General features: G+C 66.7%; 58 protein-coding genes and 1 tRNA gene (1 of these 59 cut by a window edge). 37 read left to right on the forward strand and 22 right to left on the reverse strand.

The window, feature by feature from the left end:
- From AC1EJR_RS12525 to bfr, 8 genes are all read left to right on the forward strand, one after another.
- Positions 1-1,365 (forward strand): ammonium transporter (locus tag AC1EJR_RS12525; RefSeq protein WP_477147142.1); only part of this gene is annotated, 1,365 nt, incomplete at its 5' end.
- 423 nt (positions 1,366-1,788) lie between these two features.
- A complete protein-coding gene (gene gshA / locus AC1EJR_RS12530; RefSeq protein ID WP_092292113.1) occupies positions 1,789-3,084 on the forward strand; it encodes a glutamate--cysteine ligase in 1,296 nt (431 codons plus the stop codon).
- Positions 3,085-3,105: 21 nt separating this feature from the next.
- Positions 3,106-4,053, forward strand: coding sequence for a glutathione synthase (gene gshB, locus AC1EJR_RS12535; RefSeq protein ID WP_092291595.1), 948 nt, complete (start codon positions 3,106-3,108; stop codon positions 4,051-4,053).
- 109 nt (positions 4,054-4,162) lie between these two features.
- Complete coding sequence (locus AC1EJR_RS12540; protein WP_092291597.1) at positions 4,163-4,618, forward strand: PTS sugar transporter subunit IIA; 456 nt, start codon at positions 4,163-4,165, stop codon at positions 4,616-4,618.
- A complete protein-coding gene (locus AC1EJR_RS12545) occupies positions 4,587-4,856 on the forward strand; it encodes an HPr family phosphocarrier protein (protein ID WP_092292115.1) in 270 nt (89 codons plus the stop codon). The genes AC1EJR_RS12540 and AC1EJR_RS12545 overlap by 32 nt, the downstream gene beginning before the upstream one ends.
- Positions 4,857-4,905: 49 nt before the next feature.
- Entirely contained in the window at positions 4,906-6,663 is a 1,758-nt protein-coding gene (ptsP, locus tag AC1EJR_RS12550) for a phosphoenolpyruvate--protein phosphotransferase (RefSeq protein WP_477147143.1), read from the forward strand.
- A gap of 238 nt (positions 6,664-6,901) precedes the next feature.
- Positions 6,902-7,207, forward strand: coding sequence for a (2Fe-2S)-binding protein (locus AC1EJR_RS12555; RefSeq protein WP_092291601.1), 306 nt, complete (start codon positions 6,902-6,904; stop codon positions 7,205-7,207).
- A 99-nt stretch (positions 7,208-7,306) separates the two neighbouring features.
- The gene (gene bfr, locus AC1EJR_RS12560) at positions 7,307-7,786 is read left to right on the forward strand and encodes a bacterioferritin (protein WP_092291603.1); all 480 of its coding nucleotides are present in this window, start codon (positions 7,307-7,309) and stop codon (positions 7,784-7,786) included.
- A 187-nt stretch (positions 7,787-7,973) separates the two neighbouring features.
- On the opposite strand, the gene AC1EJR_RS12565 is transcribed toward bfr, so the two are convergent.
- The 3 genes from AC1EJR_RS12565 to gpmA form a co-directional block, all read right to left on the reverse strand.
- Positions 7,974-8,726 (reverse strand): HesA/MoeB/ThiF family protein, encoded by a 753-nt coding sequence (locus tag AC1EJR_RS12565; protein ID WP_092291605.1) that lies wholly within the window; start codon positions 8,724-8,726, stop codon positions 7,974-7,976.
- A gap of 99 nt (positions 8,727-8,825) precedes the next feature.
- On the reverse strand, positions 8,826-10,442 hold the full coding sequence (locus AC1EJR_RS12570; RefSeq protein ID WP_477147144.1) for a S41 family peptidase: 1,617 nt from the start codon (positions 10,440-10,442) through the stop codon (positions 8,826-8,828).
- 218 nt (positions 10,443-10,660) lie between these two features.
- On the reverse strand, positions 10,661-11,407 hold the full coding sequence (gpmA, locus tag AC1EJR_RS12575; protein WP_092291609.1) for a 2,3-diphosphoglycerate-dependent phosphoglycerate mutase: 747 nt from the start codon (positions 11,405-11,407) through the stop codon (positions 10,661-10,663).
- Positions 11,408-11,516: 109 nt separating this feature from the next.
- Between gpmA and AC1EJR_RS12580 the strand changes: the two genes are divergently transcribed.
- From AC1EJR_RS12580 to AC1EJR_RS12600, 5 genes are all read left to right on the forward strand, one after another.
- On the forward strand, positions 11,517-11,930 hold the full coding sequence (locus AC1EJR_RS12580) for a rhodanese-like domain-containing protein (protein ID WP_477147145.1): 414 nt from the start codon (positions 11,517-11,519) through the stop codon (positions 11,928-11,930).
- Between the two features lie 89 nt (positions 11,931-12,019).
- Positions 12,020-12,277: a glutaredoxin 3 gene (gene grxC / locus AC1EJR_RS12585; protein ID WP_092291613.1), complete on the forward strand. Its 258-nt coding sequence runs from the start codon at positions 12,020-12,022 to the stop codon at positions 12,275-12,277.
- Between the two features lie 174 nt (positions 12,278-12,451).
- Complete coding sequence (gene secB / locus AC1EJR_RS12590; protein WP_092291614.1) at positions 12,452-12,970, forward strand: protein-export chaperone SecB; 519 nt, start codon at positions 12,452-12,454, stop codon at positions 12,968-12,970.
- Positions 12,971-13,084: 114 nt separating this feature from the next.
- Positions 13,085-14,113, forward strand: coding sequence for an NAD(P)H-dependent glycerol-3-phosphate dehydrogenase (locus AC1EJR_RS12595; RefSeq protein ID WP_441593647.1), 1,029 nt, complete (start codon positions 13,085-13,087; stop codon positions 14,111-14,113).
- Positions 14,114-14,134: 21 nt separating this feature from the next.
- The gene (locus AC1EJR_RS12600; protein WP_477147146.1) at positions 14,135-15,121 is read left to right on the forward strand and encodes a Bug family tripartite tricarboxylate transporter substrate binding protein; all 987 of its coding nucleotides are present in this window, start codon (positions 14,135-14,137) and stop codon (positions 15,119-15,121) included.
- Between the two features lie 33 nt (positions 15,122-15,154).
- Here AC1EJR_RS12600 and trmL read toward each other — a convergent pair whose 3' ends face one another.
- Positions 15,155-15,625, reverse strand: a complete 471-nt coding sequence (gene trmL, locus AC1EJR_RS12605; protein WP_477147147.1) for a tRNA (uridine(34)/cytosine(34)/5-carboxymethylaminomethyluridine(34)-2'-O)-methyltransferase TrmL — start codon at positions 15,623-15,625, stop codon at positions 15,155-15,157.
- Between the two features lie 68 nt (positions 15,626-15,693).
- Positions 15,694-16,482 carry a ComF family protein gene (locus tag AC1EJR_RS12610; RefSeq protein ID WP_441593645.1) on the reverse strand — a complete coding sequence of 263 codons (789 nt, stop codon included), beginning with the start codon at positions 16,480-16,482 and terminating at the stop codon, positions 15,694-15,696.
- Here AC1EJR_RS12610 and AC1EJR_RS12615 point away from each other — a divergent pair.
- The 8 genes from AC1EJR_RS12615 to AC1EJR_RS12650 all read left to right on the forward strand — a co-directional run bounded on the left by AC1EJR_RS12615 (position 16,471) and on the right by AC1EJR_RS12650 (position 23,173).
- Positions 16,471-17,409, forward strand: a complete 939-nt coding sequence (locus tag AC1EJR_RS12615) for a methyltransferase domain-containing protein (protein ID WP_441593644.1) — start codon at positions 16,471-16,473, stop codon at positions 17,407-17,409. The two genes, AC1EJR_RS12610 and AC1EJR_RS12615, sit on opposite strands and share 12 nt — an antisense overlap.
- Before the next feature lie 271 nt (positions 17,410-17,680).
- Entirely contained in the window at positions 17,681-18,196 is a 516-nt protein-coding gene (locus AC1EJR_RS12620; protein ID WP_092291622.1) for a DUF2244 domain-containing protein, read from the forward strand.
- A gap of 61 nt (positions 18,197-18,257) precedes the next feature.
- Positions 18,258-19,538, forward strand: a complete 1,281-nt coding sequence (gene coxB, locus AC1EJR_RS12625; RefSeq protein ID WP_477147148.1) for a cytochrome c oxidase subunit II — start codon at positions 18,258-18,260, stop codon at positions 19,536-19,538.
- Positions 19,539-19,579: 41 nt separating this feature from the next.
- Positions 19,580-21,211 (forward strand): cytochrome c oxidase subunit I, encoded by a 1,632-nt coding sequence (gene ctaD / locus AC1EJR_RS12630; RefSeq protein ID WP_477147149.1) that lies wholly within the window; start codon positions 19,580-19,582, stop codon positions 21,209-21,211.
- Between the two features lie 12 nt (positions 21,212-21,223).
- A complete protein-coding gene (locus AC1EJR_RS12635) occupies positions 21,224-21,373 on the forward strand; it encodes a cytochrome oxidase small assembly protein (RefSeq protein WP_218158021.1) in 150 nt (49 codons plus the stop codon).
- Positions 21,374-21,385: 12 nt separating this feature from the next.
- A complete protein-coding gene (locus AC1EJR_RS12640) occupies positions 21,386-21,982 on the forward strand; it encodes a cytochrome c oxidase assembly protein (RefSeq protein ID WP_092291628.1) in 597 nt (198 codons plus the stop codon).
- Position 21,983: 1 nt separating this feature from the next.
- Positions 21,984-22,205, forward strand: a complete 222-nt coding sequence (locus tag AC1EJR_RS12645) for a DUF2970 domain-containing protein (protein WP_092291630.1) — start codon at positions 21,984-21,986, stop codon at positions 22,203-22,205.
- 107 nt (positions 22,206-22,312) lie between these two features.
- Positions 22,313-23,173 carry a cytochrome c oxidase subunit 3 gene (locus AC1EJR_RS12650; RefSeq protein WP_092291632.1) on the forward strand — a complete coding sequence of 287 codons (861 nt, stop codon included), beginning with the start codon at positions 22,313-22,315 and terminating at the stop codon, positions 23,171-23,173.
- A gap of 100 nt (positions 23,174-23,273) precedes the next feature.
- On the opposite strand, the gene AC1EJR_RS12655 is transcribed toward AC1EJR_RS12650, so the two are convergent.
- The gene (locus AC1EJR_RS12655) at positions 23,274-23,483 is read right to left on the reverse strand and encodes a twin transmembrane helix small protein (RefSeq protein WP_092291634.1); all 210 of its coding nucleotides are present in this window, start codon (positions 23,481-23,483) and stop codon (positions 23,274-23,276) included.
- A 69-nt stretch (positions 23,484-23,552) separates the two neighbouring features.
- Here AC1EJR_RS12655 and AC1EJR_RS12660 point away from each other — a divergent pair, with 69 nt between their 5' ends.
- The 5 genes from AC1EJR_RS12660 to AC1EJR_RS12680 all read left to right on the forward strand — a co-directional run bounded on the left by AC1EJR_RS12660 (position 23,553) and on the right by AC1EJR_RS12680 (position 27,749).
- A complete protein-coding gene (locus tag AC1EJR_RS12660) occupies positions 23,553-24,320 on the forward strand; it encodes an SURF1 family protein (protein ID WP_092291636.1) in 768 nt (255 codons plus the stop codon).
- A gap of 7 nt (positions 24,321-24,327) precedes the next feature.
- Complete coding sequence (locus AC1EJR_RS12665) at positions 24,328-24,984, forward strand: SCO family protein (protein WP_092291638.1); 657 nt, start codon at positions 24,328-24,330, stop codon at positions 24,982-24,984.
- A gap of 6 nt (positions 24,985-24,990) precedes the next feature.
- Positions 24,991-26,103, forward strand: coding sequence for a COX15/CtaA family protein (locus AC1EJR_RS12670; RefSeq protein ID WP_092291640.1), 1,113 nt, complete (start codon positions 24,991-24,993; stop codon positions 26,101-26,103).
- 8 nt (positions 26,104-26,111) lie between these two features.
- Positions 26,112-27,038 carry a heme o synthase gene (cyoE, locus tag AC1EJR_RS12675; RefSeq protein WP_177219866.1) on the forward strand — a complete coding sequence of 309 codons (927 nt, stop codon included), beginning with the start codon at positions 26,112-26,114 and terminating at the stop codon, positions 27,036-27,038.
- 93 nt (positions 27,039-27,131) lie between these two features.
- Positions 27,132-27,749: an SCO family protein gene (locus AC1EJR_RS12680; protein ID WP_092291642.1), complete on the forward strand. Its 618-nt coding sequence runs from the start codon at positions 27,132-27,134 to the stop codon at positions 27,747-27,749.
- A 67-nt stretch (positions 27,750-27,816) separates the two neighbouring features.
- On the opposite strand, the gene rpoH is transcribed toward AC1EJR_RS12680, so the two are convergent.
- Entirely contained in the window at positions 27,817-28,701 is an 885-nt protein-coding gene (gene rpoH, locus AC1EJR_RS12685) for an RNA polymerase sigma factor RpoH (RefSeq protein WP_255370730.1), read from the reverse strand.
- Positions 28,702-29,118: 417 nt separating this feature from the next.
- Here rpoH and AC1EJR_RS12690 point away from each other — a divergent pair, with 417 nt between their 5' ends.
- Positions 29,119-29,994: a pirin family protein gene (locus AC1EJR_RS12690; protein ID WP_092291646.1), complete on the forward strand. Its 876-nt coding sequence runs from the start codon at positions 29,119-29,121 to the stop codon at positions 29,992-29,994.
- A 33-nt stretch (positions 29,995-30,027) separates the two neighbouring features.
- Here AC1EJR_RS12690 and ybiB read toward each other — a convergent pair whose 3' ends face one another.
- From ybiB to AC1EJR_RS12710, 4 genes are all read right to left on the reverse strand, one after another.
- On the reverse strand, positions 30,028-31,023 hold the full coding sequence (gene ybiB / locus AC1EJR_RS12695; protein WP_477147150.1) for a DNA-binding protein YbiB: 996 nt from the start codon (positions 31,021-31,023) through the stop codon (positions 30,028-30,030).
- Between the two features lie 93 nt (positions 31,024-31,116).
- Positions 31,117-31,920 (reverse strand): ABC transporter ATP-binding protein, encoded by an 804-nt coding sequence (locus AC1EJR_RS12700; RefSeq protein ID WP_092291650.1) that lies wholly within the window; start codon positions 31,918-31,920, stop codon positions 31,117-31,119.
- Between the two features lie 24 nt (positions 31,921-31,944).
- Positions 31,945-32,856, reverse strand: a complete 912-nt coding sequence (ntrB, locus tag AC1EJR_RS12705; RefSeq protein ID WP_477147151.1) for a nitrate ABC transporter permease — start codon at positions 32,854-32,856, stop codon at positions 31,945-31,947.
- A gap of 48 nt (positions 32,857-32,904) precedes the next feature.
- Positions 32,905-34,212 (reverse strand): CmpA/NrtA family ABC transporter substrate-binding protein, encoded by a 1,308-nt coding sequence (locus AC1EJR_RS12710; protein WP_441593641.1) that lies wholly within the window; start codon positions 34,210-34,212, stop codon positions 32,905-32,907.
- Between the two features lie 530 nt (positions 34,213-34,742).
- Between AC1EJR_RS12710 and AC1EJR_RS12715 the strand changes: the two genes are divergently transcribed.
- Both AC1EJR_RS12715 and maiA read left to right on the forward strand, forming a co-directional pair.
- Positions 34,743-35,444 (forward strand): fumarylacetoacetate hydrolase family protein, encoded by a 702-nt coding sequence (locus AC1EJR_RS12715; protein WP_092291656.1) that lies wholly within the window; start codon positions 34,743-34,745, stop codon positions 35,442-35,444.
- 7 nt (positions 35,445-35,451) lie between these two features.
- The gene (maiA, locus tag AC1EJR_RS12720; RefSeq protein ID WP_477147229.1) at positions 35,452-36,096 is read left to right on the forward strand and encodes a maleylacetoacetate isomerase; all 645 of its coding nucleotides are present in this window, start codon (positions 35,452-35,454) and stop codon (positions 36,094-36,096) included.
- 94 nt (positions 36,097-36,190) lie between these two features.
- Here maiA and AC1EJR_RS12725 read toward each other — a convergent pair whose 3' ends face one another.
- Together AC1EJR_RS12725 and ftsY are read right to left on the reverse strand one after the other, a co-directional pair.
- Positions 36,191-38,527, reverse strand: coding sequence for a carboxypeptidase-like regulatory domain-containing protein (locus AC1EJR_RS12725; protein WP_477112726.1), 2,337 nt, complete (start codon positions 38,525-38,527; stop codon positions 36,191-36,193).
- Between the two features lie 236 nt (positions 38,528-38,763).
- The gene (gene ftsY, locus AC1EJR_RS12730; protein ID WP_477147152.1) at positions 38,764-40,065 is read right to left on the reverse strand and encodes a signal recognition particle-docking protein FtsY; all 1,302 of its coding nucleotides are present in this window, start codon (positions 40,063-40,065) and stop codon (positions 38,764-38,766) included.
- Positions 40,066-40,126: 61 nt separating this feature from the next.
- Here ftsY and AC1EJR_RS12735 point away from each other — a divergent pair, with 61 nt between their 5' ends.
- From AC1EJR_RS12735 to AC1EJR_RS12755, 5 genes are all read left to right on the forward strand, one after another.
- Positions 40,127-41,677, forward strand: a complete 1,551-nt coding sequence (locus tag AC1EJR_RS12735) for a M16 family metallopeptidase (protein WP_092291663.1) — start codon at positions 40,127-40,129, stop codon at positions 41,675-41,677.
- 9 nt (positions 41,678-41,686) lie between these two features.
- The gene (locus AC1EJR_RS12740; RefSeq protein WP_092291665.1) at positions 41,687-43,054 is read left to right on the forward strand and encodes a M16 family metallopeptidase; all 1,368 of its coding nucleotides are present in this window, start codon (positions 41,687-41,689) and stop codon (positions 43,052-43,054) included.
- 117 nt (positions 43,055-43,171) lie between these two features.
- On the forward strand, positions 43,172-43,816 hold the full coding sequence (gene rsmD, locus AC1EJR_RS12745) for a 16S rRNA (guanine(966)-N(2))-methyltransferase RsmD (protein ID WP_177219859.1): 645 nt from the start codon (positions 43,172-43,174) through the stop codon (positions 43,814-43,816).
- A 192-nt stretch (positions 43,817-44,008) separates the two neighbouring features.
- Positions 44,009-44,494 carry a pantetheine-phosphate adenylyltransferase gene (gene coaD / locus AC1EJR_RS12750; protein ID WP_092291667.1) on the forward strand — a complete coding sequence of 162 codons (486 nt, stop codon included), beginning with the start codon at positions 44,009-44,011 and terminating at the stop codon, positions 44,492-44,494.
- A gap of 65 nt (positions 44,495-44,559) precedes the next feature.
- A complete protein-coding gene (locus AC1EJR_RS12755; protein ID WP_092291669.1) occupies positions 44,560-44,820 on the forward strand; it encodes a YfhL family 4Fe-4S dicluster ferredoxin in 261 nt (86 codons plus the stop codon).
- A 108-nt stretch (positions 44,821-44,928) separates the two neighbouring features.
- On the opposite strand, the gene pth is transcribed toward AC1EJR_RS12755, so the two are convergent.
- The 7 genes from pth to AC1EJR_RS12790 all read right to left on the reverse strand — a co-directional run bounded on the left by pth (position 44,929) and on the right by AC1EJR_RS12790 (position 51,183).
- A complete protein-coding gene (gene pth / locus AC1EJR_RS12760) occupies positions 44,929-45,525 on the reverse strand; it encodes an aminoacyl-tRNA hydrolase (protein WP_092291671.1) in 597 nt (198 codons plus the stop codon).
- Positions 45,526-45,647: 122 nt separating this feature from the next.
- On the reverse strand, positions 45,648-46,265 hold the full coding sequence (locus AC1EJR_RS12765; RefSeq protein ID WP_092291672.1) for a 50S ribosomal protein L25/general stress protein Ctc: 618 nt from the start codon (positions 46,263-46,265) through the stop codon (positions 45,648-45,650).
- Between the two features lie 170 nt (positions 46,266-46,435).
- The gene (locus tag AC1EJR_RS12770; protein ID WP_092291674.1) at positions 46,436-47,389 is read right to left on the reverse strand and encodes a ribose-phosphate pyrophosphokinase; all 954 of its coding nucleotides are present in this window, start codon (positions 47,387-47,389) and stop codon (positions 46,436-46,438) included.
- A 98-nt stretch (positions 47,390-47,487) separates the two neighbouring features.
- Positions 47,488-47,564: transfer RNA gene (locus tag AC1EJR_RS12775), tRNA-Gln, on the reverse strand.
- A 60-nt stretch (positions 47,565-47,624) separates the two neighbouring features.
- Entirely contained in the window at positions 47,625-48,503 is an 879-nt protein-coding gene (gene ispE / locus AC1EJR_RS12780) for a 4-(cytidine 5'-diphospho)-2-C-methyl-D-erythritol kinase (protein WP_092292127.1), read from the reverse strand.
- A gap of 8 nt (positions 48,504-48,511) precedes the next feature.
- A complete protein-coding gene (locus tag AC1EJR_RS12785) occupies positions 48,512-49,132 on the reverse strand; it encodes an outer membrane lipoprotein LolB (protein WP_454756769.1) in 621 nt (206 codons plus the stop codon).
- A gap of 137 nt (positions 49,133-49,269) precedes the next feature.
- The gene (locus AC1EJR_RS12790) at positions 49,270-51,183 is read right to left on the reverse strand and encodes a tetratricopeptide repeat protein (RefSeq protein ID WP_477147153.1); all 1,914 of its coding nucleotides are present in this window, start codon (positions 51,181-51,183) and stop codon (positions 49,270-49,272) included.
- Between the two features lie 215 nt (positions 51,184-51,398).
- Here AC1EJR_RS12790 and mutM point away from each other — a divergent pair, with 215 nt between their 5' ends.
- The 3 genes from mutM to mutY all read left to right on the forward strand — a co-directional run bounded on the left by mutM (position 51,399) and on the right by mutY (position 55,837).
- Complete coding sequence (mutM, locus tag AC1EJR_RS12795; RefSeq protein WP_477147154.1) at positions 51,399-52,334, forward strand: bifunctional DNA-formamidopyrimidine glycosylase/DNA-(apurinic or apyrimidinic site) lyase; 936 nt, start codon at positions 51,399-51,401, stop codon at positions 52,332-52,334.
- Between the two features lie 318 nt (positions 52,335-52,652).
- On the forward strand, positions 52,653-54,596 hold the full coding sequence (locus AC1EJR_RS12800; protein WP_477147155.1) for a dynamin family protein: 1,944 nt from the start codon (positions 52,653-52,655) through the stop codon (positions 54,594-54,596).
- Positions 54,597-54,667: 71 nt separating this feature from the next.
- Positions 54,668-55,837 (forward strand): A/G-specific adenine glycosylase, encoded by a 1,170-nt coding sequence (gene mutY, locus AC1EJR_RS12805; RefSeq protein WP_477147156.1) that lies wholly within the window; start codon positions 54,668-54,670, stop codon positions 55,835-55,837.
- Positions 55,838-55,864: 27 nt separating this feature from the next.
- Here the strand turns inward: mutY and AC1EJR_RS12810 are convergent, their stop codons facing one another.
- Positions 55,865-56,527, reverse strand: a complete 663-nt coding sequence (locus tag AC1EJR_RS12810) for an LON peptidase substrate-binding domain-containing protein (protein ID WP_477147157.1) — start codon at positions 56,525-56,527, stop codon at positions 55,865-55,867.
- Positions 56,528-56,572: 45 nt separating this feature from the next.
- Positions 56,573-56,674, reverse strand: the final stretch of a protein-coding gene (gene rapZ, locus AC1EJR_RS12815; protein WP_441593632.1) for an RNase adapter RapZ. The gene runs 801 nt beyond the window's last position; only the last 102 of its 903 coding nucleotides appear in the window; its start codon lies off the right edge, out of view; it ends in the stop codon at positions 56,573-56,575.

Consider the following 56,674-nt stretch of genomic DNA (forward strand, 5'->3'; position numbering starts at 1 on the left):
GCCCCTGCCGCCGMCGCTGCTGCGCCGGCCGAGGCTGCCCCCGCCGCCGCGCCCGTGCCGAACAAGGGCGATACCGCCTGGCTGCTGGTCTGCACGGCCTTCGTCATCCTGATGACGCTGCCCGGCCTGGCCCTGTTCTACGGCGGCCTGGTCCGCTCCAAGAACATGCTCTCGGTGCTGATGCAGTGCCTGGTGATCTTCTCGGTGGTGTCGATCCTGTGGGCCGTCTACGGCTACAGCTTCGCCTTCACCGAAGGCAACGCGTTCTTCGGCGGCACGGACCGGCTGTTCATGAAGGGCCTGACGGTGGACGCCGTGGCCGCCACGTTCAGCAAGGGCGTGGTCGTGCCGGAACTGGTGTTCTTCGCCTTCCAGTGCGCCTTCGCCGCCATCACCTGCAGCCTGATCATCGGCGCCTTCGCCGAGCGCGCCAAGTTCTCGGCCGTGCTGGTGTTCGTGGTGCTCTGGTTCACCTTCGCCTACATCCCGATGGCCCACATGGTCTGGTTCTGGCCGGGTCCGGACGCCTACACCGACGCCGCTGCCGGCACGGCCGCCACGGCCAAGTCGGGCTGGCTGTTCCAGAAGGGCGCGCTGGACTACGCCGGCGGTACCGTGGTGCACATCAACGCCGCTGTCGCGGGCCTGGTGGGTGCCTTCATGTACGGCAAGCGCATCGGCTTCGGCCGCGAAGCGATCCGTCCGCACAGCCTGACCTTCACCATGGTCGGTGCCTCGCTGCTGTGGTTCGGCTGGTTCGGCTTCAACGCCGGCTCGGGCCTGGAAGCCAACGGCGGCGCCGCCCTGGCCTTCGTCAACACGCTGCTGGCTACCGCCGCCGCCGTGTTGTCGTGGACCTTCGGCGAGTGGATCGGCAAGGGCAAGCCGTCGATGCTGGGTGGTGCCTCGGGCGCCGTCGCCGGCCTCGTGGCGATCACCCCGGCAGCCGGCTTCGTCGGCCCGATGGGCGCCATCGTGATCGGCCTGCTGGCTGGCCTGCTGTGCCTGTGGGGTGTGACCGGCCTGAAGCGCCTGCTCGGCATGGACGACTCGCTGGACGTCTTCGGCGTGCACGGCGTGGGCGGCATCCTGGGTGCGCTGCTGACCGGCGTGTTCGCCGCGCCCAGCCTGGGCGGCACGGGCATCTACGACTACGTGGCCAACAAGGTGGCGGACGATTACTCGATCGCCGGCCAGGTTTKGATCCAGTTCGAAGGCGTGCTGACCACCATCGTGTGGTCGGGCGTGGTGGCCCTGGTGGCCTACAAGCTGGTCGACATGCTGATTGGTCTGCGCGTTCCGGAAGAGGAAGAGCGCGAAGGCCTGGACATCACCTCCCACGGCGAAACCGCCTACGAGGTCTGATATCCACGACAGAGTTGTGCTGGAGAGCTGATTGGGAATCTTCTCTCAGGAGTTTCGCCCGGCCTCGTGCCGGGCTTTTTTCTGCCCGAAAGCCGCCCGAACGGGCGCAGGGCCAGCCCCGACAAGGCCTCGCGGGGTATTCGCAGAGTGCTTAAATCGGATCTTAAAAAGTCTCAATTGTCTTTAAGGGGAGCCGCACATACAGTGCGAGTGAGGCAGTTTCCTCCACCTGCAGAACGCTCCCCGTATCTGTCAGGCCATTTGAAAGCGCGGCACACGCCGCGCTTTTTTTTTGCCCGACCGCCCCCACATCCCGGATTATTATGCTGACCGCCGCATATGGTTATACGGCGGGCGTCAGCAGCCTATTGGCCGTTCCTCTACAATCGGGGCGGACAATAAAGACGATCAATTAGGATGGATATGGTCCCGCATCTCATCACCGCGCTGAACGGTCCGCTGCTCGAACTCGAAAAGAAGATCCTGGACGCGACGCCGTCCATCGAGCGCTGGTTCAGGCTGGAATGGCAGGAGCATACGCCGCCGTTCTACTGTTCCGTGGACCTGCGCAATGCCGGGTTCAAGCTGGCGCCGGTGGATACCAACCTGTTCCCGGGCGGGTTCAACAACCTCGCCCCGGAAATGCTGCCGCTGGCCGTCCAGGCCGCCATGGCCGCGATCGAGAAGATCTGCCCGGACGCCAAGAACCTGCTGCTGATCCCCGAGCGGCACACCCGCAACATGTTCTATCTGCAGAACGTGGCGCGGCTGTCGCTGATCATGCGCCAGGCGGGCCTGAATGTGCGCCTGGGGTCGCTGTCCGAGGACATCACCGAACCCACCCCGATCGAGCTGCCCGACGGCCAGACGCTGGTGGTGGAGCCGCTCGCGCGGCTGGGCACCAAGGGCCGCCGGCTGGGGCTGAAGGACTTCGACCCCTGTTCGATCCTGCTCAACAATGACCTCTCGGCCGGCATTCCGCCCGTGCTCGAGAACATCAACGAACAATATCTGCTGCCGCCGCTGCACGCGGGCTGGTCCACGCGCCGCAAGAGCAGCCACTTCGCCGCCTACGACGAGGTGGCCAAGAAGTTCGCCAAGCTGATCGATATCGACCCGTGGATGGTCAATCCCTACTTCGCCCGGACCACCGGCGTGGACTTCCACGAGCGCGTGGGCGAGGAGGAGCTGGCCGATGCCGTGGAAGGCGTGCTGAAGAAGATCGCCAAGAAATACCGCGAGTACGGCATCAAGGAAACGCCTTACGTGGTGGTGAAGGCCGATGCCGGTACCTATGGCATGGGTATCATGACCGTGCGCGACCCGTCCGAGGTCAAGGGCCTGAACCGCAAGGAACGCAACAAGATGAGCGTGGTGAAGGAGGGGCTGGAAGTCTCCGACGTCATCATCCAGGAAGGCGTGCACACCTTCGAGAAGGTGAACGAGGCGGTGGCCGAGCCGGTGGTCTATATGATCGACCGCTACGTGGTGGGCGGCTTCTACCGCGTCCACACGGGCCGCGGCAACGACGAGAACCTGAACGCGCCGGGCATGCACTTCGTGCCGCTGGCGTTTGCCCCGAACGGCATTCCGGACAGCCACGCCAAGCCGGGCGCGGCCGTGCCGAACCGCTTCTATATGTATGGCGTGGTGGCGCGGCTGGCGCTGCTGGCGGCCTCGCTGGAACTCGAGAAGACCGATCCGAACCCGATCATCTGAGCCAGGAACCCAGATCCCACCATGCGCATCCTGTTCATTACCGACCCGCTGGAGACCTTCAAGACGTACAAGGACTCCACCTACGCCATGATGAAGGAAGCGGCGGCGCGGGGGCACGAGCTGTCGTTCTGCCTCCAGTCGCGGCTGTCGCTGGCCAATAACGTGGTGGAGGCGGTGACGCAGCCGCTGCGCGTCACGGACGATGCCACCGACTGGTTCCGCCTCGGCGAGCCGGTGCTGACCCCGCTGGCCACGTTCGACGCGGTGCTGATGCGCAAGGATCCGCCGTTCGACATGGAGTATGTGACTAGTACGTGGCTTTTGGAGCTGGCCGAGGCGCAGGGTGCCCGCATCTTCAACAAGCCGCAGGCGATTCGCGACCACTCGGAGAAGCTGGCCATCGCCCGCTACCCGCAGTTCGTCACGCCGACGCTGGTCACGCGCGATGCGGACCGCATCCGCGCCTTCCATGCCGAGCACCAGGACATCATCGTCAAGCCGCTGGACGGCATGGGTGGCATGGGCATCTTCCGCGTGGGGCCCGATGCGATGAATCTTGGCGCGATCGTCGAGACGCTGGGCGACAACGGCGCCCGCACGCTGATGATCCAGCGCTACATCCCGGCCATCAAGGAAGGCGACAAGCGCATCCTGCTGATCGGCGGCAAGGCGGTGCCGTACTCGCTGGCGCGGATTCCGCAGGGTACCGAGATCCGGGGCAACCTGGCGGCCGGCGGGCTGGGGCGCGCCCAGGAACTGAGCGCGCGCGACCGCGAGATCGCCGAGACGCTGGCGCCGGGCCTGTTCAAGCAGGGCCTGCTGCTGGTGGGCCTCGACGTGATCGGCGACTGCCTGACTGAAGTCAATGTGACGAGCCCGACCTGTTTCCAGGAAATCACGCAGCAGACCGGCTTCAACGTGGCCGCGATGTTTGTCGATGCGCTGGAAGCTGCCGTCAACAACAAATAAGACAACCGGGCGACGCTAAGGCACCACACTCCGGGGACGCCGGGCGGTATCGCGGGATTTGGCCGCGAGGCCGCCTGCTACAATTCGGGCAGTCCAACGGATTCACATCATGGCCGGAATTCTGATCATCGCGCACGCGCCGCTGGCTTCGGCGCTGCGGGATTGCGCTGCCCACGTCTATTGCGGCCAACCGCCGCGCGTGGAGGCCATCGACGTCCTTCCCGACGCCGACCCTGCCGTGGTGCTCGCCGAAGCCCGGCGCCGCCTGGCCGCGGTCTCCGAGGTCAACGGCGCCCTGGTGCTCACCGATATTTTCGGGGCCACGCCGGCCAATATCGCCGCGCGCCTGGCCGATCCCGGCAAGGTCAAGGTGCTTGCCGGCGTCAATCTTCCCATGCTCGTGCGCGCGATCTGCTACCGCACCGAGGTGCTCGACCAGCTTGCCACCAAGGCGCTGGCCGGCGGCGCGCAGGGCGTGCTGCAGGTCGGCAACACCACTGTCCAGAACCAAACCGCCAATCATCCCGACAAATATGCTGCTGAGGGACACAACCATCATCAATAAGCTCGGGCTCCATGCCCGCGCCTCCGCCAAACTGACGCAACTGGCGGGGAGTTTCGCCAGCCAGGTCAAAATGTCCCGCAACGGTCGCCAGGTCGATGCCAAAAGCATCATGGGCGTCATGATGCTTGCGGCGGGCATTGGTTCGACGGTCACGATCGAGACCGATGGCCCCGACGAGAACGAGGCGATGGACGCGCTGCTGGCGCTGATCGCCAACCGGTTCGGCGAGGGCGAGTGAGTATCGACGCACAATACCGAATTCCTAAACGTTCCTGACGGAGCGGTTCATGCCTTTTGCCTTGCACGGCATTCCGGTTTCGCGTGGGGTCGCCATCGGGCGGGCCCACATCCTCGCACCGGCTGCGCTCGACGTTTCGCACTATCTGGTCGATGAAGACCGGCTCGATGCGGAGGTGGAGCGATTACGTTCGGCGCGCGCCGCCGTGCGCGCGGAACTGGTGACGCTCAAGCGTGACCTGCCGCGCGACGCGCCCGAGGAAATGGGCGCGTTCCTGGACGTGCACGCGATGATCCTCGACGACGAGGCGCTCTCGCGCGAGCCCGAGGCCCTGATCCGCCAGCGGCGCTACAACGCCGAGTGGGCGCTCACCACCCGCCTCGAGGAACTGATGCGTCAGTTTGACGAGATCGAGGACGAGTACCTGCGTGAGCGCAAGGCCGACATCCAGCAGGTGGTGGAGCGGATCCTGAAGGTGCTGGCCGGCGCGCCGGTGCTGGCCCCGGCGCCCGTGCCGGCCCTGGCCCCGGACGGCGAGCCCGCGCCGGGCGTGATCGTCGTGGCGCACGATATCGGCCCGGCGGACATGCTCCAGTTCCGCCAGACCGTGTTCCATGGCTTCGTGACCGACCTGGGCGGGCGCACCTCGCACACGGCCATCGTCGCGCGCAGCCTGGACATCCCGGCCGCCGTGGGCGTGAAAAGCGCCAGCGAGCTGATCCGCCAGGACGACTGGATCATCATCGATGGCGACGCGGGGCTGGTCATCGTCGATCCGTCGGCAATCATCCTCGAGGAATACCGCCACCGCCAGAGCGAGCGCGCGCTGGAGAAGAAGCGCCTGCAACGGCTGCGCCACACGCCGTCCGTGACGCTGGACGGGCTCGAGATCGAGTTGCTGGCCAATATCGAACTGGCCGAGGACGCCACCGCCGCGCTGGCCGCCGGCGCAGTMGGCGTGGGGCTGTTCCGCTCCGAATTCCTGTTCATGAACCGGCGCGACGCCATGCCCGACGAGGAGGAGCAGTTTGCCGCCTACCGTCGCGCGGTGGAGGCGATGCACGGCCTCCCCGTGACCATCCGCACCATCGACGTCGGCGCCGACAAGCCGCTGGACCTGCGTGGCGACGACTTCGAGACCGCACTGAACCCGGCGCTCGGGCTGCGCGCGATTCGCTGGTCGCTGTCCGAGCCGGGGATGTTCCTGACCCAGCTCCGCGCGCTGCTGCGCGCCTCGGCGTTCGGCCCGGTGCGGCTGCTGATTCCGATGCTGGCCCACGCGAGCGAGATCGACCAGACGCTGGACCTGATCGCCCAGGCGCGGCGCCAACTCGACGAGCGCGGCCAGCCATACGACCCGAGCATGAAGGTCGGGGCGATGATCGAGATCCCGGCTGCCGTCCTGCTGTTGCCGCTGTTTCTCAAGCGGATGGACTTCCTGTCGATCGGCACGAACGACCTGATCCAGTACACGCTGGCCATCGACCGCGCCGACAACGCCGTGGCCCACCTCTATGACCCGCTCCACCCGGCMGTGCTGCAACTGATTGCCCGCACCATCMAGGAAGCCAACCGGGCCGGCGTGCCCGTGGCCGTGTGCGGCGAGATGGCGGGGGACCCGGCCATGACGCGGCTCCTGCTGGGCATGGGCCTGCGCGAGTTCTCCATGCACCCGGCGCAGTTGCTGCGCGTGAAGCAGGAAGTGATCCATGCTGACTGCGAGAGCCTGGGGCCGCTGGTGGACCGCGTGCTTAACTGCTACGAGCCCGAGGAACTGGCGGCGGCGCTGAAGCAGATCGCGCCCTGAGGCACATCCTCCCAAGTCTCATACACCCTCTGATTCTTAGGGTTTCTGTCTGCAATGTTGGCGAAGCCGGGGTCACTTTCCTGTCTGAAAAGTGACCCCGAAAGTCCATGCTTATCGCCTGTGTGACGCCATACCCCCAAAGCGATTAATGGGAATTGTTATCATTCTGCTTCTCTGATATTCTGGCCTCCATCGCTGTTCGGCATGCCGGTGCCGACACCGCCCCCAGGAGGTATTTGTGTACGTTTGCATCTGCAACCAGGTTACCGACCACGAGATTCATGGCGCCGTTCACCTTGGCGTCTCGACCATGGACGAACTCGCCGAGACCCTCGGCGTGGGCACCTGCTGCGGCCGTTGCCGCGACTGCGCGAAGCAAGTGCTGTGCGAAGGCGTGGCCGCCGTGCAGACGATGCGTGCCTCCTCGCTATCGACCATTCAGGTCGTCGAGATTTCTTCCTGTTCCACGACTACGTCACGTGCGATAATGGACGCTCGTGACCCGGCAGTCGCGAACGATCAGCGTACCGCGCTGGTGGCCTGATCGATTCAGGCTTTACCGCGGTTCCGACTGCAATGGGGCGCCACTTGGCGCCCCTTCGTGCTTTTGCGCGGGTCCAGTTGTCATGACAGGAGCCCCCCTATGAAAGGTGACAAGAAGGTCATCCAGCATTTGAACGCCCAGCTCAAGAACGAGCTGACCGCGATCAACCAGTATTTCCTCCACGCCCGCATGTATCGGCACTGGGGCCTGAAGAAGCTCGGTGATGTCGAGTACAAGGAATCGATCGGCGAAATGAAGCACGCCGACCGCCTGATCGACCGCATCCTGATGCTTGACGGCCTGCCGAACCTCCAGGACCTGCACAAGCTGCTGCTCGGCGAAGACACGCCCGAAATGCTCAAGTGCGACCTGAAGCTCGAGCAGACCGCGCACGCCACCGTCAAGGAAGGCGTTGCGTACTGCGAGTCGGTGGGCGATTACGTGAGCCGCGAGATCCTCGTGGACATCCTCACGGACACCGAGGAACACATCGAATACCTGGAGACGCAGCTCGACCTGATCGACAAGGTTGGCCTGCAGAACTATCTGCAGTCGCAGATGGAGCCGGGCGAGCAGTAAGCCGCCGGCCCACCGCGCGGTGCCTGGCGGCATCGCGCATCCGTGCGGGACGGGTTATTAACCGTTCTCATTCGGATTCTTTTCTTCATCCAGCATTTCCGGCAGCACATCGCGCCAATCAGGCGAACCGGCGGGGAGGGGGCTCCACCGCCGGGATCGCCGGGTCGATGGCCCGCTAGCGCTTTCGTTAGTGGTGCCCGCCGCAGACCTCGCAGGCCGGCGTGCGCGCCAGCCGCATCGTGGTCCACTCCATCGACATTGCATTGACCATCAGCAGCCGGCCGGCCAGCGTCTGGCCGACGCCCGTCAGCAGCTTGAGCGCCTCCGCCGCCTGCACTGTGCCGACCATGCCGACCAGCGGGGCGAACACGCCCATCGTCGCGCAGGCGGCTTCGGGGGCGGGTTCCGAGGGCGGGAACAGGCAGCCGTAGCACGGGGCATCGGCATCGCGCAGGTCGAACACGCTGACCTGGCCGTCGAAGCGCAGCGCGGCACCCGACACCAGCGGCTTGCGATGGGCGAGGCAGGCGCGGTTCACCGCGTGCCGTGTGGCGAAATTGTCACAACAATCGAGCACGACATCGGCAGCAGCCACCAGCGCATCCAGCTCGGCATCGCCCACGCGCTGGGCCACGAGCCGCACATCGACATCAGGATTGATCCGCAGCAGCCCTTCCCGCGCCGACTCCACCTTGGGCCGGCCCACGTTGGCCGTGGTGTGAAGGATCTGGCGCTGGAGGTTGGTCAGGTCCACGTCGTCATCGTCGACGATGGTGATGCGCCCCACGCCGGCCGAGGCCAGGTAGGGCAGCGCGGCCGCCCCGAGCCCGCCCGCGCCGATCACCAGCGCATGGCCCGCCAGCAGCCGTTCCTGGCCCTCGATGCCGAGTTCGTCCAGCAGGATATGGCGCGAGTAGCGCAGCAGTTGGTCGTCGTTCATGGTGCGAGGGGTGCGGTCGTGCGATGTMATGCGCTGGAAACAACAACGGCCCGTCGGTGAACACCGCGGGCCGTCGTCGGACTTACCAGATGTAACGCGTCAGCGATTCTTGCCGGTCGGCGTGCCCAGCGGGTCGCCCATCGGCGCGCTGGCGGGCGGCTGGCTGGCTGGCTTCGCTGCCGGCTTGGAGGCGGGCTTCGCCGGGGCCTTGTCGGCGGCCGGCTTGGCCTTGCCCTTGTCCGCATCGGTGTCCGGCTTGCCAGCGGCCTGCGAGGCCTCGAGCCGCGACTTCGAACGCTGCACCGGCTTGCCGTTGAGCTGCGCGATAGCCTGCTGGAGCATGAAGTCGTCGGCCGTGCCGAATTCCACCGGCTTCTTGCGGCGATCCTTCTCGCGCTCTTCCGGCGTCTTCTTGGCGTTTTCTTCCTCGAGGCGGCGCAGTTCGTCCACCCGGCGCTGCTCGCGCGCATTCATTTCCGGCTCTTCCGAMTCCTGCTTGTTGTGCAGGTGGCGTTCGGTGTCGATTTCGCGCGTGATCAGCGCGTCGTCCGGATCGCCCTCGGGGTTCTGGTCGACCGGGATGTCCGGGCGGATGCCCTTGGCCTGGATCGACTTGCCCGTCGGCGTGTAGTAGTACGCGATGGTCAGCTTGATGCCGGTGTCATTGGTCAGCGGCCGCACGGTCTGCACCGAACCCTTGCCGAACGTGGTCTTGCCCATCAGCGTGGCGCGATGGTGATCCTGGAGCGCGCCGGCCACGATTTCCGATGCCGAGGCCGAGTAGGCGTTCGTCAGCACGATCATCGGAATCTTCTTGAACAGCGGCGGCAGGTCCTTGAGTGGATCGTCCTCGAGCGACGAGAGGCGGTAGTTGTTGAAGGTAGCCTTGTAGACGCGCTTGGCGTCCGGCACCTGGCCGTTGGTGGAGACCACGGTGGCATCGTCGGGCAGGAACGCCGCGGCCACGCCGACCGCGCCCTGCAGCACGCCGCCGCCGTTGTTGCGCAGGTCCAGGATCACGCCCTTGAGGCCCGGGTTCTTCTCGGCCATCTCGCGCAGGCGGCGGCCCAGGTCGGACACCGTGCGCTCCTGGAAGCTCGTCAGGCGGATCCAGCCGATGGTGTTGTTGTCCAGCATCTTGGTCTTGACCGACTGCACGCGGATCTCCGCGCGCGTGATCGAGACCGGGAACGTGCGTTCCTCGCTCTTGCGGTAGATCGTCAGCGTGACCTTGGTGCCGGGCTCGCCGCGCATGCGCTTGACCGCCTGCTCCAGCGGGAGGCCGCGCACGGGCTTGTCGTCGATGCGGGTGATCAGGTCGCCCGGCTGGATGCCGGCGCGGAAGGCGGGGGTGTCCTCGATCGGGTTGATGACCTTGACCAGGCCTTCTTCCTGCGAGATCTCGATGCCCAGGCCGGCGAAGCGGCCGCGCGTGCCTTCCTGCAGTTCCTTGAAGTCCTTCTCGTCCAGGTAGGCCGAGTGTGGGTCGAGGCTGGCGACCATGCCCTTGATGGCTTCGGTCAGCAGCTTCTTGTCATCCACCGGCTCCACGTACTCACGCTTGATCTGGCCGAAGATGTCGGACATCAGCCGGAGCTGGTCGAGCGGCAGGGGCCCGGACGAGTTCTGGGCCGTCGCCGAGATCTGCAGCGTCGCGAGCACGCCGGCAACGACGCCGACCGAGACTAGGCTAATGTTCTTGAGCGTCTTACGCATGTGGGGCAGCCTGAACAGTATGAGGATTGGCTAGGGGGCGATCCGGGTGCCCGGCCTTAAGGCCGGCGGCGCCGGATTTGTCCGACAGTATAAGAGGGTGCGCAGAAAAAGGCCTGCGGGGGCTTGCGCGCCGGGTGGGCGCGGTCACACATGGCCGCGGGCAAGCTGCCCGCGCCTACCCGGTCCAGACCGGGGCGGGCGCGGGTTGCGGCCTGTCGTCAGCGGGCCTTGCCCTGGTTGGCCACGGCCGCCAGCGAGGCAGCCAGGGCTTCCTGGTCGCCCAGGTAGTAATGGCGCAGCGGGCGCAGGTTGGCGTCCAGTTCATAGACGAGCGGGATGCCATTGGGAATGTTGAGGCCGACGATGTCGTCATCCGAAATCTGATCGAGGTACTTCACCAGCGCGCGGATGCTGTTGCCATGGGCGGCAATCACCACGCGCTTGCCCGATTGGATGTCCGGAGCGATCGATTCGTTCCACAGCGGCATCACGCGGGCCACCGTGTCCTTGAGGCACTCGGTCAGCGGCACCTGGTCGCGCGGCACGTTGGCGTAACGCGGGTCGTTGAACGCGGCGCGTTCATCGTCCGGCTGCAGCGCGGGCGGCGGGGTGTCGTAGCTGCGGCGCCAGACCAGCACCTGATCGTCGCCGTACTTGGCGGCAGTCTCGGCCTTGTTCAGGCCCGACAGCGCGCCGTAGTGGCGTTCGTTCAGGCGCCATTCGTTGCGCACCGGAATCCACATTTCGTCCATTTCGTCCTGCACGTACCAGAGCGTGCGGATGGCGCGCTTGAGGACCGAGGTGTAGGCGATGTCGAAGCCATAGCCCGCTTCCTTGAGCAGCTTGCCGGCCTGCTTGGCCTGGGCGGCGCCGGTGTCGGTGAGGTCGACATCGACCCAGCCGGTGAAGCGGTTTTCGAGATTCCACGTGGATTCGCCGTGGCGGATKAGAACGAGCTTGTACATGCTGCTTCCAGGGTAGTAAGTGACCTGCGGCGCTCGCCCGCAAATAATGACGGGGGCGCGAAACCGCGTATTTTATAATGCCGCCGACCCAACCCAACGGAATGCCATTGTGAATTTCTTCGCCGATTACAACAACCTGGCCCTGATCGCCATCGCCGTGGTCTCCGGCGGCCTGCTGGCGTGGCCCCAGATCAAGAGCGGTACGGGCGGCAAGCGCCTCAATACGGCGGCCGCCACGCAGATGATCAACCGGCGCAACGCGGTGGTCGTGGACATCCGCGACGCCGCCGAATTCKCCAAGGGCCACATGCCGCAAGCGAAGAGTGCGCCACTTGCCGACCTGCCGTCGCGCGCCAGCGGCCTGGCCCGCGACAAATCCGTCCCCATCATCGTGATCTGCCAGACCGGCCAGCGCTCGGGCAAGGCCCAAGCAGCGTTGAAGGAAGCCGGGTACAGTGAGGTCTACGCGCTCGAAGGCGGCATGACAGCCTGGCAACAGGCCGGCCTGCCGGTCGTCAAGTAAGCGCGACAGCCCCATTTACAGCAGCGAAGCGGCGCGGTTCCGCCCGGGGCGGACCGCGCCGCCGCATTTTGAAGACAAGGAGATTCCGCATGGCCCGCGTCGTCATGTACAGCACGGTGGTGTGCCCCTATTGCCAGATGGCCGAACGGCTGCTGAAGCAACGGGGCGTCGAAGCGGTCGAAAAGATCCTGATCGACCGCGAACCGGGAAAGCGCGAGGAAATGATGTCGCGCACCGGCCGCCGCACCGTGCCACAGATCTATATCGACGAGACCCATGTGGGTGGCTTCGACGACCTCTCCGCGCTGGACCGCCAGGGCGGCCTGGTGCCGCTGCTGGCCGCCTGACCTGCCGGGTCTCCGGTAGCCCGCCGCCCATCGGATATCTGAGACGATTCTGATTCGGCGGCGAGCGGGTGAAATCGCCATCGGCGTCATGTACCATATGCGCTTTCCAGCCGGGCCCCGCGCCCGGCAGAGACCAAAAATCGATTCCAAACCGATTCAACCGGGAAGCCTTTCATGAGCGACGAGCAACAAGCCACCCAGCAGGACGATCAGCCCTTCTTCAACATCCAGCGCGTGTACCTGAAGGACATGTCGCTGGAGCAGCCGAACTCGCCGGCCATCTTCCTCGAGTCGGAAGCGCCGGCCGTGGAAGTGCAGGTCAACGTGGCCGCCGCGCAACTGCAGGAAGGCATTTTCGAAGTCGTGGTGACCGGCACGGTGACCACCAAGGTGCAGGACAAGGTAGCGTTCCTGGTGGAAGCCCATCAGGCCGGCATCTTCGACATCCGCAACGTGCCGGTGGAGCAGCTGGACCCGCTGCTGGGCATCGCCTGCCCGACCATCCTGTACCCGTACCTGCGCGGCAACGTGGCCGACGTGATCACGCGCGCCGGCTTCCAGGCGATTCACCTGTCGGAAATCAACTTCCAGGCACTGTACGAGCAACGCCTGCAGCAGGCCATGGAAGAAGCTGGCCAGCAGGGCGGCGAGTCGGGCATCGTGATGCCTGACGGCAGCCAGGCCCGTCACTGATGGTTGTTGTCCCTTTCCCGCTTGCGGGATAGGGAAGTCCACCCTGGGGTGGCACACTGGACGGGGCTTCGGCCCCGTTTGATTTTTCCGGCGACCCTTCCGTAAAAGGCTGCCATGAAACTGACCTTCCTCGGCGCCGGGGCCTGGGGCACTGCCCTGGCCAGCCATGCGGCCACCGTGCACGACGTGGTGCTCTGGGGCCGCGATGCCGCGCAACTGGCCGATATCGCGCAAACCGGCATGAACGCGGCCTACCTGCCCGGGGTGGCGTTATCCCCCCGACTGGCCTGCGAAGCCGATTTCGATGCCGCCGTGGATCATGCGCTGGCTGACCCGGACGGGCTCCTGGTGGTGGCCACGCCGGTTTCCGGCCTGCGCGAGATGACGCGCCGGCTGGCCGCGCGCCATGCCGGACGGCCTGCGCCGCTGGCCATGCTCTGGCTCTGCAAGGGCTTCGAGGCCGACACCCACGCCATGCCGCACCAGATGGTGCGCGAGGAACTCGATGCGCTCGGCGTGACGCCGGGCCAGATCGAATATGGCGTGCTGACCGGGCCCAGCTTCGCCAAGGAAGTGGCTCAGGGGCTGCCGTGCGCGCTGACCGTGGCGGGCACGTCCCATGCGCTGGCGGACCGCGCGCAGGTGGCGTTCCATCACCATGCCATGCGGATCTATGGCAGCGATGACCTGATCGGCGTGGAGGTGGGCGGCGCGGTCAAGAACGTGCTGGCGATTGCCACCGGCGCCAGCGATGGTCTGGGCCTGGGCCTCAACGCGCGCGCGGCGCTGGTCACGCGCGGGCTGGCCGAGATGACCCGGTTCGGGCTGGCGCTCGGCGGCCGCGTGGAGACCTTCATGGGCCTCGCCGGGATGGGCGACCTGATCCTGACCGCCACCGGCGACCTCTCGCGCAACCGCAAGGTCGGACAGCAATTGGCGGGCGGCAAGACGCTCGAACAGGTGCTCGCCGACCTCGGCCACGTGGCCGAGGGGGTGCGATGCGCCCAGGCGGTGGCGGCGCTGGCCGCCCGGCATGGCGTGGAGATGCCGATCACGCGCGCGGTCTGCGCGGTGCTGTTCGAGGGCCTGTCCGCTGCCGACGCCGTGGCGCAACTGCTCCAGCGCGACGCGCGGGACGAATAACCGCAAATCCCCCAAGATTAGATGCCTAGCCGCCGCCAAGCCCTCGGGGCGATGATCGCCACGCTTTCCACGCTGTGCCTGGGCGCCGCGCCGGCGCTGGCGGAGACGTGGCCGTCGCGCCCCATCCGTATGATCGTGCCGTTCCCGGCGGGCTCCTCGCCAGACCTGATCGCCCGGATCGTCACCGAGAAGCTGGCCGTGGCGCTGGGCCAGCCGGTGGTGGTGGAGAACCGGCCCGGTGCAGGCGGCAATATCGGCACCGGCATGGTCGCCAAGGCCGTGCCGGACGGCAATACGCTGCTGTTTACGATCAACGGCCCGCTTGTCACGGCGCCGGCGCTCTACCGCCATCTTGGTTATGACCCGGTGCGCCAACTGGCGCCGGTGACGCTGGTGGCCACCTCGCCGAATGTGCTGGTGGTCGATGCGCGGCTGCCGGTGCACACGCTGGCCGACTTCGTCGCGCTGGCCAAGGCCCGGCCGGGCGCGCTGAACTATGGGTCGGTGGGCAACGGGAGTGCGGCGCACCTGGCCATGGAGCAGCTCAAGGCCATGGCTGGCATCGACCTCCAGCACGTGCCGTATCAGGGGTTTCCGCAGATCACCACCGCCATCGTCGGTGGGCAGGTGCAGGCCGGTTTCATGGTGCCCGCGATTGCCATGCCGATGGTGACGGCCGGCAAGCTGCGCCTGCTCGCCGTGACCTCCACGGGGCGTACCGGGCTGCTGCCGCAGGTGCCGACCGTGGCGGAATCGGGCTATCCGGGCTTCGAGGCCATCTCGTGGCAGGCCGTGCTGGCGCCAGCCGGGACGCCGGMGCCGGTGATCGACCGCCTGTACCGGGAACTCGTGACGATCATCGGCAGCGCCGACGTGCGCGAGAAGATGCGCGCCMAGTATTTCGTGCCGGCTGGTACCGCGCCGGCCTCGCTGCGCCAGACCATGGCCACCGAGACGGCCCGCTGGGCCAAGGTGATCCGCGCGGCGGGCGTGCAGCCCGAGGGCTAGGCGTCGCCCAGGCCGTCAGGCGCTCCTCTCCTGTCAGGCGCCGCCGGCGAAGCCGTTCTGGCGCCAGGCCTCGAACACCACCACGGCCACGGTATTGGAGAGATTCAGGCTGCGGTTGTCCGGCCGCATCGGCAGCCGGATGCGCTGCGTGGCCGGGAACCACTCGCGCCGCTCGGGCGCCAGGCCGCGGGTCTCCGATCCGAACACGAACCAGTCCCCCGGACGGAAACTGACTTGCCCGAACGGCGTGGAGCCGTGCGTGGTCAGGGCGAACATACGGGCCGGATCAGGCTGCTCGGCTGCCATCAGGGCGTTCCAGCTCTCGTGCACGCGCATCGTCGCGAATTCGTGATAGTCCAGGCCCGCGCGGCGCATGCGGGCGTCCTCGAGCGGAAATCCGAGCGGCTTGACGAGGTGCAGCTGCGCCCCCGTGTTGGCGCACAGGCGGATCACATTGCCGGTATTCGGCGRAATTTCGGGCTCGACGAGGACGACGTTGAACATGGTGCGATGGCTGGAAAATCGGCCCCGAGCTTACCGCGGCAGGGGGTGGCTGTCATCCCGTCGCATTTTTACGGGGTGCGCAGCGCGGGCAGGGCGGTGACGCGCCGGGCGCCATGGGCCTTGAGGACGGCGGCAGCGGCGCGCAGCGTGGCGCCGGTGGTCATCACATCATCGACCACGGCGATGTGGCGGCCGTCGAGGCACATGGGGCGGGCCAGTGCGAAGGCATCGCGCAGATTGGCCTGGCGGGCGGGCAGGTCCAGCATGAGCTGGGTGGCGGTGTCGCGCCGGCGGGTGAGCAGGGTCGCATCGGCGCGCACGCCGAGCCGCCGGGCCAGCGGGCGGGCAATCTCCCACGCCTGGTTGAAACCGCGCGCGGCCAGCCGTTGCGGCGCAAGCGGCACGGGGACGATGAGATCGGGAAGATTGGGAAGATCGGGCAGGGCGCGCAGGCTTTCGGCAAGCTGCGCGGCGATCCAGCCGGCGACGGGCAGCGCGGCGCCGAACTTGAGCCGCAGGATCAGGCGATCGAGTGGCTCGGCGTAGTCGGCCAGCGTCACGGTGGCGTCGATTGGGTCGTCGGGCACGCAGGCCGGGCAATGGCTCCCGCCCGGACTGGCACAGCGCGGGCAGCGGGGCCGCGCCGCCAGTAGCGATCCGGCGCAGGCGGCGCAGACCACATCGCGCTGCACATCGCCGCAAATCGCACAGGCGGAGGGGAGCAAGGACGGGAGCAGGGACGGCAGCAGCCCAGCGAGGCAGCGCCCGGCAGCCCCGGCGGCGCGCGCGTATACTTGCGATCCTCGCGGTCCCGTCCGACCGCTCCCCACTGGTTCCGATTGTCCGTGTCCTTGCATGCCGCTGATTCTCCCGATGCCTGGTTGCCRCCCGCGCGGCTGACCCGGCTTGCCTTCGACCGCCGCAGCGCCGCCTTCGGCAAGCTGGATTTCCTGCTCGGCGAGATCGGCCGGCGCATGCAGGAGCGCATGGAGGTGATCCGGCTCGCGCCACGGCGCGCGCTCGATATCGGCTGCGGCCATGGCCAGGGCCTGGCGGGTTTGCGCGCGCGGTTTCCCGATGCGCAGATCGCCGGCCTCGATATTTCCGGCGCGATGCTGCACGAAGCCGGCCAGCGCGATCCGCAGCGCCGCCCGGGGTGGATCGGCCGCATGCTCGGCAAGCGTCCGATGTTCGACCTGGTGCAGGGCGATCTTGCCACACTGCCGTTTGATGGCGCCAGCTTCGATCTGCTCTGGTCCAACCTCGCGCTCCACTGGCATCCTGAGCCGCACCGCGTGTTCCCCGAGTGGCATCGTGTGACGGCCGACGAGGGGCTGGTGCTGTTCTCGCTGTTCGGCCCGGACACGCTGCGCGAGCTGCGCACGGCGTTCGGCGAGGTCGACCTCGATGCGCACACGCTCCGTTTCGTCGACATGCATGACATTGGCGACATGCTGGTCCACAGCGGCTGGTCCACGCCCGTGATGGACATGGAGACGCTGACCATCACCTACGAGTCCCCCGAGACGCTGCTGCGCGAGGTGCAGTCCTTCGGCGGCTTCCGGCGCCCCGGCCCGGCCGGGCTGCGCGGGCGCCGCTGGCATCGCGCCGTGCTGGACGCGCTGGAGCGCCAGCGCAACAGCGATGGGGTGATCCCGCTGACCTTCGAGATTGTCTACGGCCATGCGTGGAAGCTGGCGCCGCGTGGCCGGCAGGCCACCGACGATCAGGGCCGCGCGGTGGTGCCGATCGACAAGATCGGACGGGCTTCGCCACGCCGCTGACACACCGTGCGGACGGTCGCCCGGACCGTCGCGCAACATTGCGCACACACCGATTGTGTTGACTATCGGGGCTGTTGCAGCCATGCACAAAAACTTGAACTAGGCAAGCCCTCCGGTMAAATCCTCCCTTGTTCGAGTATGCGAAGCGCCATATAATGCGCCAGTTTGTCGCAGTGGTCCCCTGGCACAAGAACGCCCCCGGAATGCACTCCGCACGTGCCCGGGCGCGCCATTCGTCCCGGGTGTGCATCCGATGCAAAGTGGTTGGGCGATGCAAGACTTGGGTATCGCATTCCAGACGGCAGGAGTTGACTCCGGCGGTAATCACGACGGACGTCCCCCCTTGCCGAGCAACGACTGGCTGATGAAGCGGAATTGCTCGCTCTCCCCACGCCAGGTCGGCTGGTTCTACTTCTCCATCGTATGTATTTCCACTGCCATCGCGGTGTTCCTTGCCGCGTGGCATGGGGCCTGGCTCGTGCTGCCTTTCGCGGGGCTCGAGCTGCTCGGGCTGGGGATTGCCCTGCTGGCGTACGCACGCCATGCGACGGATTATGAACGCGTGAGTGTGACCGACGGTATGCTGGTCGTGGAGACAGCCAGCGCCAGTCGGGTCACGCGTGAGGTATTCAACCCGCGATGGGTGCGGGTGGAACTGGGTGAATCGTTCCGGGCGCTCGTGGTTCTGCGGTCGGACAAGCGCGTCGTGCGGGTGGGGTGTCATCTGGACCCGATACGGCGGCGCAAGTTCGCGCAGGAACTCGCGGCAGTCCTGCATTGCTTCTGAGAGGAAGGGAGGCAGGGCACGGCGGGGACAGATTTGAATCTGTAAATTGGGTAGATAAACAATGAAAATGTGGAAGAAGGCATCCGCAGCATGTCTGGCAGGTGCGTCCCTGCTTGCCAGCCAGGCGGCCTCCGCGGTCAGTGATATGCCAGGCGGCCCGGCCGTCCGACAGCTGAACCTGACCGAACCCGTTACAAAGATCGCCGAACAGATTCACTGGCTGAACTGGATGATGCTCATCATCTGCACGGTGATTTTCATCGCCGTGTTCGGCGTGATGTTCTATTCCATCTTCACGCACCGCAAGAGCCGTGGTGCCAAGTCGGCCGCGTTCCACGAAAGCATTACCGTGGAAGTGGTGTGGACCATCGTCCCGTTCCTGATCGTGATCGCAATGGCGCTTCCCGCCACCAAGACCGTGGTCGCGATGAAGGACACCACCAACTCCGACATCACCATCAAGGCCACCGGCTACCAGTGGAAGTGGGGTTACGACTACCTGAAGGGCCAGGGCGAAGGCATCTCGTTCGTCTCCACCCTGACCACGCCGCGCGAGCAGATCAACAACGAGCAGCCGAAGTCGAACACCTACCTGATGGAGGTGGACAACGAGCTGGTGGTGCCGGTCAACAAGAAGATCCGCATCGTCACGACGGCCAACGACGTGATCCACGCGTGGATGATCCCGGCCTTCGGCGTGAAGCAGGATGCGATTCCCGGCTTCGTGCGCGACACCTGGTTCCGCGCCGAGAAGATCGGCGTCTACCGTGGCCAGTGCGCCGAGCTGTGCGGCAAGGAACACGCGTTCATGCCGATCGTCGTGCGCGTGGTCTCGGACGCCGACTACACCAAGTGGGTCGACGAGAAGAAGAAGGCGCTGGCCGCAGCGGCGGACGATCCCAACAAGACCTGGACGCTCGATGAGATGAAGGTGCGTGGGGAGAAGGTCTACGCGTCGAACTGCGCGGTCTGCCACCAGCCGAACGGCAAGGGCGCCGGCGCGTTCCCGGCGCTGGACGGCTCCAAGGTAGTGAACGGTCCGAAGGCCGGCCAGATGCACATCCTGCTGGAAGGACGCGGCGGCATGCCGTCCTGGAAGCAGCTGTCCGACACGGAACTGGCCGCGGCCATGACCTACACCCGGAATGCGTGGGGCAACCGGACTGGCGAGGTAATCCAGCCGGCCGACTTCGTGAACGCCCGCGCGGGCAAGTTCCCCGAAGGCGGTGGCGCACCGACGGCGGGTACCGCCGAGGCGGCGCCGAAGGCCAAGGCCGATCCGGCCCCGGCCACCTCCMCCGACAAGCAGGCCAGCCTCGCGGGCAACCGCGTCGCAGGCTGACCCGCAGCCGCACCGCATACAGGAATTCAGGAGTCAACGCGATGAGTACCGCTACCCCGGAGACGCTGGGTCATCCGCACGACCACGCCCATGATCATGGACATGGCCACGGCCATGACGATCATGCGCACGATCACCCCCATGGCTGGCGCCGCTGGCTGTTCGCCACCAACCACAAGGACATCGGTACGCTGTACCTGCTGTTCTCGTTCACGATGCTGCTGTCCGGCGGCGTGCTGGCACTGCTGATCCGCCTGGAGCTGTTCGAGCCGGGCCTGCAGTTCTTCCGCCCCGAGCTGTTCAACCAGTTCACCACGATGCACGGCCTGATCATGGTGTTCGGCGCGATCATGCCGGCGTTCGTCGGCTTCGCGAACTGGATGATTCCGCTCCAGATCGGCGCCTCGGACATGGCCTTCGCGCGGATGAACAACTTCAGCTTCTGGCTGATGCCCCCGGCGGCGCTGCTGCTGGCCGGCTCGTTCTTCGCCCCGGGCGGCGCCACCGCCGCCGGCTGGACGCTCTACGCGCCGCTCTCGGTGCAGATGGGCCCCGGCATGGACATGGCCATCTTCGCCATGCACATCATGGGCGCCTCGTCGATCATGGGCTCGATCAACATCATCGTCACCATCCTCAACATGCGCGCGCCCGGCATGACGCTGATGAAGATGCCGATGTTCTGCTGGACCTGGCTGATCACCGCCTACTTGCTGATCGCCGTGATGCCGGTGCTGGCTGGCGCCATCACCATGGTGCTGACCGACCGCCACTTCGGCACGAGCTTCTTCTCGGCCGCCGGCGGTGGTGACCCAGTGATGTACCAGCACATCTTCTGGTTCTTCGGCCACCCCGAGGTGTACATCATGATCCTGCCCGCGTTCGGGATCATCTCGCACGTGGTGCCGGCGTTCGCGCGCAAGCGCCTGTTCGGCTACAGCTCGATGGTGTACGCCACGGCGTCCATCGCCATCCTGTCGTTCATCGTCTGGGCGCACCACATGTTCACCACCGGCATGCCGGTGACCGGACAGCTGTTCTTCATGTACGCGACGATGCTGATCGCGGTGCCGACGGCCGTGAAGATCTTCAACTGGATCGCCACGATGTGGCGCGGCTCGATGACCTTCGAGACGCCGATGCTGTTCGCCATCGGCTTCATCTTCGTGTTCACGATCGGCGGCTTCACCGGCCTGATCCCGGCCGTGGCCCCGATCGACATCCAGATTCAGGACACCTACTTCATCGTGGCGCACTTCCACTATGTGCTGGTGGCCGGTTCGCTGTTCGCGCTGTTCGCCGGCTTCTACTACTGGGGGCCGAAGTGGAGCGGGTTCATGTACAACKAGACGCGCKGCCAGATCCACTTCTGGGGCTCGCTGATCTTCTTCAACGTGACCTTCTTCCCGATGCACTTCCTGGGCCTGGCCGGCATGCCGCGTCGCTACGCGGACTACGCGGTCCAGTTCACGGACTTCAACGCGGTTGCGTCGATCGGCGCGCTGGGCTTCGGCCTGATGCAGGTGTATTTCTTCTTCTTCGTGGTGCTGCCGTCCTACCGGGGCGGCCAGGCTGCCGGCGACAAGCCGTGGGATGGCGCCGAGGGCCTGGAATGGACCGTGCCGTCGCCGGCGCCGTTCCACACCTTCGAAGAGCCGCCACAGGTGCGCTGAGTGATTGACGCCATGAAGCCGGAAACCCCGTCGCGCACGGACAGCCAGGGCCGCCAGGCCACCCAACGAGCCGCCAACCGGCGGCTGGGCCTGATCCTGCTGTCCATCGTGGTGGTGTTCTTCCTGGGATTCTTCGCCAAGATGGTGTTCCTTGGCGGTTGAGCGGAGATAGACGTGGACGCGCAGCAGAAGGCGGAAGACCGGGCAATCGAGCGACGCTTCAACCGCGGCATGCTGCTGCGGCTGCTGGTGGTGGTGGGCCTGATGTTCAGCTTCGGCTATGCGCTGGTGCCGCTGTACAAGAAGATCTGCGAGGTCACCGGCATCAACGTGGTGACCACGCGCGATCTGTACGGCGGATCGCTGAAGAAGAACACCCAGGTGGACAAGAGCCGCACGATCACGGTGGAGTTCGACTCCAACGCGCGCGGGCCGTTCGCGTTCCGCCCGGTGAAGTCCTCGATGGAAGTGCATCCGGGCGAGCTGACGACCATCGTCTACGAAGTGGCCAACGGGCAGTCGCGCGATATTTCCGCGCAGGCCATCCCGAGCTACGCGCCCAAGCAGGCCACCGAGTACTTCAAGAAGGTGGAGTGCTTCTGCTTCAAGCAGCAGACGCTCAAGGCCAGCGAGGCGCGCGAGATGCCGGTGGTGTTCGTGATCGATCCGAACCTGCCCAAGGATGTGAAGACGATCACGCTGTCGTACACCTTCTTCGAGATCGGCACGCCGGTGGCGCAGACGGCGGCGCCGGCGGGGCAGGGAAGCTGAGATGGGTGTGACGCCAGAGCCGCAGGATCCGCTTCAGCGCAAGGCGTCGTTCGCGCAGACGGTGCGCGCGGTGCTGTGGTCGTTCATCGGCCTGCGCAAGGGGTCGGAGCACGAGACCGACATGGCGCGGCTGAACCCGGTGCACGTGATCATCGCCGGCCTGATTGCCGCGGCGCTGTTCGTGGCGATTTTGATCGGCATCGTGAAGACCGTGGTGGGATGAAGCTGTMCCCGAAAAAATAAGAGAAGTACGAGCACACCACCGGCAGGGAGGTCGGCCGGCGGTGCGGAACTACAACGAATCAGAGACACTGAGCTGGAGATAGAAGAATGAGTGCGAATCGCGCAAATGCTCCGTACTACTTCGTACCGGGCCCGTCGCGCCACCCCATCACGGCGGCCTTCGGCCTGCTGATGACCGGCGCCGGCGCCGCGGGTTGGGTCAACGGCCAGTCGTGGGCCCCGTTCCTGTGCGGCTTCGGCCTGCTGTGGTTCCTGTTCGTGCTCAAGAGCTGGTTCGGCGACGCCATCCGCGAGTCGGAAGGCGGCCTGTACGGCAAGAACATCGACGTCTCGTTCCGCTGGTCGATGGGCTGGTTCATCTTCTCCGAGGTGATGTTCTTCGCGGCCTTCTTCGGCGCGTTGTTCTACGCCCGCACCATCGCCATGCCGTGGCTGGGCGACCTGAACAACAAGATCATCTGGCCGGACTTCGCGGCCGTGTGGCCCAACCTCGGCCCGGCGGGCACGGTGGAGAGCTTCCAGACCATGGGTCCGTGGCCGATCCCCACGATCAACACGGCGCTGCTGCTGACCTCCGGCGTCACGCTGACCTGGGCGCACCACGCGCTGCTGGCCGGCAAGCGCAGCCAGCTGATCCAGGGCCTGGTGCTGACCATCCTGCTCGGCGCGCTCTTCATGTGCCTGCAGGTCTACGAGTACATGCACGCCTACTCGGAACTGAACCTGAAGCTGACCTCCGGGGTCTATGGTTCGACGTTCTTCCTGCTGACCGGCTTCCACGGCTTCCACGTGACGATGGGCGCGATCATGCTGGCGGTGGTGCTGGGCCGCGTGCTGCGCGGACACTTCACGCCGCAGCACCACTTCGCGTTCGAAGGCGCCGCCTGGTATTGGCACTTCGTTGACGTGGTCTGGCTCGGCCTCTACGTGGTGGTGTACTGGCTGTAAAGACAGGAACGGGCCGCTGCGGCGGTCCTGCGGTACAAGACGAAGCGCCGCGGAGGACGATCCTCGCGCGGCGCTTTTTGTTTTGGGGACTGGCAGCCGCTCAAGGCGACATATGGATGCCGGTGCTGTGGATCCATCCCATCCAGTTGGCGAACAGGATGAACAGGAACAGCGCCACCGAGAAGCCGACGCGCAGCATCAACGAGCGCATCATGTTGGGGGTGCGGCCACGGTCGCGCATCATGAAGAACAGCGCGGAGGCCAGGCTGCCGATGATCAGAATGAAGGCGACGATGATGACGAAGCGCATGCTGGAGCGAAGGGAGGCCGCGGGTCACGAAAGTGGCCATTATGGCACCGTGGCCTCGCGAGGCCATTCGTGACGACCCGCAATCGGGGGAGCCTGTGGCGCTCGCCGGGGGCGGTGCCGCTGGTGGCGGCACTGACCGTGGTCGTCGTGACGTGCGCGCTCGGCAACTGGCAATTGCGCCGGGCCCACGAGAAGGTGGACCGCGCCGCGCGGCTGGCCGCGCTGGCGGCGCAGGCGCCGGTGGACCTGAACACGGCCCGCATCGACGCCACGCAGGTGGTCGACCGCCGCGTACGCGCCCGGGGCCGCTTCGACGCCGCCCGCACCGTGTTGCTGGACAACCGCCCGCACGGCAACGGCTCGGACGGCCGCGCCGGCTTCCTGGTGCTGACGCCGCTGAAGCTGGCCGATGGCGGCGCCAGCGTGCTGGTGCTGCGCGGATGGCTGCCGCGCGACGCCCAGGACCGCACGCGGATCGCCCCGTTCCCCACGCCCGATGGCGACGTCACGCTGGACGGCACGGCGGTGGCCACGGCGCCGCGCGTCTACGGCCTCGGGCAAGACGCGTCGGCCGAAGCAGGGCAGAAGATCCGCCAGAATGTAGACTTGGCGGCGTTCGCCCGGGAAACCGGGGCGCCGCTACTGCCGTTGGTGATGCAGCAGGCCACCGATACCGGCGATGGCCTCGCGCGCGACTGGGCGGCCGCCGACCTCGGCGCGGACCGCCACTATGGCTACGCCGCCCAGTGGTTCGGCCTGGCCGCGCTGACCGTGGTGCTGGTGGCCGTGCTGGGCTGGCGCCGTGCGCGCCGGGACACCGCCCTGCCGAACCGATAACCGAACGATGAACGTACAGACGAACTCCATGCCATCGCAAGACCCCACGGCCACGCCGGACTCCCGCATCGATGCGCGCACGCGCCGTGGCCGCCTGCAGATGCTGATGCTGCTGCTGGTCTGCGCGTCGCCGGTCATCTTCTCGTATTTCACCTATTACGTGGTCAAGCCGAGCGGCGCCAGCACCAACTACGGCACGCTGGTCGACCCGCTGCGCCCGATGCCGCCGCTCAACGTGACCGACGAGCGCGGCGAGGCCGTGCCGCTGTCGTCCTTCCGGGGCAAGTGGCTGATGGTGATGACCGCCGCGTCCGCCTGCGACGAAGCGTGTGCCAAGCGGCTGTTCACGATGCGCCAGATCCGCGCGGGGCAGGGCCAGGACCGCGAGCGCATTACCCCGGTCTGGCTGATTTCCGATACGGGCACCGTGGACGAACGGCTGTCCAGCGCCTACAACGAACCCTATGCGGGCGTGCGCTTCCTGCGCATGGACGGCGCCGCGCTGCGCCAGTGGCTGCCGGCCGAACCGGGCGCCAGGGCTGAAGACACCGTGTACCTGATCGACCCGCTCGGCAACCTGATGCTGCGCTGGCCGAAGGAACCCGACCCGAAACAGATCAGCAGCGACCTGAAGAAGCTGCTCAAATTTTCCCGAATTGGCTGATTTGCGATGCTGCTCCAACTCGCMATCATTGGCATCCTGATTGCCCTGCTGCCGCTCTCGTACGTGCTGGTGCGGGGCAGCCGCGACAAGTATCGCAAGCTGGTCTGGGTCACCGCCTTCCTCACGCTGGACCTGATCATGTTCGGCAGCTTCACCCGACTGACCGATTCCGGCCTCGGCTGCCCGGACTGGCCCGGCTGCTACGGCCACTCGAACCCGCACGCGGCCATGGAGCCGATCCGCGCCGCCGAGACCGCGCTGCCGAGCGGCCCGGTCACGCTGGCCAAGGCGTGGATCGAGATGATCCATCGCTATTTCGCCATGGCGGTGGGTGTGCTGATCATCTCGTTGATGGTGCTGGCGTGGGTCAAGCGGCGCGAGCTGAAGCAGTCGCCGTGGTTCGCCACGGGGGTGTTCGTGCTGGTCTGCGTGCAGGGCTTGTTCGGCGCGCTCACCGTGACGATGAAGCTCCAGCCGATCATCGTGGTGACCCACCTGCTGCTGGCGATGGCGCTGCTGTCGTCGCTGATCGTGCTCGGCTCCCGCAATGACCCGCCGCACCCGGTGGCGCCGCAGGCGGCCTCGCTGCGCTGGGCGGCGTGGGTGGCGCTGGGCTTGCTGGTGATCCAGATCTTCCTCGGCGGCTGGGTCAGCACCAACTACGCGGTGCTGGCCTGCACCGATTTCCCGCTCTGCAACGGCCAGCTGGTGCCCGAGATGGACTTCCGCCACGGCTTCACGCTCTGGCGCCAGCTCGGCATGACGGCCGATGGCGATTACATCCCGCACGCGGCGCTGGTGGCCATCCACTGGGTGCATCGCGGCTTTGCCTTCGTGGTGCTCGGCTTCCTGGCCTGGTTCGGCCTGCGCGCGCGCCGGATGGAGGGCCTGACGCGCCACGCCACATGGCTGCTGGCCGTGCTGGCGCTGCAACTGGCCACCGGCATGTCCAATATCGTGTTCGACTGGCCGCTCGGCGCGGCGGTGGCGCACAACGGCGGCGCGGCCCTGTTGCTGATGCTGTTGCTCCGTCTCCACTACAATATCGGCCTCGCGACCCTCGCGACACGTTATGCCGGCGCCGCTGCTCAATCCGCCTCAGCCGCGCGCGCCACATGAAGGACAAGATGCCCCCCGTGGTCTCCGCTACCCAACCTCATTCCTCCGTGGGCCGAATTCGGCACCTGGCTCGCCAATATGCCGCGCTGACCAAGCCGCGCGTCACGCAACTGGCCGTGTTCTGTGCCGTCATCGGCATGTTCCTGTCGACGCCCGGCATGGTGCCCTGGTCGGTGCTGCTCGGCGGTGCCGCTGGCATCTGGCTGCTGGCCGGTGCCGCGTTCGCCATCAACTGCCTGGTCGAGCAGAAAGTCGATGCGCTGATGCGCCGCACCGCGTGGCGGCCTTCCGCCACCGGTGAGATCTCCAGCGCGCAGACGCTGGTGTTCTCGGCCATCCTCGGCGGCGCCGGCATGTGGCTGCTGCACGTGTTCGCCAATGACCTGACGATGTGGCTGACCTTCGCCACCTTCCTCGGCTACGCCGTGGTCTACACGATCCTGCTCAAGCCGGCCACGCCGCAGAACATCGTCATCGGCGGGCTGTCGGGCGCCATGCCGCCTGCGCTGGGCTGGGCCGCCGTGGCCGGCACGGTGCCGGCCGAGGCGTGGTTCCTGGTGCTGATCATCTTCACCTGGACCCCGCCGCACTTCTGGGCGCTGGCCCTGTATCGCCGCGCCGACTACGCCAAGTCCGGCCTGCCGATGCTGCCGATCACCCATGGCGAAAAGTACACGCTGCTCCACATTTTGCTGTACACCCTGGTGATGATCGCCGCCACGCTGCTGCCGTTCGTCTACGGCATGAGCGGCTATATCTACCTCGCCGCCGCGCTGGGCCTGGGGCTGGTGTTCCTCGGCTACGCCTGGAAGCTGTTCCGCAACTACTCGGACGCGCTAGCGCAACGCACCTTCCGCTATTCGATCCTGTACCTCTCGCTGCTGTTCGCGGCGTTGCTGGTGGATCACTACTTCAAGTTCGTGCCGCAGGTCTGATGGCCCGCCTGCGGCATCTTGCCGCGCCCGGAGGCCAGCGCCGATGTGATCGGCGATACTTCCGGGCACCTCTCCCGACCACCGCGTATCCCGATGACTCTCCCCGGCTCTCCGTCCCTCCTTGCCCAGTTCCGCCGCCTCTGCCTGCTGGCACTCTGCACGGCTCTGCTGGCCGCCTGCGGGCAGCCCAAGCCCTCGTTCAAGAACGTGGATATCTCGGGCGCCACCGAGTTCGGCAAGGACTTCTCGCTGCTGGATCCGAGCGGCAAGACCCGCACGCTGGCTGACTTCAAGGGCAAGGCCGTGGTGATGTTCTTCGGCTACACGCACTGCCCGGACGTCTGCCCGACCACGATGGCCGAGCTGAAGGCGGTGATGGACAAGCTCGGCCCGGACGCCGACAAGGTCCAGGTGCTGTTCGTGACCGTGGACCCGGAACGCGACACGGGTGCGCTGCTGGGCCAGTACGTGCCCGCCTTCGACGCCCGCTTCCTGGGCCTGCGCCCGGCCGACGAGGCGGCGCTGAAGAAGGTGACCAAGGACTTCAAGGTCTTCTACGCCAAGGTGCCGGGCACCTCGCCGAACAACTACACCGTGGATCACTCGGCCGGMAGCTATGTGTTCGATACCAACGGCCAGCTGCGCCTGTTCCTGCGCCACGGCCAGGGGCCGGACCCGATCGCGCATGATTTGAAGCAGCTGCTGTCGTAAGGCGAAGGCAAGACAAAAAAAGGGCCGGTCGCAAGACCGGCCCTTCTGCATTGCGGGGAGCGGAGGATCAGGCGAAAGCCGCCAGCGCACCCTTCATCTTCTTCATCGCGGCCGCCTCGATCTGGCGGATGCGCTCGGCGGAGACGCCAAACTCGTCGGCCAGCTCATGCAGCGTGGCGCCGCCCGAGCCGTCGTCGTTCACGTCCAGCCAGCGTGCCTCGATAATGCGGCGGCTGCGGGCATCCAGACGCTCCAGCGCCTCGACCAGCCCTTCGACCTGCATGCGGTCCTGGCGCTTGGCTTCGAGCACGCGGGTCGGCTCGTTGTGGTTGTCCGCCAGATACGCGATGGGGGCGAATTCCTCCTCGCCGTCGTCGATCTGGCCTTCCAGCGCCAGGTCGCCGCCCGACAGGCGGGTCTCCATCTCCATCACTTCTTCGGGCTTCACGTTCAGTTCGCGCGCCACGGCTTCCACCTGCTCGGGCGTGAACGTGTGTGCGCCGGTCTTGTGGCTGCGCAGGTTGAAGAACAGCTTGCGCTGGGCCTTGGTGGTCGCCACCTTGACCATGCGCCAGTTCTTCAGCACGTATTCGTGGATTTCGGCCTTGATCCAGTGCATCGCGTACGACACCAGACGCACGCCCTGATCCGGGTCGAAGCGCTTCACGGCCTTCATCAGGCCGATGTTGCCTTCCTGGATCAGATCCGCATGCGGCAGGCCGTAGCCCAGGTACTGGCGGGCGATGGACACCACCAGACGCAGGTGGGACATCACCAGCCGGCGGGCGGCATCGACGGATTCATGGTCGCGCAGGTCGCGCGCGAGGCGCTGCTCTTCCTCGGCGGTCAGCAGCGGAATCCGGTGGATAGCCTGGATGTAGCTATCCAGATTGCCCACTGCGGCCGGGAAGGCGAGCGCGAGGCTGCCAGCGGCGGCATTCTTGGGGGCCATCGGCAGACGGCCAGAAATCTTGGTTGGGTCGGCAGACAGAACTGCGGTCACGCTTATTGCTCCTTTCGCATCCGGCGGTAGGTTGCCGGCGTGCCTCGATTCCAGAATCGGAAGAGTCACTGCACTGCAACGCATATTAGCACTCAGGTTCGGCGAGTGCTAAGTTAGAGCTTCTATAGGGTTGATAGTTCCGGACAATGAATGTCGTTGTTGGGATAGTCTAATGGGCCTCGGTGCGGCGTCCGCGCCTTGTCTGGCAAGGGCTGGCGGGCCGCCAGCGTCGCGTACCATGATTAGAGGGAACTCGCCCCGATCGGTTTCATCGTGATTTCGGGATGCTGTATTGCGCATTTCGCTACACTGGCGGCCAGCTTTCCGCTGTTTTCCCGTTGTTATCCCATTGCCAGGAGTCCTGTCATGTCTGCCATCGAACACTTGCTCAAGCCCCATGTGCGGGACATCGGCGAGTTCACGGTCCGCCGCCTGCTGCCCGCCGCCGCCACGCAGACCGTGGGCCCCTTCATCTTCTTCGATCACCTCGGTCCTGTGTCGATGCCGCCGGGTAATGGCATGGATGTGCGGCCCCATCCACATATCGGCCTCGCGACCGTGACGTATCTGTTCGAAGGCGAGATCACGCACCGTGACAGCCTCGGCAGCGAGCAGGTGATTCGCCCTGGCGACGTGAACTGGATGACCGCCGGCACCGGCATCACGCACTCGGAGCGTTCGCCAGACGCCGCGCGCCAGGCCGGTCCGCTGCTGCATGGCATCCAGACCTGGGTGGCGCTGCCGAAGGCGCATGAGAAGGATCCGCCGTCGTTCCACCACCACCCGGGCGCCACGTTGCCCAAGCTGGAGCTGCCCGGCGTGCGGATGATCGTGATTGCCGGCGACGCCTTCGGCGCGGAATCCCCGGTCCGCGTGTACAGCCGCACGCTTTACGTGGCCATCGACATGGAAGCCGGCGCGACGCTGGTGATTCCGCCCGAGCACGTGCAGCGCGGGCTCTATCCGGTGGAAGGCGATGTGACGATCGATGGCGAGGCGCTGGCGGGGGAACACCTCGCCGTGCTGGTGCCGGGCGAGCCGGCCACGCTGACCGCGACCACCGCCGCGCGCGTGATGCTGCTGGGCGGCGATCCGACCGACGGCCATCGCTTCATCTACTGGAACTTCGTGGCGAGCACCAAGGAAGACATCGACGACGCCGCGCGCCGCTGGGAGAACGACGAGTTCCCGCACGTGCCGGGCGAGACCGAGCGGATTCCGCTGCCTCCGCGCCGGCCTTAATCGGCTCTAATCGTCCGTAATCGTCCGTAATCGTCAGACCGGGCTCGTCCAGGCCACGCGCGTGGCCTGCTTCAGGCAGTCCTGGATGGTCGCTACCTGCGTGGCGATGGGCGCCGGCACCGGCGCGTCGCCATCGAGCACCTTGCGAATCCAGGCGGCGGTCAGGCCGACGTCGGTGCCCGGCGGCAGTTCGGGCACGTCGCCAATCGACCCGCCTACCGGATCGACCAGCGTCCGCTGATGGCCGTCGTGCAGCCAGTCGATGCGGCCGCTGCGGCGGGCATCCGCCACCACTTCCCCTTCGGTACCACGCGCCAGCAGCACGTTGGCAGGCTCGTGGGAGAAGTAATCGGTCAGCGTCTCGCGGTATTCCGGATGGGTGTAGCTATAGAGCCGCAGCGCCTCGGCCGGCGTGTGGCTGCCCACCGGCTGCAGCATCTTGACGATGGTGTGCGAGGAATTGCGCAGGCCGATGATTGGACGCTTGTCCAGCAGGCGCGAAAGCGCTGGAGACAGCACATCGATCGGCAGTACGGCCAGCGGATTGGCGGCGTCGCGCAACTGGTCCTGCGCGGCCTGCGTGGTGGCGCAGAGCGGCACGCCGAGCGCCTCGAACAGCTGCATGCTCGTCACCCGGCCGTTGAACTCGCGCGAGCCGTGCACCAGCGTCGGCACGCCTTCGCGCGCCAGCAGCAGCGCCAGCAGCGGCACCAGATTCGGCTGCTTGCGCGCGCCGTTGTAGCTGGGGATGACGACCACGGGCTTGTCCGGCGGCGGCGCCAGCGCGGCGCAGTGTCCGTGGGCGGCCTCGAGCATGCCGGCCAGCTCGTGCGGCGCCTCGCCCTTGATCCGGTAGGCCATCAGCACGGCGCCCAGTTCGATGTCGGAGACGCGGCCGGCCAGCATCGCATCGAACAGCACCTGGGCGTCCTCGCGGGGCAGCGCCCGGGCGCCATTGACCCCGCGGCCAATCTCCTTGATGTACTTGCTGGCCGAAAACRGCGGAAGGGTCGGGGCGGCAGATGTCATGGCGGGAGGGGATATGTGGATCGTTCTGCCGTTCATGATAGCGGAGCAGGGCGGCTTCGCCCACGCCCGCCATCCCACGCATCCCCGCCGGGGTCAGGCTGCCTCGCGCAGCGCCGGGTTGCGCTGTTTGCGGTAGAGGAAGTCCAGCACGGCGGTGCGGCAGGCGTGGTAGCCCTTGTCGTCGGCCAGCGCCACGCGGTCGCGCGGGCGGGGGAGGTCCACCTTCAGGATCTCGCCCACCGTGGCCGCCGGACCGTTCGTCATCATGACGATGCGGTCCGCCAGCAGCACCGCTTCGTCCACATCGTGCGTGACCATGACCACGGTGCTTTGGGTGCGGGCGACGATCTTGATGAGTTCGTCCTGCAGGTGGGCGCGGGTCAGCGCATCCAGCGCGCCGAACGGCTCATCCATCAGCAGCACCTTGGGCGACATGGCCAGTGCCCGGGCGATGCCCACGCGCTGCTTCATCCCGCCCGAGATCTCGTGCGGATACTTGCTCTCGGCGTGCGTGAGGCCGACCAGCGCCAGGGTGTCCTGGGTGCGCGCCTTGAGCTGGGCGCGGCTCTCCGTGGCGGCGAACACGCGCTCCACGCCCAGGTAGACGTTCTCGAAGCACGTCATCCACGGCAGCAGCGAGTGATTCTGGAACACCACGGCGCGCTCCGGCCCCGGTCCGGCAATCTCGCGCCCGGCGCAGATCAGCGCGCCCGTGGTGGGCGTGGTCAGGCCCGCAATCAGGTTCAGCAGCGTGGACTTGCCGCAGCCCGAATGCCCGATCAGCGTGATGAACTCGCCTTCGGCAATGCCCAGGTTGATGTCGCGCAGGGCCACGAACGGCCCCTTGCGCGTCTTGAAGGTCTGGCCCACGTTCTCGATGCTGACAAACTTTTCCATGGCGATGGCTCCTTCGGGGGGCGGTCAGTTGTTGCCGTAGCTGAAGCGGCGGGCCAGCGCGAGCAGCAGGTGCTCGAGGATCAGGCCCACCACGCCKATGATGAAGATGGCGATGACGATGTGCTCCACCTTGAGGTTGTTCCACTCGTCCCAGAGCCAGAAGCCGATGCCGGTGCCGCCCGTGAGCATCTCGGCCGCCACGATCACCAGCCACGCGGTGCCGATCGAGAGCCGCACGCCGGTCAGCATGTAGGGCAGCACGGCCGGGAACAGCACCTTGCGGAACACCTTCCATTCGGATAGATCGAGCACGCGCGCCACGTTCAGGTAGTCCTKCGGCACGCGCGTCACGCCGACGGCCGTGTTGATGATCATCGGCCAGATCGAGCAGATGAAGATGGCCCAGATGGCGGCCGGGTTGGCCGCCTTGAACAGCAGCAGCCCGATCGGCAGCCACGCCAGCGGCGAAACCGGGCGCAGCAGGCTGATCACCGGCGCCGCCATTGCATTCAGGAAGGCGAAGCGGCCCAGCAGGAAGCCGGCCGGAATGCCGACCACCGCCGCCAGCCCGAAGCCCGCCGCCACGCGCGCCAGCGAGGCGAGGATGTTCCAGCCGATGCCCTGGTCGTTCGGCCCGTTGCGATAGAACGGATCGGAGAAGAGCGGCACGGCGGCGTTCCAGGTGGCGCCCGGCGTGGGAATCGCCGGAATCATCGTGGCAATGCCGTGCCAGACCAGCAGGAACAGGACGAAGCCGACCAGCGGCGGCACCGTCTTGCGTACGACGGCGCCAAGCGCCTCGCGGCGGGCGGCCATCCGCTCCTGCGCGGCCAGTTGCGCCGCCCGGCGGCGGGTTTGCTCCTTGGTGTCGGTGTCGACAAGGTCCGAAGTCATGGCGGGTGTGCCTTCCGGCGCGGGGTGGGCAATGGCATTCACGTCTGGCTCCTGAGGTGAGGGCAGCGGGACATCAAGGAAACGACGAGGTCAGGCTTTGATCTTGAATCCATCGGCATAGGCCTTGGGGTCCTTGGTGGCATCCCAGGTCACGCCGTCGATCAGCTTGGCGGTGCGGAAATCGCTCTTGGGCACGGCCACCTGCGCGGCGGCGGCGGCCTGCTTGAAAATATCGATCCGGTTCACCTGCTTGGCCACGGCCAGGTAGTCCGGGTGCTCCTTGAGCAGGCCCCAGCGCTTGTGCTGCGTGAGGAACCACATGCCGTCGGACAGGAACGGGTAGTTGGCCGCGCCGTCCTGGTAGAACTTCATCGAATCGGGGTCGTCCCAGGTCTTGCCCAGGCCGTTGCTGTAGCGGCCCAACATGCGGTCCAGGATGATGTCCATGTCGGTATTCACATAGGACTTGGCGGCGATGGTCTCGGCGGTCTTGCGGCGGTTCGAGGTCGAGGCGTCGATAAACTTCGAGGCTTCGAGGATGGCGGCGACCATCGCCCGTGCGGTGTTGGGGTTCTTCTGGACGAATTCCGCCGTGGTGCCGAGCGTCTTCTCGGGGTGGTCCTTCCAGATCGCCTGGGTGGTTTCCACGGTAAATCCGATCTTGTCGGCGATGGCGCGCGCGCCCCACGGCTCGCCCACGCAGAAGCCGTCCATATTGCCCACGCGCATGTTGGCCACCATCTGCGGCGGCGGGACGGTGATGGCCTTGGCATCCTGCATCGGATTGATGCCGTTGGCGGCCAGCCAGTAGTAGAGCCACATCGCGTGGGTGCCGGTGGGGAAGGTCTGGGCGAACACGTAGTCGCGCCGCTCCTTCATCATCAGTGCCTTCAGGCTGGCGCCGTCCTTCGCGCCTTTTTCGGCGAGTTTCGATGACAGCGTGATGGCCTGGCCGTTGTGGTTCAGGTTCATCAGCACGGCCATGTCCTTCTTCGGGCCGCCGATGCCGAGCTGCACGCCGTAGATCAGGCCATAGAGCACGTGGGCGGCGTCGAGTTCGCCGTTGACGAGCTTGTCGCGCACGCTGGCCCAGTTGGCTTCCTTGCTCGGCGTGATCTTGATGCCGTACTTCTTGTCCAGGCCGAGCGTGGACGCCATGACCACCGAGGCGCAGTCCGTCAGCGGGATGAAGCCGATGCGGACTTCGGATTTTTCCGGGGCGTCGGAGCCGGCCGCCCAGGCGCCGCTGCGCACCAGCGGATCCACCAGCGTCATCACGCCGGCCCCGGCGATGGTGGCCAGCACGCGGCGCCGGCTCTGGCTGGCTGGGGCTGCGTCGGGGATGGCCGGGACCACGGCTGCGGGCAGGGGCTTGGCGTCTTTGAGGCGAGAGGGCATGGCGATGGCTCCGAAAAAAGAAAAAGGCGTCCCGACCCGCAGCCCGCCTTCGCCAGCTTGCAGTTCAGGACGCCGTTGTCCCGCCGCGCGTGCCATGGTGGACAGCGCGGACGCGTTGTTCAGGTTGTGAGTTCGGGTGCTTCGAGCTTCGTGCTTCGGTACCACGCGGCCGTCGTTGGCCGTGCAGGCGATAACGCAAGCCACGTGCCAGCGTCGTTGCGGCGCACAAGCGCGCGGAAAACCTGCCGGAAATCCCGATCTGGAGGCAGCGCGGGGCGGGTCCGCCCGGGGTCGGTGCGGACGGTGGGCCGTGGCGGGGCACGGCGGATGGATGGGCGGGTAAGGGACTGCGCGAACTAGTGCGGGCCGGGCCGGCCCGCAGCGCCACAGTTGTGCAATGCACCAGCCGCGTGCGGGCGGGGAGGGTGCTCATTCGCCACTGTATGCGGCCGTACGCATGGGTGTATGCTTTTGGCCTACCGCGCCGCGCCGGCGCGGATTCCATCAGAAAAACAGTCTGGAGAGTTTGGATGACCGAGTTCGTTTTCGAGCCGCAAGCCCCCGTTGGCGTCCCCGTGCGCGGTAGCCGCGCAAGCTTTCCCGTGCGCCGGGTTTATTGCGTGGGCCGCAACTATGCCGCCCATGCGCGCGAAATGGGCTCGGACCCGGATCGTGAACCGCCGTTCTTCTTCTGCAAGCCGTCCGACGCGGTKAGCTACGTGGCCGACGGCACCGAAGGCACCTTCCCGTACCCGCCGGGCACCAGCAATTGCCACTATGAAGTGGAGCTGGTGGTGGCCATCGGCAAGGGTGGCAAGGATATCCCGGTCGAGCAGGCCGCCAGCCACGTCTACGGCTACGCCCTCGGCCTGGACATGACGCGCCGCGACCTCCAGAACGAATCGAAGAAGACCGGCCGCCCCTGGGAGACCGGCAAGGCATTCGACAAATCGGCGCCGATCGGCCCGATCCTGCCGGTGTCCGAGATCGGCCATCCGCAGAAGGGCGCGGTCACGCTGGCGGTGAACGGCGTGGAGAAGCAGCGCGGCGATCTGTCGGACCTGATCTGGTCGGTGCCCGAGATGGTGTCGTACCTCTCGAAATTGTTCGAATTGCAGCCCGGCGACCTGATCTACAGCGGCACGCCCGAAGGCGTGGGCCCGGTGGTGAAGGGCGACCTCATGCTGTGCCGCATCGAGGGTGTGGGCGAGTTGACCGTCAAGGTGGCCTGAGCCGATGCTGAAGCTCTACAGCTACTTCCGCAGCTCGGCTTCGTTCCGCGTGCGTATCGCGCTGGAGCTGAAGGGCCTGCCGTACGAGTACGCGGGAGTGCACCTGCTCAAGGAAGGCGGCATGCAGCTCAAGCCCGAGTATCGCGCGCTCAACGCCGATGGCGTGGTGCCGACGCTCGTGGCCGACGGCAAGCCGCTGATCCAGTCGATGGCGATCATCGAATACCTGGATGAAACGCACCCCGAGCCGCCGCTGCTGCCGGCCAACCCGCTGGACCGCGCCATCGTGCGCGGACTGGCGCAGGAAATCGCCTGCGAGATCCATCCGCTGAACAACCTGCGCGTGCTGAAGTACCTCAAGCACACGCTGGGCGTGGCGGAGGAGGCGAAGGACGCGTGGTACCGGCACTGGATCGAGCAGGGCTTTGCCTCGCTCGAAGGCAACCTCCAGCAGATCGGCCGCGTGGGTCGGTACGCGTTTGGCGACACGCCGACGCTGATCGACCTGTGCCTGGTGCCGCAGGTATTCAACGCGMACCGGTTCAACGTCGATCTGGACCGATTCCCACAGATCGCGCGCATTCACGCGGCCTGCATGGAGCTGGAAGCCTTCCAGAAGGCCGCGCCGGCGGCGCAGCCGGATAGCGAGTAGTCCGCTTTTATCGGATGGTTCCGACGTTTGCAGGAAGCCCGGCAGCGATGCCGGGCTTTTTTGTTGCCGATTGGCCGATTGGCCGATTTGGCGGTTATGGGGCCAACGGCTTGCAGGCCGTATCACCGTGCCCGACGATGCAGCGCGTCAGGCGATTGCTGACGCCGCCAGCCGTCCATTCGGCCATCACGTAGAGATAGGCACCGCTCCACGGACCCGGCTGACCCGCCATGCCGGACAGGCGTCCGTCCGGCGTGAGCGTCGGCCGCCAGGCGGTAGAGGCGCAGGATGCGCCGCTTCTCGTCAGGCACACGAGGCTCCAGGTGACGGGGGCCGTGACATCGAGCGCGGGGGCGGTGCTGCGGACCGCAAGCTGGCCGTCGGTGACCACGTATTGGCCGTTAGGCACATCGGCCCCGGACGCCGCCGCGCCGGGCGTGGATAGGCCCAGTGGCAAGACGATCTCCACCTTGTCGCCCACCGGGTCTTCCACCGGCACCACCTTGAGCTGCATGACGCCGCGCAGACCGGGTTTGTCGGCCGAGGTGGCGCGCAGCCAGAGCGACGGCACGCCGTAGCTCGCCCCGACGACGAGGTCCATCGTGTGATCGGGCGGGATGATGGGCGACACATCGGGCATGGTCAGCGTGCCATCGGCGGCCATGGCAGCGCCCGGCGCCCACGGGGCGCAGTCGCTCACGCCGTAGTTGATGTCCATGCCGCACGAGAGCTCCCACTGCACCGACCGCAACGGATGGCCTGCATTGCCGAAGTAGGCCTGGAAGGTGTCGTCGTGCAGGTTGTGGACCGGGTAGGTCGGCAGGCTGTGCAAGCCGCTGTCATCGGTGTAGGTGGTCATGTCGTCGGTGGTGCGGCCGCCTGCGCCATAGCGTCGCCCGACGATGACGATCGTCGGCCCCTCCAGCGTCACCGATGCCTGGCGCATGACCAGATGGTCGGCCGTGCTGCGCACGGTGATCGAGACCTGCCGGCCGCCGGTGTTCAGTACAGCGTCCAGATCGGCGCCGCGCGGAGAGCGGTAGCGCCCGCTGGCCGAAATCGTGCCGACTGCCGGGTTGCCGCCGGGCACACCATCGACCAGCCATTCCAGGGGCGTCGTACCAAGGTTGCGCGTGGCGAGCGCGAACTGGATGGTCTTGCCGCCGGCCTTGTCGGCATCGAAGAACACCAGCGATCCGGTACCGGGTGTCAAGTCAATCTGGGGCAGCCCGGACAGGCGCACTACCACTTCGTCGGTCGCGCGCCATTGCAGCTTGTTCACGGTTGCGCCGCCGCCGAGGTTGCCGATGCGCACCGAGAACCTGCCGTCGACCGCATCGTCCGGCACGGACACGGACGTGATACCGGCGTCCAGCGTGATCGCGGCGTGGCCGCTGGTGGCATAGCCCCCGGGCGCCTCGGTGAACGTGGCGGTCAGGTACGCCTGGCCAGAGTAGGGCACGCCGGCTGGATCGAGCACCTTGATGCGCATGGCGCGGGTGGTCCGGAAGTAGTCGCAATTCCACCAGCTGAAGTGATCGACATCGGCCTGCATCGCCAGCCCGGTGGGACTGTCGGGCGATGCCACGACAACGCCCGAGATGCCGGTGGCCTGCCGCCACTGGCCGGTGCTGTCGTCCATGCTCCAGACCGGCACGGTATCGCCCGGCTTGAGCAGTCTGCCGTCCGGCGTGGTGGCGGCATAGAGCGGGATGGAGATCCGCGCGGTCTTGCCGGGCGCCAGTTTCAGCGGCTGGCCGTTCTGCGAGAACGAGAAATCGGCCATGCCCATGCTGACCATGATGCCGTCCACGCCGTCCTGGCGCAGGTACGGCGTGCCCGGGAAGCCTTCCGGATTGCCGGCCGCGCTGTAGGGCGTGATGTCAATCTGCACAGTGCCACTGACCGGCTTGCCGTCAGGGGTCACGAACGACCCGGGGGCCACCGTGACGCTGGCGCCATCGCCGCCGGCAAAGGTGCCGCCGGACTGGAAGCCCGGCGCGGAGAGGGTCGTGCCGACGGGCAGCAGCGTGGCCTCGATGCGTGCGTCGCGCGTGGCGGTCACCGGCACCACCTGCTCGACGTAGCCGGTCTTCGACAGCCGCACCACGGCATTGCCGGCTGGCACCGCGAGCGCGGCAAAGTCGCCGCTGGCCGAAGTGGCGCCCTGCGCGACCACGGCCTTGCCATCGGCGCCGGACACCTTGACGGTGACATCGGCGGCATGGCCGTGGGGATTGCCCCCGCCGGCGGCCTGGTAGACCTGGCCCGACAGGGCGATGGTCTGGCGCGGCACGGGCGGCGGATCGACCTTGCCGGTGCCTCCGCCTCCGCCGCCATTGTCATCGCCGCCGCACGCCGCCATCAGCGTGGCGACGCAAAGCGATCCGAGCCAGGCGCGCATCCTGCGTGGCTTCAACGTTCCATTCATGGTTCTCGTCCTCAGGTGAAGAATGCCGGGGGGCGAGCCATTGCAGCAGCCATCCCTGGGACGACGGTTGATGTCAGTCAACGTTGGCCACGCAGCTAGTCCAGCCCCTTCCGGCAGCCAAACGGGCCTGCCGGAGGGGCAAGTCGCAGCGAGGCGCTAGCGATAAAACGAAAATGGCGAGCCCGGGGGCTCGCCATGCTGGTTTTGCAGGGGAAGCTGGCCAAAGCCAGCCGTGCTCAACCGAGTAGTGCTTCAGCGAATTCGTCCGCCTTGAATGGCTGAAGATCTTCCACCTTCTCGCCCACGCCGATGAAGTACACCGGCACCGGGCGCTGCCGGGCGATGGCGGCGAGGATGCCGCCCTTGGCCGTGCCATCCAGCTTGGTCACGATCAGGCCGGTCAGGCCCAGCGCGTCGTCGAAGGCGCGGGTTTGGGACAGGGCGTTCTGCCCGGTGTTGGCGTCGATCACCAGCAGCACCTCGTGCGGGGCCGTCGGCATCGACTTGCCGATCACGCGCTTCACCTTCTTCAGTTCTTCCATCAGATGCAGCTGCGTGGGCAGGCGCCCCGCGGTGTCCGCCATCACGATGTCGATCTTGCGCGCGCGCGCCGCGTTCACGGCATCGAAGATCACTGCCGCCGGGTCGCCGCCTTCCTGGGCGACCACGGTGACGTTGTTGCGCTCGCCCCAGATCGTCAGTTGCTCGCGCGCGGCGGCGCGGAAGGTGTCGCCGGCCGCCAGCAGCACCGACTGGTGGTAGGCCTGGAAGTGCTTGCAGAGCTTGCCGATGCTGGTGGTCTTGCCGGCGCCGTTCACGCCCGCGATCATCATCACCAGCGGCTGCTCGCGGCCCAGTTCCATGGTCTTCTCGAGCGGGCGCAGCAGGTCGGTCAGCAGCTCGCGCAGGGCGATCTTCACGGCTTCGGCGGTCTCTAGGCGCTCGTTCTTCACGCGGCGGCGCAGTTCGCCGAGCAGGAACTCGGTGGCTTCGACGCCGGCGTCGGCCATCAGCAGCGCGGTTTCRAGTTCCTCGAACAGGGCCTCGTCCACCTTCACGCCGACGAACAGCGTGCCGAGGTTTCGGCTCGTCTTCGACAGCCCGGCACGCAGGCGCGTCATCCAGCCACGCTTGGCCTCGGCGGTCTGGGTTGGCGGCGGCGTTAGTTCGAGTTCCTCGACAACCGGCGGCTCATAGGCGACCGGCGCCGGCGGCGGAGGCGGCACTTGGGCGGGAACCGGGACCGGCACCGGAGCGGGAACCGGGGCAGGTGCGGGGGCCGGAACCGGGACGGGGACAGGCACCGGAACAGGAACAGGCACCGGCACGGGGACCGGAACCGGAACCGGGGCAGGCGTTGGAGCTGGAGCGGGGACAGGCGAGGGCGCCGGCGCCGGGCTGGGCGACGGCTGGGGTTGGGGGGCAGCGGTGGGCGAGGCCACCGGTGCCGGCGTGATGGCCGGCGCCGGCTCGGCAGCCGGCGGCTCGGCGGGCGCAGGGGCCGGCTCGGCCTTGCGCTTCTTCCAGAAACTAAACATTAGGGAAAGGGGTCAATACCCCGGTAGAATCAATCGCCAAAATTCTAGCAGACGGGGTCGCATGAACCATTGCGCTGTCTTGTCCGGAGCGGGCGCCGCCCGAATCCGATCAATGCCCACCGCCCGCCTCTCGCGGCGCGTCCTTCCCACACTGGTTGCTGCTTTCGCCTTCTCCGGCCTGTCAGGATTGCCCGGATTTGGCGGATTCGCCGGATTTAGTGGCGCGGCGATGGCCCAGACCACCGCGCCCACGCCGCAGGGCCCGCCTTCCGGAGCGCGGACCGCTTCCGCGGTGGGCCAGCCCCAGGCGGGCACCACCGAATTCCAGCTCTCCAACGGCATGCGCGTGATCGTCAAGGAAGACCATCGCGCGCCCACCGTGGCGCACCAGATCTGGTACCGCACGGGCGGCATMGACGAGGTGAGCGGCACCACGGGCGTGGCCCACATGCTCGAACACATGATGTTCAAGGGCACGCCGAAGGTGCCGGTGGGCGAGTTCTCGCGCCAGATCGCCATGCTCGGCGGTCGCGAGAACGCCATGACCAACCGCGATTTCACGCTCTACTACCAGCAGATCGCCAAGCAGTACCTGCCGAGGATGATGGAGCTGGAGGCCGACCGCATGGCCAACCTCATCATCAAGAAGGACGAATTCGACCGCGAGATGAAAGTCGTGATGGAGGAGCGCCGCCTGCGCACCGACGACTCCCCGCGCGGCACCGTCTACGAGCAGCTACTGGCCACGGTCTACACCGCCGCCGCCTACCGGCATCCGGTGATCGGCTGGATGGATGACCTCGTCAACATGCGCGTGGAGGACGTGCAGGCCTGGTACAAGGCCTGGTACGTGCCGAACAACGCGCTGCTGGTGGTGACCGGCGACGTCAAGCCGGACGAGGTGCGCGCGCTGGCCGAACGCTACTACGGCAAGCTCAAGCCGCGCGCGCTGCCGCTGCGCAAGACCCAGCTCGAGGCTACCCAGAAGGGCATCAAGCGCATCTGGGTCAAGGCGCCGGCCGAGAACCCGTACATGGTCATGGCCTACAAGGTGCCGCGCCTGCATGACGTGGAGAAGGATGTCGATCCGTACGCGCTGGAGGTGCTGTCCGCCGTGCTGAACGGCTACGACAACGCCCGCCTGACCCGCGAACTGGTGCGCGAGCAGCGCCTGGCCGACGACGTGAACGTGGGCTACGACAGCATCAATCGCGGCGAATCGCTGTTCGTGCTCGACGGCACCCCGGCCAACGGCCACACCACGGACGAGATCGAAAAAGCCCTGCGCGAGGAAATCCAGCGCATCGCGAAGAACGGCGTGTCCGAGGAAGAGCTGAAGCGCGTCAAGGCGCAGGTGGTGGCGGGCCAGATCTACAAGCGCGACTCGGTATTCGGCCAGGGCATGGAGATCGGCACGGCTGAGATCTCCGGCATCTCGTGGCGCCAGATCGACCGCATGCTCGACAAGATCAAGGAAGTCACGCCAGCCCAGGTGCAAGCCGTGGCGGCAAAGTATTTCAACGATGACAACCTGACCGTGGCCACGCTGGTGCCGCAGCCGATCGACCCCAACAAGCCCAAGACTGCCGCCCCGGAAGGGCTGCGTCACTGAGGAGCCACGATGTCCTTGTCCGTCATGACGATTGCCTCGCCACGGATGGTGCGCCGGCTGGCCGGGGTGGCCTGCGGGGCGATTGCCCTCCTGGCCGGCTCCGTGGCCCAGGCCGCGCTGCCCATCGAGAACTGGACGGCCTCCACCGGCGCGAAGGTGTTCTTCGTGCCGAGTCCGTCGATTCCGATGCTCGATGTCAATATCGATTTCGACGCCGGCGGCCGCTACGACCCGCCCGGCAAGGCCGGATTGGCCACGCTGACCGCCGCGCTGCTCGACAAGGGCGCGGCCGCCCAGGACGGCCAGCCCGCGCGCAATGAAGCCCAGGTGGCCGATGCCTTCGCCGACACGGGTGCCGATTTTGGCGGCGCGGCTGGCGGCGACCGTGGCGGCATCGGCCTGCGCACGCTGACCGCCTCGCCCGAACGTGAGCAGTCACTACGGCTGGCCGGGCAGCTGATCAAGGCGCCGACCTATCCGGCGGCCGTGGTCGAGCGCGAGAAGCAGCGCCTGATTACCGCGATCCGCGAGGGCGACTCGCGTCCCGGCGTGATCGCCGACAAGACGCTGTCGAAGGCCGTGTATCCGAACCATCCGTACGGAGTGTCGGCCACGCCGGAATCGGTGGCCGCCATCTCGCGTGATGACCTGCTGAAGTTCTGGCGCGACAACTACACCGCCAAGCGCGCCGTGGTCACGCTGATCGGCGCCATCGACCGCAAGCAGGCCGAGCAGATCGCCGAAGACCTGACGCGCGGCCTCCCCGACGGCGTGGCCGCGCCCAAGGTGCCGGACGTGCAGATGACGATTCCGGGCAGCGAGAAGCGCATCCCCCATCCGGCGCAGCAGGCCAGCGTGGCGATGGGCCAGCCGGCCATCGCGCGCGGCGACCCCGACTACTTCGCCCTGCTGGTGGGCAACTACGTGCTCGGCGGCGGCGGGTTCAGTTCGCGGTTGACTGACCAGGTGCGCGAGAAGCGCGGGCTGACCTACGGCGTGGACAGCTATTTCGCGCCGGCGAAGCAGCCCGGGCCGTTCGGCATCACGCTCCAGACCAAGAAGGAGAACACCGACGAGGCGCTGCGGCTGGTGCGCGAGATCCTGAAGCAGTACGTGCAGACCGGCCCGACCGACGCCGAACTGCGCGCCGCCAAGGACAACCTCGTCAATGGCTTCCCGCTGCGCATCGACAGCAACCGCAAGCTGCTGACCAACGTGGCGAACATCGGCTGGTACGGCCTGCCGCTCGACTATCTCGACACCTGGACGGCGCAGATCGGCAAGGTCACGCGCGAGCAGGTGCGGGCGGCTTTCCAGAAGCACGTGCATCCGGATGCCATGGCCACGGTCATCGTGGGCGGCCCGGTGCAACCCTGAGTTGGCGCTAACTTGGCGCCGGGTTGGCGCAGCATCGATCGTTGAGACGATTCTGATTGTGAAGCCGCGCAGCCGCCAGAGGGTGTGGCGGGGCGCGGCAGGCTCTACAATCACGGCATGAATTCGCGCACCAAACCATCGCCCGCACCGCGCGGGCGATCTGCTTCTCCCTCCCCTCGCCAGGCGCCGGCGCAGGTCCGCATCATTGGCGGGCGCTGGAAGCGCTCGCTGCTGCCGGTCCTCGAGGCCGAAGGGCTGCGGCCCACGCCTGACCGCGTTCGGGAAACCCTGTTCAACTGGCTCGGCCAGGACATGTCCGGGATGACCTGCCTCGACCTGTTTGCCGGCTCCGGCGCACTTGGCTTCGAGGCGGCGTCCCGTGGCGCGGCGGCCGTCACGCTGGTGGAGGCCAACCCGCGTGTGGCGCGCCAGTTGCGCGACAATCAGTACCGGTTCGACGCCGAGCAGGTCAAGGTGATCCAGGGCGACGCCTTCGCCGTGGCCGCGCAGATGCCGGGCGCCAGCTTCGACGTGATCTTCCTGGACCCGCCGTTCGCCGAGGACTGGCTCGGGCCGGCGCTCGAGCATGCAGCACGGCTGTCGCGGCCGGGTGGGGCGGTCTATGTGGAGACCGACCACGCGCTGATCGGGCCCGATGCGCCGGTGCCGGCCTCGCTCGAGATCGTGCGGCAGGCCCGCGCGGGCGCGGTGCACTTCCACCTGCTCCAGCACAAGGTGCCGGGGCAGGGCGAAGCAGGATAGTCGTACGACGAGTTGCCGCGCCGGGCAAGCGTTTGCGGGCGTGCTGCAACGCCGCAGAAAGCCTGTGGATGGACTTCCAAATGCCGCATTTGGCGTTACACTACGCCGCTGTTGTTTGTTCAACGCTCGTCACGCAGCCAGAATCCATCGATCGGCCACAAGGCCGGCAGCGGGCACCCCAAAGGAGGAAATATGGTCGTCGCGGTCTATCCCGGTACATTCGATCCCATGACCCGGGGACACGAGGATCTCGTCCGTCGCGCGTCGAATATCTTCGACGAGCTGGTGGTCGGCGTGGCGCACAGCCCCAACAAGCGCCCGTTCTTCTCGCTGGAGGAGCGCATCGGTATCGCGAAGGAAGTGCTCGGGCACTATCCCAACGTGCGCGTGGAAGGCTTCTCGGGCCTGCTCAAGGACTTCGTGCGCAAGAACAATGCGCGCGTGATCGTGCGCGGCCTGCGCGCGGTGTCGGATTTCGAGTACGAGTTCCAGATGGCCGGCATGAACCGCTACCTGCTGCCGGACGTGGAAACGATGTTCCTGACCCCCTCGGACCAGTACCAGTTCATCTCGGGCACCTTCGTGCGCGAGATTGCCGTGCTGGGCGGCGATGTCAGCAAGTTCGTATTCCCCTCGGTGGAGCGCTGGCTGCAAGAGAAGATTGGCAAAGCGGAATAGAATGGAGCCTTCGAACCCGCCGACGCGGCCAGTCGGGCGCGGGCGGGTCGCAGGAAGGAAATATCATGGCGCTATTGATCACTGACGACTGCATCAACTGCGACGTTTGTGAGCCCGAGTGCCCGAACGAAGCAATTTCGATGGGGCCCGAGATCTACGAGATCGACCCCAACAAGTGCACCGAGTGCGTCGGCCACTTCGACGAACCGCAATGCCAGCAGGTATGCCCGGTGGCTTGCATTCCGAAGGACCCGAACCGCGTGGAGTCCCAGGAGGTGCTGATGCAGCGCTACCGGCTGCTGACCGCCGCGCGGCATGCGGCTTGAGCATTATTCAGCACTCGGGCCGTACCCGTTCCGGGTTGTCCGGCATATAAAAAACCCCGCATCGCGGGGTTTTTTATTGCCTGCTGACACTGGGCCGGAAGATACCCTTCACTTGCCCGTGTGCAGCTCCATCATCGCGCGCTCGTTCTCGCCACGCGCCAGCAGCCCCAGCGGGCCGATGCTGCGGTCGATCGCCGTGTCGATGGCTTCCTGCTCTTCCTTGCGTGGCGGCTTGAGCACATAGTTGACCACATCCTCGCGGCCCGCCCCGGCGCCGCCCGGCGCATTGCGCGGATGGCCCACGCCGAGCCGCAGGCGCCAGTACTCCTGGGTGGTCAGGTGCGCGGCAATGTCCTTGAGCCCGTTGTGCCCGCCTGCGCCGCCGCCGCGCTTGAGCTTGACCGCGCCCGCAGGCAGGTCCATCTCGTCGTGCGCGACCAGGATCTCGTCCGGCAGGATCTTGTAGAAGCGCGCCAGCGACACCACGGCGAGCCCGGAGCGGTTCATGAACGTGGACGGCTTGAGCAGCCAGATGTCCTGGTCCCAGAGCCGGGCGCGGCCGGCCAGGCCGTGGAAGCGGCCCTCCACGCGCAGCGTTGTGCTGCCCATGCGGGCGAGTTGGTCGACGAGCCAGAAGCCGGCGTTATGCCGCGTGGCCTCGTATTCCGCCCCGGGATTGCCGAGGCCGACGATGAGCTTGATCATGCGATGAATCGGGAAGGTCGGGAGAGTCTGGCGCGAGACAGCATACGTCAAAACGCTGGCGAAAATCCCGCGCGAAAAAAAACCGCCGGCGAACCGGCGGTTTCTTCGATGCGCGAGAAGGCTTAGGCAGCCGGCGTTTCGCCAGCGGCTTCGCCACCTTCAGCAGCTTCGGACACACCACCGGCCGGCAGCGAGATGCTGGCAACGGCGGGGTTGTCGTCACCGTGGGTGATGGCGGTCACGCCCTTCGGCAGCTTCACGTCCGACAGGTGCAGGGTCTGGCCCAGTTCGGCCTGGCCCAGATCCACTTCGATGAACTCGGGCAGGTCGGCCGGCAGGCACGACACTTCCAGGTCGTTCAGGATGTGGTTCACGATGCCGTGGCCCAGCTTCACGCCAGGAGCGGATTCCTGGTTCATGAAGTGCAGGGGCACCTTGACGTGGATCTTGTCGGTGGCCGACACGCGTTGGAAATCAACGTGCAGCACCAGCGGCTTGAACGGGTGCATCTGGAACGCGCGCAGCAGCGCCTTCTCGGACGCGCCACCCACTTCCAGGTCCAGGATCGACGAGTGGAACGCTTCCTTCTTCAGGGCGTGCCACAGCGCGTTGTGATCCAGTTCGATCATCTTGGGCTCGGCGGCGCCGCCATAGATGATGCCGGGGGTCTTGCCGGAATTGCGCAGGCGGCGGCTCGCACCCGTTCCCTGTACGCTACGCTCGAAAGCGATGACTTTCATGGTGTACTCCAAATAGTAAGAAGGCTGTCCGCGACCAGACAGCCTCGACCGAAGCGGCACGACGAGAATGTAGTGCCGCTTGAAGCACATTGGCCGCCAAACCTGGCAGCCAATGCGGTAAAGCCCAAAATTCTAGCAGGTATCGCTATGCAGCGGCTACCCAGCGCGCATCAGTGGTCGGCAAACAGCGACATGATCGAGTCGCCCTTCACGATCCGGGTGAAGGTCTCAGCCAGCAGCGGGGCGGTGGAGACCTGGCGGATCTTGCCGGACTGGCGGGCTTCGTCGGACAGCGGGATGGTGTCGCACACCACCACTTCGTCCAGCTCGGACGCCGCGATGCGGGCTGCGGCACCGCCCGACAGCACCGGATGGGTACAGTAGGCGAAAACCTTCAGCGCGCCGCGCTCCTTGAGCACCTGGGCGGCCTTGCACAGCGTGCCGCCGGTGTCGATCATGTCATCCATGATCACGCAGTTGCGGCCTGCCACTTCACCGATGATGTTCATCACCTCGGCCACATTGGCCTTGGGACGACGCTTGTCGATGATCGCGAGGTCGCAGTTMAGTTGCTTGGCCAGCGCACGGGCGCGGACCACGCCGCCAACATCGGGCGAGACGACGAGCAGGTCGCCGTAGTTCTTCTCGCGCAGGTCGCCGAGCAGCACGGGCGACGCATAGATGTTGTCGACGGGAATATCGAAGAAGCCCTGGATCTGGTCGGCGTGCAGGTCCATCGTCAGGACGCGCTCTACACCGGCCACTTCGAGCATGTTGGCCACGATCTTGGCCGAGATGGCCACGCGCGCCGAACGCGGGCGGCGATCCTGGCGGGCATAGCCGAAGTAGGGCATGGCGGCGGTGATGCTGCGGGCCGAGGCGCGCTTGAGGGCATCGACCATCACCATCAGTTCCATCAGGTTGTCGTTGGTCGGCGCGCAGGTGGACTGCAGCACGATGACGTGCTTGCCGCGAACGTTTTCCTGGATTTCGACCTGGACTTCGCCGTCGGAGAAACGGCCTACCAGTGCCTTGCCCAGGGGAATGCCGAGGTGCTGTACGACAGCCTCCGCGAGTTTGGGGTTGGCGTTGCCGGTAAATACCATCAAGCCTTCGCTGCTCATTCGGGGCACCTGTCTTGCTGCTGGGGGAGATTTTGTGACCGCCGGCCATTGCCGGCAGCCGATTCTGCGAGTGTTCGTCAGAACACTATAGGAAGTAATGGCAGGGGAGGAAGGATTCGAACCCTCGCATGCCGGAATCAAAATCCGGTGCCTTGACCAACTTGGCGACTCCCCTACACAACCTTTATCGACTGTCGCGGCGCCAAACTGAAGCACCTCGCCAGACGAAAACTTGCTATGCGAATGTTGCGAGCGGGTGATGCGACAAACTACTCACACACCTGCCATCCCATTCCGATGGCACCTGTTCCACAACCTGCTGCGCAGTTTGCTGATCGTCGAAACGGGCAAACACGCAGGCTCCGGAACCGGTCATCCTTGCATGGGGACTGTATTGTCTCAGCCATTCAAGGGCTCGGGCAACTTCGCCGAATTTCGCTGTTGCTATCGCTTGCAGGTCGTTGCGACCGAAAGCGAATTTGTTTGTGCAAGCAGCGAAGTCGGTAATTATGGAGATGGGCGTATCCCTTGTCAAGCGTTCGTCCGAAAATATTGCAGCGGTGGGCACGTGCTGGCGCGGGTGGATGACGACGAACCAACTGGACGGCAAATCCACGGGCGTCAGTTCCTCGCCCACCCCTTCCGCGAAGGCGTTCTGGCCGAAGACGAACACCGGCACATCGGCGCCCAGCGAGAGGCCGATCCGCATCAGTTCGTCGCGCGGCAGCCGCACGCCCCAGAGGTGATTCAGCGCCAGTAGCGTGGTGGCCGCATCGGACGATCCGCCGCCGATGCCGCCGCCCATCGGCAGCCGCTTCTCGATGGCGATGTCCGCGCCGAAGCGGGTGCCGCTGGCCTGCTGCAGGGCACGCGCCGCGCGCACCACGAGGTCGGTGTCCGCCGGCACACCGGGGATGTCGGTGGTGCGGGCGATCACCCCATCGTCGCGGCGGTGAAAGTGCAGGGTGTCCGACCAGTCGACTAGCTGGAATACGGTCTGGAGCGTGTGGTAGCCGTCCGGGCGGCGCCCGGTCACGTGCAGGAACAGGTTGAGCTTGGCCGGCGCCGGGCAGTCGCGCAGGTCCGGGGGCGGCAGGGAGGTATCGGTGGTCATGGCGGCGGTCATTGGCGGGCCTCCGGGTCGATCACGAGCCGCACGGTCATCGGCGACGGGCCGCCGTCGCGCGCCATGTCGATGCGACGCGGCCGGGCGGTGGCCACGGTGGCACCTTCCGGCGGCTCCTGCCAATCCACATAGCGCACGGTCCAGCCGGCCTGCGTGAGGGTGTCGAGGCGGCCGCGCACGTCGCGCGTGGCGTTGGCCGGCGCGCCCGGCGCGGGGCGGCCGTGCAGCCAGTCGCGCATGCCCGAGACGGGCAGCGAGAAGCCCAGCGCCTGTTCCATCAGCGCGTCCACCTCGGGCGCGTTGCGCGGCGGCTCATTGGGCAGGTCGAGCGTGGCGCCCGAGGGCGTGGACGTCACCACGGCCAGCGTCTGGCCCAGCGGCGAAACGAGGTCCAGTCGCACGTTACGCCCCTGTTCCTCCCAGCGGAAGCTGCCCTGCACGCCTTCGTTGCGGCCAAAGCGGGTGTAGTTGGCGGCGAAACGGCCCGAGTAGTGCTCGCTGCGGGCGGTCTCGCCGGCGTCGAAGCCGCGCGAGGGCGCCACGCTGGCGCAGCCGGCCAGCCAGAGCGGGGCGGCAAGGCAGAACAGGGCCAGGCGACGGGATCGGAGCATGGTCATGAGTCGTCGGTGGGAAAAATCGGGATGTATGACGAGGTGGCGATGGCCGCCAGGGCGACCATCGCACAACAGCGCCCCGGCGCCCTCCATCGCACGGTATTGCATCGGATGGCGGGCGGCCCGGGCCGGTTGGCAGCTTACTTGGACAGCAGCACGTTCTGGTTGTAACGGCGCAGCGTGTCGATCAGGGTCTGGTTCTCGGGCTCCGCCTTGGCGGCCTCGGTCCAGGTGCGGCGTGCTTCGTCATGCTGGCCCAGTTGCCAGAGCACCTCGCCCAGATGCGCGCCGATTTCAGCCTCGGGCGCCTTCGAGTAGGCGTTGCGCAGCAGTTCGGCGGCCGGTTGCAGTTCGCCCTGGCGATACTTCACCCAGCCCAGGCTGTCCATGATGTAGGGATCGTCCGGGCCAAGCTCGGACKCGCGTTCGAGCAGCTTGCGGGCTTCGGCCAGCCGCTCGTTGCGGTCGGCCAGTGAGTAGCCGAGCGCGTTGTAGCCCTGCTTCTGCTCCGGCTGCATGGCGATGACCTTGCGCAGGCCGCGTTCCATGCTGTCGTAGCGCTTCTCGCGCTCGTCGAGCATCGCCAGTTCGTAGACCCAGTCGGCATTGTCCGGCTCCACGCGCACGCGTTCCTCCAGTGACTTGCGCGCGCGGTCGTAGGCCTTGGCGTCGATCAGCGTGGCCACTTCTGCCTGGCGGATCGCCGCCATGCGCTGGCCGCGCTGGCCGGGGTCGGCGATGTCCTCGGCATCGGCCAGCATGTCGCTGAACACGGCCTGGGCGTCGTCGAGCTTGCCCATGCGCGCCAGCAGCTGCGCGCGCTTGGCCTGGGCTGCCGGTGCGAGGCGGCTGTCTTCGATCCGGTCGAGCCACTGGATGGCCTGCGCGTAATCCTTCTTTTCCTCGGCGATCTGCGCCAGGTACTGGAAGGCTACGTCCGGATTGGCGGCCGGGGATTTCTCGGCCATGCGCAGGTATTCCTGCAGGTAGCGCTCGGCGTCGTCGTAGCTGCGCGCCTGGAGGCTGGTCAGGCCCAGCGCCAGCGGCACGCGCGGGTCGTTCGGGGCGACCTTGCGCAGCGCCTCGAACTCGGCGCGCGCGGCTTCCATGTCGTTCTTCTGCAGGTACAGGCGGGCCAGCGTGATGTGGCCGTTGACCGAGGCCGGTGCCTTGGCCAGGAAGCGCTTGAGCAGGGCGATGGACTTGTCCGGCGCGCTCTCGGCCTGGAGTTCGGCGGCCATCAGCGCGGCGGGCTCGAGGTCAGGCTTGATGCGCAGCGCCTCGTCCAGCTCGGCCAGCGCGCCGGCGTTGTCGCCGGCCGCTTCCTTGGCGCGGGCAATGGCCAGATGCGTCTCGGCGAACTTGGTGTCGTTGGCGGTCACGCGCTGGAGCACGGCCACGGCGCCGGCCGGATCGCTGGTGCGCGAGATCTGCTGCTGCATCTGCAGGATGGCTTCCGGGCGATGGCCCGGCGGCKAGCTGGCCAGCTGCTGCACCAGCAGCGGCTCGGCCTCGTCCCAGCGGCCGTTCAGCACCAGCAGGGTGGAAAGCACTTGCCGCGCGGCGGGCGATGTAGGCGCCAGTTCGGTCCAGAGCCGGGCGGCGTCCAGCGCCTGCTGCGAAATCCGCGCATTGAACGCGATTTCCGTGGCGCGCTGGGCCAGGCGCGGGTCACGCGTCTGGCGCGCGAGGTCCAGGTAGGTGCGGTAGGCGGTGCCGACCAGGCCACGCTGGAGCGAGATCTCGGCGGCCAGCACCCGATAGAGGATGTCCGGCGTCAGCGACACATTCGGCAGCGGCGTGCGCGGCGCCCGGGGCTTGGTCACGGAGGCCGGCGGCGGCACGTCGATGGCTTCTTCGTCGCCCTGCGCCACCCGGGGTGGCGCGGCGTGCGCCACCGTGGCGAACGCGCCGAATGCTAGGCAGGCGGAGACGGCCAGCGCACGCGCATGGCGGCGCAAGCCGCTGGCGGGGCCGGCGGGCGCGGCGGGAAATGCTGTCATCGGAATGAGGTCCGGGCGCATGGCCTGAAGGGACGAACGGAAGTCCGGCATGAAATCGATGCTCCGGGCGCGCGGGGGCGTAGGAATGGATGAGAGGCATTGTAGCCTGCCGCTACAATGCCCTGCTTGCCGCGAGGGGCCAATGCGTTTGGGAACCCGCACAGCGCGCCGCGCGCGCCGCGGGTTCCTGCGAGGTTGGAGCGCCAAACCGGGCAAGAGGTTCTGATGGGAAGGCCGACGGAAGTCGAGAAGGAGGTCCTGGGGCGATGCCGGAATTGCCGGAAGTGGAAGTCACGCGGCGCGGACTGCTGCCGCACGTGGTGGGGCGGCGTATTGTCGACGTGACGGTGCGTCACCGCGGCCTGCGCTGGCCGGTGGAGCCGGAACTGGAGGCGCGGCTGGCCGGGCGCGTGATCGGGCGCGTCGAGCGGCGCGGCAAGTACCTGCTGATCGAATGCCTGCCGGCGGCCGGCACCGGATGTGGCGCGGAGGGCCTGGAAGGTGACACCGACACCGGCTGGCTGCTGATTCACCTCGGCATGACCGGCACGCTGCGGGTCTATCCCGATGCACCATCCCCGGGCACCCACGATCACCTCGACCTCGTCCTGGCCGCGCCCGACGCCCCCCCTGATGCCCCCAATGTCCCTGAAGCCCCGGATTCCCCCGATTCCCGTCCGGTGACCCTGCGCTTCCGCGACCCGCGCCGTTTCGGGGCGATTATCTGGAGCCCCTTGCCAGAGGCGGACCTCGGCGAGCATCCGCTGCTGCGCAAGCTCGGCCTCGAGCCGTTCGATCCGCGCTTCGACGGCGCCTGGCTCCATCGCCATACGCGGGGTCGGTCCGTGGCGATCAAGACCGCGCTGCTGGCCGGCGAGATCGTGGTGGGCGTGGGCAATATCTATTGTTCGGAAAGCCTGTTCCGGGCCGKCATCCGGCCGACCACGGCGGCGGGCCGGCTCAGCCTCGCGCGCTGCGACAAGCTGGCCGTGGCCGTGCGCGAGACGCTGGCCGAGGCCATCGCCCGGGGCGGCAGCACGCTCCGCGACTTCGTCGGCAGCGATGGCAGCAGCGGCTACTTCCAGCTGGATTGCTTCGTTTATGACCGGGCCGGCGAGCCGTGTCGCGTTTGCGGCACCCCGATCCGCCAGATCGTGCAGGGCCAGCGTTCCACCTTCTATTGCCCGCATTGCCAGCATTGACGGGGGTCTCGGTGGCTTGGTGCGCGTGACGATCCAATGTCCATACATTGTCGTCCGGCATTGCCGATGGCTCCGCGCAACACTCTGTGACGGCGGCGCGCGCAAGGGACGTGAATTCCACAAAATCCGACACAAACCATGTATCGTGTGCGCAGACATAAAAAGTTACAAAAAGCGCCGAATCTCCCACTAATGTGGCATTGATCCGGTGCGCGTCTCGTGGCGGGGTCCGAGGGTCAACGGGTAGCCTTGCGCGAGGCGGGTCGTACGAGTTCGAACCAATAAATCCGAGCCGAAACAGCGAACGCGCACAACTCCATGACGAGCCTCGCCCATCAATTCGAACAATATGGCGCCTGGAGAACCGGGGTCCTTCAGTCTCTCGCCGAATTCCAGTCGTGGCTGCAACAGTACGACCTCTATGACGCTACCGCGGATGACCGCGTCCAGCGCATTCAGAACGTTCTCAAGAGCGACCGCCTCAAGGTGGCGTTCATCGCCGAGTTCTCGCGCGGCAAGAGCGAACTGATCAACGCGATTTTCTTTGCCGACTACGGCCGGCGCATCCTGCCGTCGTCGGCGGGCCGGACCACGATGTGTCCGACCGAGCTGCGCTACGACGAGAACGAGCAGCCGAGCATTCGCCTGCTGCCGATCGAGACGCGCCTGCACGACGCCTCCACGGCCGATTTCATGGAGCCCGGCTCGTCCAATTCGCACTGGACTACGGTGCCGCTGGACCCGTCGTCGCCCGAGGGCATGCTGGCCGCGTTCCARCACGTGGTGGAAACCACGCGCGTGACGCCGGCCGTGGCCGAATCGCTCGGCCTCTATAACGAGAACGACCCGGACGCCGCGTGGTCGGTCGATGCCGATGGCATGGTCGAGATCTCGCGCTGGCGCCATGCGGTGATCAACTTCCCGCACCCGCTGCTGCGCCAGGGCTTGGTCATCCTCGACACGCCGGGCCTGAACGCGATCGGTACCGAGCCGGAACTGACGCTGCGGCTGATCCCCGATGCGCACGTGGTGGTCTTCGTGCTGGCCGCCGACGCCGGCGTGACCAAGAGCGACCTCGAACTGTGGCGCAGCCACGTGGGCGCCGGCCATCGCCGGGGCTGCCTGGCCGTGCTGAACAAGATCGACGGGCTGTGGGACCCGCTCAAGTCGTCGCCGGAGATTGCCTCGGAGATTTCGCGGCAGGTTCGCTCGACGGCCCAGATCCTCGGCATCGAGGAGCGCCGCGTCTACCCGGTGTCGGCGCAGAAGGGCCTGGTCGCCAAGGTCACCMATGACCAGCCGATGCTGGTACGCAGCAACCTGCCGCAGTTCGAGCACGTGCTGTCCGACCAGCTGATTCCGCAGCGGCGCGAGATCGTGTCCGATCAGGTCCAGCGCCTGGTGCAGGACATGTCGCGCGGCGCCCAGCAACTACTGCAAAGCCGCCGCCGGGACATCGTCGAGCAGTTGTTCGAGCTGCGCGGCCTGCGCGGCAAGAACCACGCGATGGTCAAGCACATGCTGCTGCGCGTGCAGGGCKAGAAAGAGGAATTCGAGCAGAGCATCTCGAAGTTCCAGGCGCTGCGCCTGGTCTTCGGCCGCCACAGCGCGGACATCATCAAGAGCCTGCAGTTGCGCGACGTGCGCCGCACCATGCGTGACGCCCGCGAGCAGATGAAGGAGCGATTCTTCTCGCGCGGCCTGCGCGAGGACATGGAGGCGCTGTTCGGCCAGTTGACCGGCCTGATCCACGATGCCGACCAGAAGATCGCCGGCCTGCATCAACTGGTGGACAGCATGTATCGCCGCTTCAACGCCGAGCACGGTTTCACGCTGCCKGCGCCGATGCAGTTCGTCACCTCGCGCTACGCGGTGGAGCTGCAGGAAACGCTGCAACTGGTGAACAACCACTTCGGCACGGTGAACATGCTGACCCGTTCGCGGCCGCAGTTGGTGCAGAACGCGTTCGCGACGATGGCGAGCCGGGTTCTGGAGAATTTCCGAGACCTGAACCGCGATATCGAGATCTGGCTGAAGTCCGTGATGACGCCGCTCGAGGCGCAGGTGCGCGAGCATCAGAAGCAACTGCGCCGCCGGGTGGATTCGATCGAACGCATCCACGAGGCCACGGACACGCTGGAAAGCCGCATCGCCGAACTCGAACAGGTGCTCAACGGCCTGGACGAGCGCAGCACCAAGATCGAGGGCTTTGCCAAGGTTCTCGTCGAACCGGCAGTCGAGCACGGCGCGCGCGCGGCCTGACCGGGCACCGCATCGCGGTATCATGTGGCGCCGCCTTAGAGCGGCGCTTTTCTTTTCCCCACCGCCCCGCAATGCCCCGCAAGTCAGCCGCCGCCCCCACCCTCCCAGCCAGCCCCGACATTGCCGTGCMCGACGACTTCGGCGCCCGCGTGGTGACGTGGCAGCGCACGCATGGCMGGCACGACCTGCCGTGGCAGAACACGCGCGACCCGTACCGGATCTGGCTGTCCGAGATCATGCTCCAGCAGACCCAGGTGGCGGCGGTGATCGAGTACTTCCAGCGCTTCGTGACCGCGCTGCCCACCGTGGCCGCGCTGGCCGCCGCGCCGGCCGACGCCGTCATGGCGCTCTGGGCCGGCCTGGGCTACTACTCGCGCGCGCGCAACCTGCACCGCTGCGCGAAGACGGTCATGGACGACCACGGCGGCGAGTTCCCGACCGATCCGGCCGTGCTGGTCACGCTGCCCGGCATCGGCCGCTCGACGGCGGCTGCCATCGCCGCGTTCAGCGCCGGCGTGCGCTCGCCCATCCTCGACGGCAACGTGAAGCGCGTGTTCGCGCGCGTGTTCGGCATCCACGGCTATCCGGGCGAGCGGGCCATCGAGATGCGGATGTGGGCGCTGGCCGAGCGCGCCTTGCCGCCCGCCGGCCCGCATCAGGCCGAAGACATGGTGGCCTACACGCAGGGGTTGATGGACCTGGGCGCGACGATCTGCTCGCGCGGCAAGCCGGTTTGTCTGGCCGATGCGGCGGCCTGCCCGCTGGCCGCCGAATGCGTGGCGCGCCGCGAGAACCTGACCGGCACGCTGCCGACGCCCAAGCCGCGTGCCGCGATTCCCGAGCGCAGCACCGTCATGCTGATCATCCGCCACGGCCGCGACGTTCTCGTCAATCTACGACCCGACAGCGGTATCTGGGGCGGCCTGTGGAGCCTGCCCGAGATGCCCGTCGACACGGTGCCCTTCGATGCAGACGCAGCCGAGGACGCCGCGCGCGAGGTCGCCCGGCAATTCGGCGAGCCGACCTCTGCGACGCTGGCCGGGGAGCTGACGCACGTGTTCACGCACTTCCGCCTGTTGATCCGCGCGGTGCGGGTGGACCTGGGCGCGCTGGCGCTGCGCGGCGGCGCGGACGATGGCGTCAGCCGGCGCTGGCTGTCGCTCGACGATCTCGATGCGCTCGGCACGCCCGCACCGGTGCGGCGGCTGCTCGAAGATCAGGCGCGCGGCGGCTTGTTCTAGGGAAAATTCAGGAAACGGCGAGAGGCGTCAGACGATGTGATGCTGACGCATGTAGCGGTGGACGATCTCGATGCGCATGCCGGCATMGGGTAGCGCCATCAGCATTTGCTTGGCCTTGAGCGGCACGGGCAGCAATTCGCAGAGCCGGTTGGCGACCCAGCTCGGGTCGTCCCAGTGATACGGCTCGTTGAAGGGCAGGCGCGACTTGTCGGCCTGCTCTGCATGGATGGCGCTGACGATGCGCCGCAGCGCCGACAGGCATTCGCCGAGCAATTCGAGCTTGCAGTCGATCTCGTCGGGCGGCAGCAACTCCACCCGGGCCACGATCAGGCCGTCATCACGCGTGCTGTGGGAAAGGACCTGGAAGCGTTGCCGGCCGCGCGCCTCGATCAGCAGCACGCCCAGTTGCTCCATATTGCAGTCGACGATATCGGCCAGGCAGCCCACGTCTTCGGGCACGGTGGGCTGGTCCTGCTGCGCCACCTCGTTGCCACTCGCGATCAGGCAGACGCCGAACGGCGTGTGGTCGCGCATGCAGTTGCGCACCATGTCCACATAGCGCGCCTCGAATACGCGCAGCGGCAGGCGGCCATCGGGAAACAGTACCGTGTGGAGCGGAAACAGGGGCAGCGCGTCCAGATCAGGCGCGGGATGCGTCGAATGACCAGTGTCTGGTGGATGTGACGACATGCGATGCCGGTTCCGGTTCCACTGCCAGGGAGGGACGTTGGCGCGTCAGCCTGCCGGGGCAAGCTCGCGGTGCCTGACCAGCACATTACCATGTGCCCGGAAGTAGTTGGCAAGTCTTTCCGCGATAAACACCGAGCGGTGCTGGCC

The sequence above is a fragment of the Cupriavidus sp. 05T42 genome, from assembly GCF_056396345.1.

Coding starts and splice junctions, on each gene's coding strand:
- AC1EJR_RS12785 (WP_454756769.1), bottom strand. CDS start 49,132: ATGACCATGCTCCGATCCCGTCGCCTGGCCCTGTTCTGCCTTGCCGCC.
- grxC (WP_092291613.1), top strand. CDS start 12,020: ATGGCCCGCGTCGTCATGTACAGCACGGTGGTGTGCCCCTATTGCCAG.
- pth (WP_092291671.1), bottom strand. CDS start 45,525: ATGATCAAGCTCATCGTCGGCCTCGGCAATCCCGGGGCGGAATACGAG.
- rpoH (WP_255370730.1), bottom strand. CDS start 28,701: ATGGCCCCCAAGAATGCCGCCGCTGGCAGCCTCGCGCTCGCCTTCCCG.
- AC1EJR_RS12540 (WP_092291597.1), top strand. CDS start 4,163: ATGGCCGGAATTCTGATCATCGCGCACGCGCCGCTGGCTTCGGCGCTG.
- AC1EJR_RS12595 (WP_441593647.1), top strand. CDS start 13,085: ATGAAACTGACCTTCCTCGGCGCCGGGGCCTGGGGCACTGCCCTGGCC.
- AC1EJR_RS12740 (WP_092291665.1), top strand. CDS start 41,687: ATGTCCTTGTCCGTCATGACGATTGCCTCGCCACGGATGGTGCGCCGG.
- AC1EJR_RS12725 (WP_477112726.1), bottom strand. CDS start 38,527: ATGAATGGAACGTTGAAGCCACGCAGGATGCGCGCCTGGCTCGGATCG.
- gshA (WP_092292113.1), top strand. CDS start 1,789: ATGGTCCCGCATCTCATCACCGCGCTGAACGGTCCGCTGCTCGAACTC.
- AC1EJR_RS12655 (WP_092291634.1), bottom strand. CDS start 23,483: ATGCGCTTCGTCATCATCGTCGCCTTCATTCTGATCATCGGCAGCCTG.
- rsmD (WP_177219859.1), top strand. CDS start 43,172: ATGAATTCGCGCACCAAACCATCGCCCGCACCGCGCGGGCGATCTGCT.
- AC1EJR_RS12610 (WP_441593645.1), bottom strand. CDS start 16,482: ATGCAAGGACACGGACAATCGGAACCAGTGGGGAGCGGTCGGACGGGA.
- ispE (WP_092292127.1), bottom strand. CDS start 48,503: ATGACCACCGATACCTCCCTGCCGCCCCCGGACCTGCGCGACTGCCCG.
- AC1EJR_RS12650 (WP_092291632.1), top strand. CDS start 22,313: ATGAGTGCGAATCGCGCAAATGCTCCGTACTACTTCGTACCGGGCCCG.
- AC1EJR_RS12565 (WP_092291605.1), bottom strand. CDS start 8,726: ATGAACGACGACCAACTGCTGCGCTACTCGCGCCATATCCTGCTGGAC.
- AC1EJR_RS12665 (WP_092291638.1), top strand. CDS start 24,328: ATGAACGTACAGACGAACTCCATGCCATCGCAAGACCCCACGGCCACG.
- AC1EJR_RS12755 (WP_092291669.1), top strand. CDS start 44,560: ATGGCGCTATTGATCACTGACGACTGCATCAACTGCGACGTTTGTGAG.
- coaD (WP_092291667.1), top strand. CDS start 44,009: ATGGTCGTCGCGGTCTATCCCGGTACATTCGATCCCATGACCCGGGGA.
- AC1EJR_RS12765 (WP_092291672.1), bottom strand. CDS start 46,265: ATGAAAGTCATCGCTTTCGAGCGTAGCGTACAGGGAACGGGTGCGAGC.
- secB (WP_092291614.1), top strand. CDS start 12,452: ATGAGCGACGAGCAACAAGCCACCCAGCAGGACGATCAGCCCTTCTTC.
- cyoE (WP_177219866.1), top strand. CDS start 26,112: ATGCCCCCCGTGGTCTCCGCTACCCAACCTCATTCCTCCGTGGGCCGA.
- AC1EJR_RS12700 (WP_092291650.1), bottom strand. CDS start 31,920: ATGGAAAAGTTTGTCAGCATCGAGAACGTGGGCCAGACCTTCAAGACG.
- bfr (WP_092291603.1), top strand. CDS start 7,307: ATGAAAGGTGACAAGAAGGTCATCCAGCATTTGAACGCCCAGCTCAAG.
- AC1EJR_RS12645 (WP_092291630.1), top strand. CDS start 21,984: ATGGGTGTGACGCCAGAGCCGCAGGATCCGCTTCAGCGCAAGGCGTCG.
- AC1EJR_RS12710 (WP_441593641.1), bottom strand. CDS start 34,212: ATGCCCTCTCGCCTCAAAGACGCCAAGCCCCTGCCCGCAGCCGTGGTC.
- AC1EJR_RS12690 (WP_092291646.1), top strand. CDS start 29,119: ATGTCTGCCATCGAACACTTGCTCAAGCCCCATGTGCGGGACATCGGC.
- AC1EJR_RS12620 (WP_092291622.1), top strand. CDS start 17,681: ATGCAAGACTTGGGTATCGCATTCCAGACGGCAGGAGTTGACTCCGGC.
- AC1EJR_RS12635 (WP_218158021.1), top strand. CDS start 21,224: ATGAAGCCGGAAACCCCGTCGCGCACGGACAGCCAGGGCCGCCAGGCC.
- gshB (WP_092291595.1), top strand. CDS start 3,106: ATGCGCATCCTGTTCATTACCGACCCGCTGGAGACCTTCAAGACGTAC.
- AC1EJR_RS12545 (WP_092292115.1), top strand. CDS start 4,587: ATGCTGCTGAGGGACACAACCATCATCAATAAGCTCGGGCTCCATGCC.